Source organism: Streptomyces sp. NPDC102360 (genome assembly GCF_044766085.1).
Lineage (GTDB): Bacteria > Actinomycetota > Actinomycetes > Streptomycetales > Streptomycetaceae > Streptomyces.
Genome location: NZ_JBIWLG010000008.1, coordinates 230,687 through 286,548 on the forward strand (window position 1 = coordinate 230,687; position 55,862 = coordinate 286,548).

Genomic DNA, 55,862 nt, shown 5'->3' on the forward strand with positions numbered 1-55,862 from the left:
GAGCTCTCCGAGCGCCCCTGGCTGGTCTTCACGCCCGCGCGCTACGAGGGCATCGACCGCCGCGTCATCGACGAGTACGCGACCCGGATGCCGGTCTACGAGGTCTCCATCGGCGACTACGTCCTCGCGGGCGGGGAGGCCGCCGTGCTCGTGATCACGGAGGCCGTGGCGCGGCTGCTGCCCGGCGTGCTCGGCAACGCCTCCTCGCACGAGGACGACTCCTTCGCGCCCGGCGCGATGGCCAACCTCCTGGAGGGGCCCGTTTACACGAAGCCTCCTCTGTGGCGCGACCGGGACATCCCCGACGTGCTGCTCAGCGGCCATCACGGCAAGATCGCCCGCTGGCGCCGCGACGAGGCGCTGCGCCGCACCACGCGCAACCGGCCCGATCTGATCGAGCGCACCGACCCCAAGGCCTTCGACAAGAAGGACCGCGAAATGCTCTCGATCCTGGGCTGGGGGCCGCGTCCCGACGGGCGATTTGGGCCGACGCCCGAGATCGTGGAAGAATAGGCCGCTGCTGTACGTCCAGCCTGCGCCCCTGCCACAGGGGGAACGACGCAAGGCCCGACGCGAACAGCTACCGAAACTCATCGCATACCTCCCGCCGATGACCTGTGGCATCGGCGAAGAAAGCAGACGATCATGGCTAACCTGCTCGACTCCGTCGACTCCGCGTCCCTGCGCGACGACGTCCCGGCGTTCCGCCCCGGCGACACCGTCAACGTCCACGTGCGCGTCATCGAGGGCAACCGCTCCCGTGTGCAGCAGTTCAAGGGCGTAGTCATCCGCCGCCAGGGCGCCGGCGTCCGCGAGACCTTCACGGTCCGCAAGGTCTCCTTCTCCGTCGGCGTCGAGCGCACCTTCCCGGTGCACACCCCGATCGTCGAGAAGATCGAGCTCGTCACCAAGGGTGACGTCCGCCGCGCCAAGCTGTACTACCTCCGTGACCTGCGCGGCAAGGCCGCGAAGATCAAGGAGAAGCGCGAGAACTGAGCCGCTCGACGCCCCCAGGGGGCGTCGGCGCATCTCGCCTGCGGAGTCCACAGGGCGGCCGGATAGCATCTGGCCTCGATGGACACCGAAGCACAGCATGAGGAGCGCGACCGCTCCTCCGAGCCCCATGAGGACACCTCACAGGGCGAGGAGGACCGGTCGCGCTCCTCTTTGTTCTCCGGAGTGGTCGACTGGCTGCCGGGCGGCCGCATCAGCCTGGCCCTGCTGCTGTGCCTGGCGTGCCTGCTGGCCGTCAGTGTCTTCGTGATGCAGCCGTTCCAGATCCCCAGCAGCTCCATGGAGAGCACATTGAGGGTCGGGGACCGCGTTCTCGTAAATAAGTTGGCGTACCGTTTCGGTGCCGAGCCGACCCGTGGCGACGTGGTCGTCTTCGACGGCAGCGGGTACTTCGGCGAGGGCGACTACATCAAGCGCGTCGTGGGCACGGGGGGAGACCGGGTGGCCTGCTGCGACAGCAAGGGGAGGATCGAGGTGAACGGGAAGTCCGTGGACGAGCGCTCCGTGCTGCACGCCGGTGACGCGCCTTCGGAGGTGCCGTTCAACATCGTGGTTCCCGAGGACACCCTCTTTCTGCTCGGTGACCATCGCAGCGACTCCCGTGACTCCCGCGACTACTTGGGCGCACCTGGCGGCGGGTTCGTCCCCCTGGACCAGGTGATCGGCAAGGCCCAGTGGATCGCGTGGCCGACCGGACACTGGCACTCCCTGTCCCGTACGGACCTCTACGCGCGCGTGCCCGCACCCGGCGGCGCCCATGGGTAGGCGGGGCAAATCGCGCAGCCACCGCGGCGACGAGCGGCTGCCCACCGGCAGTCGGCCCACCAGCGGCCCGGAGCAGCAGGGACGGGCCGAGCGGCGCAAGCTCGCCCGTAAGGTGAAGCGCCGCCGAAGGCGCTCCGTGCTGAAGGAGATACCCCTCCTCATAGGCGTGGCCCTGGCCATCGCCCTCGTCCTGAAGACGTTCCTGGTGCAGGCCTTCGTCATCCCGTCGGGCTCCATGGAACAGACGATCAGGATCGGCGACCGGGTTCTGGTCGACAAACTCACTCCCTGGTTCGGCGCGCAGGTGCAGCGCGGCGACGTCGTCGTCTTCAACGACCCGGGGAAGTGGCTCGAGCAGGAGGCCGGCCAGAAGAAAGCGGCCCCGGTCGGCGTGAAGCAGGTCAAGGAGGGCCTGACCTGGATCGGTCTGCTGCCGTCCGACAACGAACGCGACCTCATCAAGCGGGTCGTGGGCGTCGGTGGCGACACCGTGAAGTGCTGCGACACAGAGGGCCGCGTCACGGTGAACGGGACACCGCTCGAAGAGCGTGCGTACATCCATCCCGGCAACGCCCCCTCGAAGTTCGACTTCTCGGTGAAGGTGCCCAAGGGGCGCCTGTTCGTGATGGGCGACCATCGCGCCAACTCCGCGGATTCCCGCTATCACCTCACCGAGGCCTTCAACGGAACCGTGTCCGAGGAGTCCGTCGTGGGGCGGGCCCGGTTCATCGGGTGGCCGATCGGTCACTGGACCTCGCTGTCGGAGCCGCCGACCTTCGCGGCCGTGGCCGACGCGCAAGGAGGCGGGTCGACCGCCGCCTCGGAAACGTCGCATAGGGTGGCCTCCACGTACGGTGCCGGACCGGGCTCGAACGCTTCGGATTCGGAACGATTTATCCCCCTCCCGACCCCTGCGGAACTCCCGCTCGTTATGGGAGTGGTGGGCCTGCATCGGATACGGATCAGGCGGCGGCACGGAGTGAGGAGTGGATGTGGGGGACTTGGCGGTCGGCGCACGGTCAGGGCATGGCCCCGAAGAGGAGCCCGGGCGTTCCGACGACGCGGCGGGTCCGGGTCCCGCGGGCCGGGTGCCCGAGGCGGGTGACGGCTCAACGGCCGAGCCCATGGGCGAGGCGGAGTCGAGCGGTGGGTCGAAGGGCGGATCCAAGAAGTCGCGTTCTTTCTGGAAGGAGCTGCCGCTCCTCATCGTCATCGCGCTCGTCCTCGCGCTGGTGATCAAGACGTTCCTGGTCCAGGCGTTCTCGATCCCTTCGGCGTCGATGGAGAACACGCTGAAGATCGGCGACCGGGTGCTGGTCGACAAGCTCACCCCGTGGTTCGGTTCGGAGCCGGAGCGCGGCGAGGTCATCGTCTTCCACGACCCGGCGAGCTGGCTGGAGGGCGAGCCGACGCCGGAGCCGAACGCCGTGCAGACGGTGCTCAGTTGGGTCGGTCTGATGCCGTCCGCCAACGAGAAGGACCTCATCAAGCGCGTCGTCGGCGTCGGTGGCGACACCGTCGAGTGCAACGGCACGGGCCCGCTCAAGATCAACGGCAAGGCGCTGAACGAGCCGTACGTCTACCCGGGCAACACCCCGTGCAGCGACGACAACGCCGGTGGAACGTTCAAGGTGAAGGTTCCCGAGGGCAAAGTTTGGGTCATGGGTGACCACCGCCAGGACTCCATGGACTCGCGTTACCACCAGAACGACAAGAACGGCGGCTTCGTCCCCGTGGACAACGTCGTGGGTCGCGCCATCGTCGTAGCCTGGCCGCCCACGCACTGGTCGACGCTGCCGGTGCCGGACACCTTCGACCAGTCGGGCCTGGGCGCTGTGGCGAACGTGGCTCCGGGTGCGCTCGGACTCGCGGGCGCGGCGCCGCTGGTGCTGTGGCGCAGGCGCAAGATCAATCAGCGCGTTACCGAGGGGAACACCAGGGTTTCTGCGGCTGGTGGCGCCCGGTAGGGTGCCGTCCCAGATCGCCGATCTTCCGTGGTCCGCACCGTTCCGGGGCTGGTTCGACGAGATCGATTTCTCCGAACCGCGGGAGCAACTGGGATGAGCAGGACGCGTCGTACCAATGAGGGCCACGGCAAGACCGGCAGCGCGCTGTCCGGTATAGCCGTGGCCCTCGGCTGTGTGCTGTTCCTGGGCGGGTTCGTCTGGGGCGCCATCCTGTACCAGCCGTACACCGTGCCCACCGACTCCATGGACCCGACGATCAAGGCGGGTGACCGGGTGCTCGCGGAGCGGATCGACGGCGGCGAGGTCAAGCGCGGCGACGTCGTCGTCTTCCAGGAGAACTCCTGGGGAAACGTTCCGATGGTCAAGCGCGTGGTCGGCGTCGGCGGTGACAAGATCGCCTGCTGCACGGAGAACAAGCTGACCGTGAACGGCGAGCAGATCGACGAGCCGTACCTCCCGAAGGGCGAGAGCGCCTCCCTCACCGGCATCAGGACCACGACCGTCCCGCAGGGCCGGCTCTTCCTGCTCGGTGACCACCGTTCCGACTCCCTGGACTCCAGCGCCCACATCGGCGACAGCGAGAACGGCTCGGTGGAGCGCGGCGCCGTACAGGGCCGGGTGGACGCCCTGGCGTGGCCCATGGCCGGGATGCAGAAGCCCACCGGGTTCGAGGCGCTGCCGGGCGGCATCTCGCAGCCGGGGCCGGTGAAGACGGTCCTGGCGGCCATCGTGGCGGGCGCGGTGCTGGTGCTCGGCGGAGCGGCGTACGGGCCGATCGCGAAGCGCTCGCGGCGCTCGCGCGGGGCGTCCCCGGAGCCGGCCCGTGTCTGAACCCGGCCGCGGACTGCGCAGGGTCGCCCGCGTGGTGCTGCTCGACCCGGAGGAGCGGATCCTGCTCCTGCACGGGCACGAGCCGGGCGACACGGCGGACGACTGGTGGTTCACGCCGGGCGGCGGCCTGGAGGGCGACGAGACGCGTGAAGAGGCCGCCCTGCGGGAACTGGCAGAGGAGACCGGCATCACCGACGTGGAACTGGGGCCTGTGCTGTGGCAGCGGATCTGCTCCTTCCCCTTCGACGGTCGGCGCTGGGACCAGGACGAGTGGTACTTCCTGGCCCGTACGAGGACGCCCTCGGCGGAGCTTGGGGAGATCAACGGGACGGGCCTGACCGACCTGGAGCGCCGCAGCGTCGCGGGAGCGCGCTGGTGGACGTGCCGGGAACTGGCCGAGGCGCATGAGACGGTGTATCCGACCAGACTCGCCGGGCTGCTGAAGCGGCTGCTCGACGAAGGTCCCCCGAGCCGGCCCGAGGTCCTCGACACGGAAATCGTCTAGAGGCGCACGAGGCTGGCGCACAATAGGGGGACGCACGGCTGAAGGGGAACATGCCATGAGCGCCGAGGACCTCGAGAAGTACGAGACCGAGATGGAGCTGAAGCTCTACCGGGAGTACCGCGACGTCGTCGGTCTGTTCAAATACGTGATCGAGACTGAGCGGCGCTTCTACCTCACCAATGACTACGAGATGCAGGTGCACTCGGTCCAGGGCGAGGTGTTTTTCGAGGTGTCGATGGCGGATGCCTGGGTCTGGGACATGTACAGGCCCGCTCGTTTCGTGAAGCAGGTTCGCGTACTCACGTTCAAGGACGTGAACATCGAGGAGCTGAACAAGACCGATCTGGAGCTTCCCGGCAGCTGACCCGCACTGGGCAGCGGGTGATGGGTGATGGGTGATGGGTGATGGGTGACGGAGTTTTCCACAACCCGTAGGTAATTCACCAAGATCCACTTCTTTCCGGCCCGGGCGTCAGCGTGGGTGCCGGAGGTGGTGCCGACGTGAACGCACGGGGAGCACTGGGGAAGTACGGCGAGGATCTGGCCGCGAGGCGGCTGACCGAGGCGGGGATGACGGTGCTCGCGCGCAATTGGCGCGCGGGCAGGTCCGGCGAGATCGACATCGTGGCGCGGGACGGCGATGCGATCGTCGTGTGCGAGGTCAAGACCCGCAGTGGACACAGCGGCGAGGCCGGGGCCTTCGAGCATCCAATGGCCGCGATCACACCGGTCAAGGCGGCGCGGCTGCGTGATCTCGCCGAGCGCTGGGTGCAGGAGCACGGGGGAGCGCCGCCCGGCGGCGTCCGCATCGATCTCGTCGGCGTGCTGCTGCCGGAGCGCGGAGCGCCCTGCGTCGAGCATGTGCGCGGGGTGTCCTGATGGGTTTCGCGCGTACGTGTTCCGTGGCCCTGGTGGGCGTCGAGGGCGTCGTCGTCGAGGTGCAGGCGGACCTGGAGCCGGGCATCGCCGCGTTCACGCTGGTGGGGCTGCCGGACAAGAGCCTCACGGAGAGCCGCGACCGGGTCAGGGCGGCGGTGGTCAACTCCGGGGGCGACTGGCCGCAGAAGAAGCTCACGGTGGGGCTGAGCCCGGCGTCCGTGCCCAAAGGCGGTTCGGGTTTTGATCTCGCCGTCGCTTGCGCCGTGCTCGGCGCCGCTGAGCGGATCGATCCGAAGGTCCTCGCCGACATCGTGATGATCGGGGAGCTGGGGCTCGACGGGCGGGTGCGGCCGGTACGGGGCGTGCTCCCGGCCGTACTCGCGGCGGCCGACGCCGGTTACGAGCAGGTCGTGGTCCCTGAGTGCACGGCCGGGGAGGCGGCCCTCGTGCCGGGCGTATCGGTGCTCGGCGTGCGCAGCCTGCGGCAGCTCATCGCCGTACTCACGGACGAGCCGGTGCCGGACGAGGAGGTGGCGGAAGAGCGGGGGCGTCCTGATCCGATGCTGGCGGGCCTGAGCATGCCCGGCACCGGAGTGGGCACGGGCTTCGGCGGGGCCTCGCACGACGGACCCGGGCTCGACCTCGCCGAGGTCGTCGGGCAGCTGTCCGCCCGCACGGCGATCGAGGTCGCGGCGGCGGGCGGACACCACGTGATGTTGTCGGGGCCACCGGGCGCGGGCAAGACGATGCTGGCCGAGCGGCTGCCCGCCATCCTGCCGCCGCTCACCCGTGAGGAGGCGCTGGAGGTCACGGCGATCCACTCGGTCGCGGGAATGCTGCCGCCGGGCAAATCGATGATCGACACCGCGCCGTACTGCGCGCCGCACCACTCGGCGACCATGCAGTCCCTCGTCGGAGGTGGGCCGGGGGTGGCGCGGCCGGGAGCGGTGTCGCTCTCGCACCGGGGTGTGCTGTTCCTCGACGAGGCCCCCGAATTCAGTGGCAAGGCGCTCGATGCCCTGCGCCAGCCCCTCGAGTCCGGGCATGTGGTGATCGCGCGCAGCGCCGGGGTCGTGCGGCTGCCCGCGCGGTTCCTGATGGCGCTCGCCGCGAACCCCTGCCCCTGCGGGCAGTACCGGGCGCTGGGCGGCGAGTGCGACTGTCCGCCGGCCACGGTCCGCCGCTACCAGGCCAGGCTCTCGGGGCCGCTGCTCGACCGGGTCGACCTGCGCGTCGAGGTGGACCCGGTCACCCGCAACGAGCTGGCGGGGCACGGGCCGCGGGGCGAGAGCACCCAGGTCGTCGCGGACCGGGTGCGCGTGGCCCGGGAGCGGGCGGCGGCCCGTTACGCGGACACCCCGTGGCGGACCAACAGCGAGGTACCGGGCCACGCACTGCGCACCCGCTGGCCCGCGGCGCCCGGCTCCCTGGACGAGGCGGAGCTGGACCTGGAGCGCGGTTTCCTTACGGCGCGCGGCCTCGACCGGGTGCTGCGGGTGGCCTGGACCGTGGCCGACCTCGCCGGGCGGGACCGCCCCTTCGCTCAGGACGTGGCGCTCGCGCTGCAACTGCGGACCGGCATCTCACGCGGGGTGCCGATGGCGATCGGGGCGGGTTCGTGACGGGGGCCGGAATCGCCCACGGGTCAGGCCATGCCCGGCACCGGCGTGGGGTCCCGGTGGTGAGGGTCCGTCGTGGGGTCCTGGTGGTGAGGGTTCGACGTGGGGTCCCGGTGCTGGGGGGCCGGCGTGGGGTCCCGGTGGTGAGGGTTCGACGTGGGGCCCTGGTGGTGAGGGTCCGGCGTGGGGTCCCGGTGGGGAAGGAGAGCGGGGTGTGATGGGTGTGGGAGGTGGTGACGAGGTGCGGCTCGCGCGGGTGCGGCTCACGCGGATCGTGGAGCCGGGCTGGGAGGTCGCCGGGCAGTGGCTGCGCCAGTTCGGGGCCGTGGAGACGGTGCGGCGCATCGAGGCCGGTGGGACGGAGGAACCGCTGCCCGGGGTGCGGGCCGGACGCTGGGCGGGGCTCGTCGCGCGGGCCGCGGACGCACCGCCCGCCGAGCGGGATCTGGCGCGGGCGGCGGCGGCCGGGGCGCGGTTCGTGTGCCCGGGGGACGCCGAGTGGCCTGGGCAGTTGGACGACCTGGGGGACGGCCGGCCGGTGGGACTCTGGGTGCGGGGCGGGCCCAACCTGCGGATGTGGGCGCTGCGCTCGGTCGCCGTGGTGGGCGCGCGTGCCTGCACGGACTACGGGGTGCGGATGGGCGCGAGCCTCGGGGCCGGGCTCGCCGAGCGGGGCTGGGTCGTCGTCTCGGGCGGGGCCTACGGGGTGGACGCCGCCGCCCATCGTGGGGCGCTCGGTGCGACCGGGGCGACGGTGGCCGTGCTCGCCTGCGGCATCGACCGGATCTATCCGCGGGGGCACGCCCAGTTGATCGACAGGGTCGCGGAACAGGGACTCGTGATCGGGGAGTTGCCGCCCGGGGACCATCCGACGCCCAGCCGGTTCATCCTCCGGAACCGGGTGATCGCCGCGCTCACCAGAGGGACGGTCGTGGTGGAGGCGGCCTATCGCAGCGGAGCGCTTGGCACGGTCCGCTGGGCGCAGCGCCTCGGGCGGCACGCGATGGGCGTTCCGGGGCCGGTGACCAGCAGCGTCTCCGCGGGAGTGCATGAACTGCTGCGCAAGGAGGCGGTGCTGGTCACCGACGCCGCGGAAGTCGTGGAGTTGGTCGGGGAGATGGGCGAGCTCGCTCCCGAGCGGCGTGGGCCGGTGCTGCCCCGCGATCTGCTGCCACCCGGTGCGGCGAGGGTGCTCGCCGCGCTTCCCGCGCGCGGAGTGTGCAGCGTCGCCGAGGCCGGCCGCGGCGCGGGGACGAGTCAGGACGAGACGATCGGGAGGTTGTACGAACTGCGCTCTTTGGGGTTCGTCGAACGACACGGCGATGGCTGGCAGTTGACACGCCAGGCGATCGAATCGGTCTTTCCCGGAGGGGAGCTGTTCTGACGCCGGGCGTTGCGCCGTCCGGATGACCCCCCGATGACCTTGGCAATTCCGGCAGTTGGCGCTCCCTCGTGATCGGCCGGGGCGACGGAACCGTCCACGCGCGGCGACGAAGGGAACGTATCTGCGCAACGGCGATCTCCCACCCTTCGCACACTGCGACGCTCCAGTCACGCTACGCTCACCAGGATCCGGGTTCGTCCCCTCCATCCGGAATCAGGTGGGTAGCTCGGTACCAGTCATCACCAGACGGGCAACACGGCATCTTCACAGGCAGAGCGATCACAGCGACCAGTACGTCAGCGACCAGAACCTCAAGCACCCTCGGTTTCCTGGGGACGCAGCAGCAGAACGGCACAAGGCGGCGCATGCCACAACACACCTCAGGGTCCGACCGGGCGGCGGTACCCCCCGCCGCGCGGGGCTCCAGCGTGCGGCCTCCGGCTCCCTCCTCCCTCGAGGAGCTGTGGAGGTCGTACAAGGCGACGGGCGACGAGCGGCTGCGGGAGCAGCTGATCCTGCACTACTCGCCGCTGGTGAAATATGTGGCGGGCCGGGTCAGCGTGGGGCTGCCGCCCAATGTGGAGCAGGCGGACTTCGTCTCGTCCGGGGTCTTCGGGCTCATCGACGCGATCGAGAAGTTCGACATCGAGCGGGAGATCAAGTTCGAGACGTACGCGATCACCCGGATTCGCGGCGCGATGATCGACGAACTGCGTGCGCTGGACTGGATTCCCCGGTCCGTGCGGCAGAAGGCGCGCAATGTGGAGCGCGCCTACGCCACCCTTGAGGCGCAGTTGCGGCGCACTCCTTCCGAGAGCGAAGTCGCCGCGGAGATGGGGGTCGCGCTCGAGGAACTGCACGCGGTTTTCAGTCAGTTGTCGCTGGCGAACGTGGTGGCGCTGGAGGAGTTGCTGCACGTCGGGGGCGAGGGCGGCGGTGACCGGCTCAGCGTCCTGGACACGCTCGAGGACCACGCAGCGGACAACCCGGTGGAGGTCGCGGAGGACCGGGAGCTGCGGCGCTTCCTGGCGCGGGCGATCAACACGCTGCCGGAGCGGGAGAAGACCGTCGTCACGCTCTATTACTACGAGGGCCTGACGCTGGCCGAGATCGGCAATGTGCTCGGGGTCACGGAGAGCAGGGTCAGCCAGATCCATACGAAGTCCGTGCTGCAGTTGCGGGCGAAGCTGGCGAGTTTCGGGCGGTGAGGGGGCGTGGCCGCGCGGTCCGGCGAATCGTGCCTGCCGCGTGTCTGACTCCGGTCAGGGCCCTTGAGGCCCTACCGGCTCCCGTCGCGGGCCGCGTCTTCGTAAAGTGGAGACGTGCCTAGGATTCGAGCGGCCTCCGTGGCCGAGCACCGGTCGATGCAGCGCGGCGCCCTTCTGGACGCGGCGCGTTCCCTGCTGTCCGAGGGCGGGACGGACGCGCTGACGTTCCCCGCGCTCGCGGAGCGGACGGGGCTCGCGCGCTCGTCCGTCTATGAGTACTTCAAGTCGCGCGCAGCCGTGGTCGAGGAGCTGTGCGAGGTCGACTTTCCGGTGTGGGCCGCGGAGGTCGAGGCCGGGATGGCGCGGGCCGGTACGCCCGAGGGCAAGGTCGAGGCGTATGTGCGGGAGCAGCTGGCGCTGGTGGGGGATCGGCGGCACCGGGCGGTCGTCGCCATCTCCGCGAGTGAGCTGGACGCCGGGGCGCGGGAGAAGATCCGGGCCGCGCACGGCGGGCTCGTCGCGATGATCGTCGAGGCGCTCGAGCAGATGGGCCATGCGCAGCCCCGGCTCGCCGCGATGCTGGTCCAGGGCGTGGTGGACGCGGCCGTGCGCAGGATCGAGCTGGGAGCGGCGGAGGAGCCCGACGCGATCGTGGACGCGGCCGTGGGAATGACCCTACGAGGCGTCCACGGCTGAGCCGGGGGTTCAGCCGGCGAGTGGGCCCGGCCACTCCCGCCATCCCCACACCGGCAGCAGTCTCGAAGGTGGTCCGTGTGTCAGTGACGGGTCCAGGAGTGTCAGCGGGTTCAGGTACGTGTCGCCCCGGAGCAGGCCCCAGTGCAGGCATGACGGGGTGGCGGGCGGGCAATGGCCCGTGGGGAGTTGGAGGGTGCCGACCACCTCGCCGGCCGTGATGTGGTCGCCCTTGTGGACCGTGGGTGTCACCGGCTCGTACGTCGTGCGCAGCGGCGGGTCGCCGGTGTCCGGGAGTTCCAGGGACACCACGCCTCGGCCCGCGATCGCGCCCGCGAAGAAGACCCGGCCGTCGACCACCGCGCGTACGGGGGCGTCGATGGGGGCCGCGAGGTCGACGCCGCGGTGGCCGGGCCCGTAGGGCGTCGCGGGAGGCGCCCAGGCGCGGACCACCGAAGGGTGCTCGCCCACCGGCCAGAGGCGGGCGTCCCCCGCTCGTGCCAAGGACGGGAAGGTCAGCGTCACGAACAGCACGACCGTCACCGTGAGTAGTTTTCGCATGGCGCTCAGGTTCCCCCGCGGAGCGGCCCCGCGGGGATCATGGCCGGGAAGCGTGGACTACCGAGCGGTTGTGGACAGCGGCGTCACCCGGTACCTCGTGGGTCCCGTACACTTCAGGTGGCGATCCGGCCCACCGGATCGACTTCGCACGCCCCGACACCGGGCCGCACAGGCTTCGTGTCAGTGGCCTATCGGTCCCGTACGACCGCCTCGCAAGAGCGCGAGCGTACGCGGCAGGCACACGCAGTGGGCGTCAGGAAACAACCGAGAACACCAGAGGAGTACGGCCATGGCCGTCGTCACGATGCGGGAGCTGCTGGAAAGCGGCGTCCACTTCGGTCACCAGACCCGTCGTTGGAACCCGAAGATGAAGCGCTTCATCTTCACGGAGCGCAACGGCATCTACATCATCGACCTTCTCCAGTCGCTGTCGTACATCGACCGCGCCTACGAGTTCGTCAAGGAGACCGTCGCCCACGGCGGCACGGTCATGTTCGTCGGCACGAAGAAGCAGGCGCAGGAGGCCATCGCCGAGCAGGCGACCCGCGTCGGCATGCCCTACGTGAACCAGCGCTGGCTGGGCGGCATGCTCACCAACTTCTCGACCGTCTACAAGCGTCTGCAGCGCCTCAAGGAGCTCGAGCAGATCGACTTCGAGGACGTCGCCGCGTCCGGTCTCACCAAGAAGGAGCTTCTCGTGCTCTCGCGCGAGAAGGCCAAGCTGGAGAAGACCCTCGGTGGTATCCGCGAGATGTCCAAGGTGCCCAGCGCCGTCTGGATCGTGGACACCAAGAAGGAGCACATCGCTGTCGGCGAGGCCCGGAAGCTCAACATTCCGGTCGTCGCGATCCTCGACACGAACTGTGACCCCGACGAGGTCGACTACAAGATCCCGGGCAACGACGACGCGATCCGCTCCGTCACCCTGCTCACCCGCGTGATCGCCGACGCCGTCGCCGAGGGCCTCATCGCCCGCTCCGGCGTGGCCACGGGCGACCAGAAGCCGGGCGAGAAGGCCGCCGGCGAGCCCCTCGCCGAGTGGGAGCGCGACCTGCTCGAGGGCGAGAAGAAGGCCGACGACAAGGCTGAGGCGAAGCCCGCCGAGGCTGAGGCCGAGGCCAAGACCGAGGAGAAGGCTGCGGAGGCTCCGGCCGCCGAGGCTGCCGCCCCCGCCGAGGCCCCGGCTGAGGCCCCCGTCGAGGCCCCGGCCGCGGACGCCGAGCAGGCCTGACCCGCACGGGATTCGGTTTCATGAGGTGACGGCGGGGGTCGACTGCGGCCCCCGCCTTCACCCGTGACCGTCACCTTCGTTCTCCCACTGCTTCAGACTTCGTAGAGAGAAACCAGGATCATGGCGAACTACACCGCCGCTGACGTCAAGAAGCTCCGCGAGCTCACGGGCGCCGGCATGATGGACTGCAAGAAGGCGCTCGACGAGGCCGACGGCAGCGTCGACAAGGCCGTCGAGGCCCTGCGCATCAAGGGCCAGAAGGGCGTCGCCAAGCGCGAGGGCCGTTCCGCCGAGAACGGCGCGGTCGTCTCCCTCATCGCCGACGACAACACCTCCGGTGTCCTCGTCGAGCTGAAGTGCGAGACGGACTTCGTCGCCAAGAGCCCGAAGTTCCAGGCCGTCGCCGACCAGCTGGTCGCCCACGTCGCCAAGACGTCCCCGGCCGACCTCGAGGCGCTGCTCGCCTCCGAGATCGAGGCCGGCAAGACCGTCCAGGCCTTCGTCGACGAGGCCAACGCCAACCTCGGCGAGAAGATCGTCCTGGACCGCTTCGCGCAGTTCTCGGGCGCTTACGTCTCCGCGTACATGCACCGCACCATGCCCGACCTGCCCCCGCAGATCGGTGTTCTGGTCGAGCTGGACAAGGCCGACGCCGAGCTGGCCAAGGGCATCGCTCAGCACATCGCCGCCTTCGCGCCGAAGTACCTCACCCGTGAGGACGTTCCGGCCGAGATCGTCGAGTCCGAGCGCCGCGTCGCCGAGGAGACCACTCGCGCCGAGGGTAAGCCGGAGGCCGCGCTCCCGAAGATCGTCGAGGGTCGCGTCAACGGCTTCTTCAAGGAGGCCACGCTGCTCGGTCAGCCGTACGCCCTCGACAACAAGAAGTCCGTCGAGAAGGTCCTCCAGGAGGCCGGTGTCACCCTGAAGCGCTTCTCGCGCATCAAGGTCGGCATCTGAGTCCGTACCGCGACAGACGCGAGACCCCGCTAGGGTCGACAGCAGTCGCCCGGGAACGCGCCGGACGACCGCAGTTGTGACGAGGAGGCCATTGCCGCGCATGGGATGCGAACCACCCCACCGGCAGTGGCCTTCTTCGTATGTGTGCCAAGCAAAAGAGGCGAGAATCCCATGACCACCACCCAGGCCGACACAGCCGATAAAGGCGACAAGAGCGACGAAGGCAAAGGCGCGGGGCGCTTTCTGCTGAAGCTTTCCGGTGAGGCGTTCGCCGGGGGCGGGGGTCTGGGCGTCGACCCCGACGTGGTGCACGCCATTGCCCGTGAGATCGCGGCCGTCGTACGGAGCGGATACCAGATCGCCGTCGTCATCGGCGGCGGCAACTTCTTCCGCGGCGCCGAACTGCAGCAGCGCGGCATGGACCGCGCCCGCAGCGACTACATGGGCATGCTCGGCACGGTCATGAACTGCCTGGCCCTCCAGGACTTCCTGGAGAAGGAGGGCATCGACTGCCGCGTGCAGACCGCCATCACCATGGGGCAGGTCGCCGAGCCGTACATCCCGCTGCGCGCCGTGCGGCACCTGGAGAAGGGCCGCGTCGTCATCTTCGGCGCCGGGATGGGCATGCCGTACTTCTCCACCGACACCACCGCCGCGCAGCGCGCCCTGGAGATCGACGCCCAGGCGCTGCTCATGGGCAAGAACGGTGTCGACGGCGTCTACGACTCGGACCCGAAGGCCAACCCCGAGGCCGTGAAGTTCGACGGGCTCAGCTACGGCGAGGTCATCACCCGCGACCTGAAGGTCGCCGACATGACCGCGATCACCCTGTGCCGCGACAACAAGCTGCCGATCCTCGTCTTCGAGCTCATCACGTCGGGCAATATCGCCCGTGCCGTCAAGGGTGAGAAGATCGGGACCCTCGTGGGCGAAGAGGGCTCCCGCGCCTGACCCCCTCCCGTCCCCCTGGGAACCCCGGGTCCTCGGAGGTTCCCCGAGGGATGGACAATGTCCTGCCGGTCGGACACCGTGCAGGAAAGACACGCGACGCAGCCGACCGCGCCCCCGTGCCCGGCCGGGCCTCACTCAAGACACGCAGGAGCAAGTGGTGATCGAAGAGACCCTCCTCGAGGCCGAGGAAAAGATGGAGAAGGCCGTCGTCGTCGCCAAGGAGGACTTCGCCGCGATCCGCACAGGGCGTGCGCACCCGGCGATGTTCAACAAGATCGTGGCCGACTACTACGGCGCGCTGACGCCGATCAACCAGCTGGCCTCGTTCTCGGTTCCCGAGCCGCGGATGGCCGTGGTGACCCCGTTCGACAAGAGCGCGCTGCGCAACATCGAGCAGGCGATCCGCGACTCCGACCTCGGCGTCAACCCGAGCAATGACGGAAGCATTATTCGGGTGAACTTCCCGGAGCTCACGGAGGAGCGCCGCCGCGACTACATCAAGGTCGCCAAGGCCAAGGCGGAGGACAGCAAGGTGTCCATCCGCTCGGTGCGCCGCAAGGCCAAGGAAGCCATCGACAAGGCGATCAAGGACGGCGACGTCGGCGAGGACGAGGGCCGCCGCGGCGAGAAGGAACTGGACGACACCACCACGAAGTACGTGGCCCAGGTCGACGAGCTGCTCAAGCACAAGGAAGCCGAGCTGCTCGAAGTCTGAGCGAGCGCGGAAGATCGAGGTTCGAGGAATCCGTGAACGACTCTTCCTGGGGTGCGCCGACCGGTCCCGGACACTGGGGCCCGACCGACGACCATGGGTCCGCCCCTGGTCACGGGCCCGCGTACGGGCAGGCGCCGGCGTACGGCCAAGGGCCGTCGCACAACCAAGGACCGTCGTACGACCACGGGCGCGCTCCGGCGGGTCCCGCGTACGAACGGCACGCGGTCGATGAGACTCGGCCCATGCCCATCGTGCCCGATATGCCTGATACGCCTTCTGGTGACGGAAGGGGCGACGACCAGGACGACCGGGGGGCCGCTCGGCTGAGTGGTCCCCTGTTCCGCGACGAGGTGCCGCTCCGGCCGGAGTCGACCGAGCGGCCGCCGCGGCCCGCGGAGCCCGCCCGGTCCGCGGAGCCTTCGGGGTTCTCGCAGTCTTCGGGGTCCTCGCAGCCCGAACCGCCCAAGAAGAAGAGTGCGGGCCGGGACCTCGGGGCGGCCATAGGCGTCGGTGTCGGGCTCGGCGCGGTGGTCATCGGTTCGCTGTTCATCGTCAAGGCCGTGTTCGTCGGCGTGATAGCGGTCGCCGTCGTCGTCGGCCTGTGGGAGCTGACCTCGCGGCTCGAGGAGCGCAAGGGCATCAGGGCGCCGCTCGTGCCGCTCGCCGTCGGCGGTGCGGCCATGGTGGTGGCCGGGTACGTACGGGGCGCCGAGGGTGCCTGGGTGGCGATGGCGCTGACCGCGCTCGCGGTTCTCGTGTGGCGGATGACGGAGCCGCCCGAGGGGTACCTGAAGGACGTCACGGCGGGGGTCTTCGCGGCCTTCTACGTGCCGTTCCTCGCGACCTTCGTGGCGATGATGCTCACCGCGGACGACGGGGCGTGGCGCGTGCTCACGTTCCTGATCCTGACGGTCGTCAGCGACACGGGGGCGTACGCGGTCGGCTGGCGCTTCGGCAAGCACAAGCTCGCGCCGCGCATCAGCCCCGGCAAGACCCGCGAGGGCCTGCTGGGTGCCGTCTCGTTCGCCATGGTGGCGGGCGTGCTGTGCATGCAGTTCCTGGTGGACGACGGCACGTGGTGGCAGGGCCTCGTCATGGGTGCCCTCGTCGCGGCCAGCGCGACCCTCGGTGACCTCGGCGAGTCCATGATCAAGCGGGACCTCGGGATCAAGGACATGGGGACGCTGCTGCCGGGCCACGGCGGAATCATGGACCGGCTCGACTCCCTGCTGCCGACGGCCCCGGTCGTATGGCTGCTCCTGGTGCTGTTCGTCGGTTCCTGAAGCACGCCCGGGTTCCTGAAGGCGCCCAGGCCCCTCAAGAACACCCGCGCGAGAGCCCCTGTCCGTAACCGGACGGGGGCTCTCCGTATATGTCCTGCGCGGACTTGTGAAGACCTGTTCACGAAGGTGGGCGGGTTCATTGAGGGGGGCTTGCGGGCGTTCTTTACGCTGAAGTAACAACGTGCCTCATGAACATCTTCGGTCGCAGCTTCACATCCCGGCGCGCAGAGGGATCCGCCGCTCCGGGGGCCGCTGCTCAGGGGGCCGCCGGCACCGCAGTACTGCCCGACCCGGCCGGCCACGACCCCTCCATGGCGGCGCTCTCCGGCGCCTGGATGGTCGACCCGGCACACAGCAGGATCGGGTTCTCCGTCCGGCACGCCATGGTGACGACGGTGCGCGGCGCCTTCACGGAGTACCAGAGCCGCCTCTACTTCGACGGCGAGGACCCCTCGCGCTCCTCCGCCGAGCTCGTCCTCGCCACGGCGAGCGTCGACACCGGTGTCGAGCAGAGGGACGCCCACGTGATGGGCCGTGACTTCCTGAACGCCTCCCAGTACCCGCGGATGACCTTCAAGAGCACCGCGGTGGAACTGGCTGGCGACGATGTCTACCGGATGCACGGCGATCTCACCATCAAGGACGTCGCTCGCCCCGTCGTCCTCGAACTCACCTACATCGGCTTCGTCACGGACGCCTTCGGCGACGAACGCGTCGGCTTCGACGGCACCACCACCATCAACCGCACCGACTGGGGCCTCATGTACAACGCCCGCCTCGCCCAGGGCGGCAACATGGTCAGCGAAAAGGTCCGCCTCCAGTTCGACATCGCGGCCATCCGTACCCCGTCGGGCCGCTGATCCCACGGGCGCACAGGTCACCCTCGTAGATCTGCGACGCTGGAGGCGCTATGCCTAAGCTCGGAGAACTATCGGTGACCCGGCATCAAAAAGGCCCCCGACCTGCGCGTTCGGCGCGGATCAGGGGCCTGTTTTGGCTTACGGGGCCGTGTCTGGGCCGTCAGGCTCGGGAGGCGGCGGCAGGAATGGGCGTACACGCGCAGGGTGAGGGCCGGGCCAGCGTGACCGAGGTACTGGCTCACGGCTCTCCCCGGCGTCGAGGAGGACGGACGCGTAGAAGTGCCTGAGCGCGTGCATGCCGTGCTCGTGCGCCGACTGGCACCTCTGGCCTGGTCCGGGCGTCCCGGATGAGCTTCACCTGTCGGACCACGCGCAGGGTGCCGGCCTCGAATCGATTGCGTTCTCGGGGAGACCCACGATCTCTCCCTGACGGAGGCCGCACGGCACTCCGTGTCGGTAGCTGGAGTGGTGGCGCGCTCCGCTTGAGCGTCAGGGGCCACGTCCGCACCACTACGTGTGGGGCGACGGCGGACGGGATGGGAGTTGGGTGGTGAGTTGCGTGGGGCTGTACGTGCAGGTCAGCGCGCGCGAGGGATGACCACGACCTGAACATCGTCTTCGTAGATCACGCGCCCTGGGTCGGTCGACTTCACCATGCGACAGTCCACGTCGTGCTCAGCCAGGATCTCTAGGTAACCCGCCACACGCTCGATGAGATGGGCCGCCGAAGGCTTGAACCAGGCCGTGGCCCCGGCATTGACAGCTGGGTCGTACACGCTCGGGTCAACGGTGGACGGGTCCGTATACGCAGCGTCGTACCAAGCATTGTTCTCGCTCCGGAACCGTTCTTGGTCAGTCGTCAGCTGCCCGTCGCGGCCAAGGTTGTTGACCAGCCCGAACACGCCCTTGAACTGGCCTCGCTCGTCAGGCAAGGTCGACTGAAACCGCACATACTCGTTAGCCATCACGCGATGTTGCCACGCACTTCCCGACGTTGGGATCTCTTTCCGGGCCGTGCCACATCCGTGCCTGGTCACCCGGGCAACCACGGGGGACGGCAGGCATGAAGTCGGCTGAGTCGAGGGGGTGTCAGAGCGCTCCCTCGCAGTTCAGACGCTCGACCTCCCCCAGATCACCCGAGCTTCCCAAGAAACAACGGACCCCCCGTCCTCCGATGAGGAGGCGGGGGTCTGACCGAAACCGTCGGGGCTACAGGGAGGCGTAGCGGTCGACGCTGAGGACCTTCACGGTCATGGTGCCCGACGGGGCGTCGTCGGTGAAGCCGTCAGCGTTGGTGGAGACCTTCTGGTCGGGGGCGACGGAGGTCTCAAGCGCGTAGCCGGTCTCGATGCGGTTGCCGTCGGCGTCGAGGAACTCGACCTCGATGTCGTAGTCGGAGGTCTTGGAAGTGTGGTTGGTGATCGTCACGGGGGCCTTGAGGGAGCCGTAGCCGTCGGAGGTGGGCTCGCCGATCTTGATGTCGTCCTTCGGCGCGTTGTTCTTGTTGGTCGACGTCGTCCGCGGGCTGTCGTCGCTCTTCTTACCGGCCGAGGAAGTCGAGCTGGACGAGCTGTCCTTCTTGCCTCCGGCTTCGGCCTCGGCGTCGCCTCCGCCGCCGACCACGGCGGACATGATGCCGACGGCCGCCAGTGTTCCGACTCCACCGAAAACAATCTTCTTACCCATGCCCATCGGGGGCGCTCCTTCGTGAATGAGCCAGCAGGGGTGCCACCCTCCGGAGGTGCGCATCAGCCCTGCTGGCACGTTCCATGCTCCGGATCGGGTGGCCGGCTCAGAGGCTGCAAAAGTCCCTCATCGGGGAGCACAAAGTCCCGTCTCTGTGGATCAATCACGTGATGCCCAGACACGCTCTGGTCGCGACCCAAAAACATGCCTCTGGCAGTGGAGCTCCGGCAGTGGGGCCGGGGCCGGCATTGTCGGGAGCGGGCCCGTGGATGGCTGCGGGATGGGAGCTCGGTTGGGCTGTGGGCTGGGGAAACGGGTCGGGCGCCGGGCCGCCTGTGGGCCGTCCGAAGGGGCTCAAGGGCGACGGACAGTGACCGACGATGACAGGGGGCAGGAGCTTCAGGCTCAGGTCACCCTCGTAGATCTGCGACACTGGAACCGCTATGCCTAAGCCCGGAGAACTGACGTTCGTCGCCCCCCGCGGGGCCAAGAAGCCGCCGCGGCACCTTGCTGATCTTTCGCCTGCTGAGCGGAAGGAAGCCGTTGCCGCGATCGGTGAGAAGCCGTTTCGCGCCAAGCAGCTCTCGCAGCACTACTTCGCGCGGTACGCGCACGATCCCGCGGAGTGGACCGACATCCCCGCGGGGTCGCGCGAGAAGCTGCGGGAGGCGTTGCTGCCGGAGCTGATGACCGTCGTGCGGCATCTGTCGACCGACCAGGACACCACGCGCAAGACGCTGTGGAAGCTGTTCGACGGGACGCTCGTGGAGAGCGTTCTCATGCGGTACCCGGATCGCGTGACGATGTGCATCTCGTCGCAGGCGGGCTGTGGCATGAACTGTCCGTTCTGTGCCACCGGGCAGGCCGGGCTCGACCGGAATCTGTCGACCGGTGAGATCGTGCATCAGATTGTCGATGGGATGCGGGCGCTGAGGGACGGGGAGATCCCCGGGGGCCCCGCGCGGCTCAGCAACATCGTGTTCATGGGCATGGGCGAGCCGCTCGCCAACTACAAGCGGGTCATCCAGGCCATTCGCGCGCTCACCGACCCGGAGCCGGACGGGGTCGGGCTCAGCCAGCGCGGCATCACCGTGTCGACGGTGGGACTCGTGCCCGCCATCAACCGGTTCACCGACGAGGGCCTCAAGTGCCGGCTCGCGATCTCGCTGCACGCCCCCGACGACGAGCTGCGCGACACCCTCGTCCCCGTCAATACGCGGTGGAACGTGCGCGAGGTGCTCGACGCCGGGTTCGAGTACTCCGCGAAGTCCGGGCGTCGGCTGTCCATCGAGTACGCGCTCATCCGGGACATCAACGACCAGGCGTGGCGTGGTGACCGGCTCGGGCGGATGCTCAAGGGGAAGCCTGTCCATGTCAATCTGATCCCCTTGAACCCGACCCCGGGGTCGAAGTGGACCGCTTCGCGGCCCGAGGACGAGAAGGCCTTCGTCAACGCCATCGCTGCCCACGGCGTCCCCGTGACCATCCGGGACACCCGTGGCCAGGAGATCGACGGAGCCTGTGGACAGCTGGCGGCCACCGAGAGGTAGCCTGGCCATCATCAGTAAGTAAGTACGACAACTGAATCTGCATTCCGACAGGGGAGCGCCACAGCGCTGAGAGTGCGGCATCGGCCGCAGACCCTCTGGACCTTGCCCGGGTCATTCCGGGTAGGAAGTTCGGACACCACTCAAGCTGTTGCGCCCTGCCCGGAGCCCCGGCCGTTCTCGCCGAAGAACTGCCAGAGGACTCCGGGCAGGGCCGCGTCTTCTCCTGGTCACTCCCAGGAGGAATACAAGTGAGCAAGAAGGCGTACGTCGCCGTGGTCGTGGGGCTCGGGCTCGTCACGTTGTCCGCGTGCGGGTCATCGGGCGGTGGCTCCGGTGCCGCGGGCGGGGACTCCAAGACCGTGACCCTTGTGAGTCACGATTCGTGGGCTGTCTCGAAGGGTGTGCTGAAGGACTTCGAGAAGAAGTCTGGCTACAAGGTCAAGGTCCTGAAGGACGGGGACGCCGGCGAGGCCGTCAACAAGGCGATCCTGTCCAAGGGCAATCCGCAGGGCGACGTCTTCTTCGGCGTCGACAACACCCTGCTCTCGCGCGCGCTCGACAACGGGATCTTCTCCTCGTACAAGGCCAAGGGGCTTGATGAGGTGAAGAGCGAGTATCGGCTCGACAAGGGGAAGGAGCGCGTTACTCCCGTCGATACCGGGTCGCTCTGCGTCAATTACGACAAGGCGTATTTCAAGAAGCACGACCTCGCGCCGCCGGCCTCCTTCGCCGACCTCGCCAAGCCCGCGTACAAGAATCTGTTGGTCACTGAGAACGCGTCCACCTCGTCGCCCGGTCTCGGCTTCCTGCTCGGGTCCGCCGCGAAGTACGGCGACGACGGCTGGCAGCCGTACTGGAAGAAGCTGAAGGCCAACGGGCTGAAGGTCGTGGATGGGTGGGATCAGGCGTACAACGAGGAGTTCAGCGGGAGCGCCGGTGGGAAGAAGGCCGGCGGCGACCGGCCGCTCGTCGTGTCGTACGCGTCCTCGCCGCCCGCCGAGGCCGTGTTCGCCGATCCGCAGCCGAAGACCTCGCCGGTGGGCGTCGCGAAGGGGACCTGTTTCCAGCAGGTCGAGTTCGCGGGGCTGCTCGACGGGGCGAAGAACGATGAGGGCGGCAAGGCGCTGCTCGACTTCCTGGTCTCCAAGAAGTTCCAGGAGGACATGCCGCTCAACATGTTCGTCGACCCCGTGACCAAGAACGCGAGCGCGCCTGCCGATTACACCAAGTACGCGGTGAAGATCGACGATCCCGAGACCATGAGCCCGCGCAAGATCGCGGACAACCGGGACGACTGGGTGAAGTCGTGGACGTCGCTCGTACTGAAGTAGTCGTCAAGAAGCGCAGGGGGAACGCGGCGCGGCTTGGGCTCATGGCCCTGCCCGTCGTGTTCTTCGGGCTGTTCTTCGCCTACCCGGTCGTCGCGATCGTCGAGCGCGGGCTGCATGTCGACGGAGGCTGGCAGCTCGGGCGGATCCTGGACGTGCTCGGGCAGTCCGACATCCGGCACGTGCTGTGGTTCACGGTGTGGCAGGCGGTGGCGTCGACCGTGCTTACGCTGCTGATCGCGCTGCCGGGGGCGTATGTCTTCGCGCGGTTCGAGTTCCCCGGGAAGCAGGTGCTGCGGGCCGTCGTCACCGTGCCGTTCGTGCTGCCAACCGTCGTCGTGGGCACCGCGTTCCTCGCGCTCGTCGGCAACGGCGGGCTGCTCGACGAGCTGTGGGGCGTGCGGCTCGACACGACGGTGTGGGCGATTCTGCTGGCGCATGTGTTCTTCAATTACGCGGTCGTGGTGCGGACCGTGGGTGGGTTGTGGGCGCAGCTCGATCCTCGGCAGGAGGAGGCCGCGCGGATGCTCGGCGCCTCGCGGTTCGCGGCCTGGCGGAAGGTGACGCTGCCGGCGCTGGGTCCCGCGGTCGCCGCTGCCTCGTTGATGGTCTTTCTGTTCACGTTCACGTCGTTCGGTGTCGTGCAGATCCTCGGCGGGCCCGGGTTCTCGACTCTGGAAGTGGAGATCTATCGGCAGACCGCGCAGATCTTTGATCTGTCCACTGCTGCCGTGCTGACCATCGTGCAGTTCGTCGCCGTGGGACTGATTCTTGGCATTCATGCGTGGACCGTGCGGCGGCGGGAGAGCGCGCTGCGGCTCGTCGACGCCGCGCACACGTCGCGCAGGCCGCGCGGGACCGGGCAGTGGGCGCTCCTCACCGGCGTGCTGGCGTCCGTCGCCCTGCTGATCGTGCTGCCGCTCGGGGTGCTCGTCGAGCGCTCGCTCGATGCTCCGGGCGGGTACGGGTTCGGGTATTTTCGGGCGCTCACGGACGCCGACGGCGGGACCTTCCTCGTGCCGCCGATCGACGCGATCTGGAATTCGCTGGAGTACGCGCTCGCCGCCACGGCCATCGCCGTGGTGATCGGTGGGCTCGCCGCCGCTGCCCTCACCCGTCGTGCAGGGCGGCTCGTGCGCGGGTTCGACGCGTTGCTGATGCTGCCGCTGGGGGTGTCGGCGGTGACCGTCGGGTTCGGGTTCCTGATCACGCTCGACGAGCCGCCGCTCGACCTGCGGTCCACGTGGATCCTGGTGCCGCTCGCGCAGGCGCTCGTCGGGGTGCCGTTCGTGGTGCGGACGATGCTTCCGGTGCTGCGGGCCGTCGACGGGCGGCTCCGGGAGGCCGCCGCCGTGCTCGGGGCCTCGCCGCTGCGGGCCTGGCGGGAGGTCGACCTGCCGATGGTGCGGCGGGCGCTGCTCGTCGCGGCCGGGTTCGCGTTCGCCGTGTCGCTCGGCGAGTTCGGGGCGACCGTGTTCATCGCGCGACCCGACAATCCGACGCTGCCGGTCGCCGTGGCCCGGCTGCTCGGGCGGGCCGGTGACCTCAACTACGGGCAGGCGATGGCACTTTCGACCGTGCTGATGGTCGTCTGTGCGGCCTCGTTGCTCGTCCTTGAACGGATTCGGCCCGCCAAGGCCTCGACCGGGGAGTTCTGATGTCGCTGCTGGAGTTGGACGACGCGACCGTACGATTCGGTGGGCGCGCCGTGCTCGACGACGTGGACCTGGAGGTCGCCGAGCACGAGATCGTGTGCGTGCTCGGGCCGAGTGGCAGCGGCAAGTCGACGCTGCTCAGGGCCGTCGCGGGACTGCAACCCCTGGACGGTGGGCGGGTGCTGCTCGGCGGCGCCGACCAGGCGGGGGTGCCCGCGCACAAGCGGGGCGTCGGCCTGATGTTCCAGGACCACCAGCTGTTCCCACAGCGCGACGTGGGGCAGAACGTCGCCTTCGGACTGCGCATGCACGGCGCGGGCAAGAGTGAACAGGCGGAGCGCGTACGGGAGTTGCTGGGGCTCGTCGGGCTGCCCGGCGCGGAGCGGCGCGCGGTCGGCGCGCTGTCCGGTGGGGAGCAGCAGCGGGTCGCGCTCGCGCGGGCGCTCGCGCCGCGGCCGCGGTTGCTGATGCTGGACGAGCCACTCGGGCAGCTCGACCGGACGCTCCGTGAGCGGCTCGTCGTCGAACTGCGGGAACTCTTCGGCGAGTTGGGCACGACCGTGCTCGCCGTCACGCACGACCAGGGTGAGGCCTTCGCGCTCGCCGACCGGGTCGTGGTGATGCGCGACGGGCGGATCGCCCAGAGCGGTACGCCTCTTGAGGTGTGGCAGCAGCCGGCGGACGAGTTCGTGGCGCGGTTCCTCGGGTTCGACAACGTGGTGGAGGCGACGGTGACCGGGGCGGTCGCGGACACGCCGTGGGGCAAGGTGCCCGTGCCCGAGGGGGCGGAGCAGGGGGAGTGCCGGCTCCTCGTGCGGCCCGCGGGCGTACGGCTCGTGCCTGCCGCCGAAGCCCAGCTGACCTGCGCCGTCACCGCCCGCACCTTTCGTGGTACGCACGTCGCCCTGCACCTGCAGCCGGGGGACGCGCCCCGCCTGGAAGCGGCCTGCGCGCTGCGCTCCGCGCCGGAGCCGGGCGACGCGGTCGGGGTCGCCTTCGACGCGGCGGAGATCGTGGTGCTGGGGGCAGCGACTCCTTAGGGCCGCCGTCCTCGTTGCGCGGCACCGGGGTGCCGCCTTGCCCACCCTGCCGCCCAAGGCGGCAGATTGCCCAAGGCGGGGTGGGCGGGCGCTGGGGGCGGGTGGCCCTGGGTGGGCCACCCGACCGAGGGTCAGCGCTGTGTTGCGCCCTTGCGGCGGAGGGCGAAGACCACGCCGCCGCCTGCGACGACCAGGAGGGCCGCGATACCGGCGATCACCGGGGTGTTGCTGCTCGCGCCGGTCTCGGCGAGGTCCGAATCACCGGCCGGGGAGGCCGAGTTGCTCGGTGCCGGGGCGGCGGCGGAGCTGCTCTGCGAGGGCGCCGGGGCCGGCTTCTCTGCCGGGGCCGAGGTGCTGGGCGCCGCGGACGTCGGAGGCGTCGACGGCTTCTCGGTGGCGCACGCCTTGGCCGGGGCGGTGACGCCGCCGGCGACGTCGTCGTCGACGTCGAAGCGGTCCGTCTTCACGTGCACGCGGTAGGTCGCGCCCGGCTTCCAGTCCTCCTTGAAGGTGATCGTGGCGCCCTCCTTGGAGCCCTTCACGACCTGGGAACCGACCTGCTCCTCGGAGCCGCCGGAGGTGCGGAAGACGGTGACGGTCGCCGGGGTGCCGGAGGCGTCCACGTCGGTGACGGAGATGACACCCTGCTGGCCGTCGCAGACTGCCTTGGCGGTGAACTCGCCGATGTTGCACGCCGAGGCGGAGCCTGCGACGCCGAGCGTCAGGGCCGTCGCGGCGGCGGCCACACCGGCGTAGCGGGCCGCTCTGGTGGAGATGCGCTGAGATATGCGGGGGGCTACGGACACGGCTGTCCTTCACATGTGCTGGGAAGAGGGGGGTGTGGCGCGGCGCGAACGCACCTCGAAGCTCAACACCCCCACGGTCACCGATGGTTTATCGGTGACCGTGACGCAGCGTCAATGGTCCGAGGGCTTCACCCGGCACTCTTGACCGTTGCTTGACCGAGCCGCTCGATCGCCTCGCCCGCCTCCTCGACCGTGTCCACCAACGCGATCCGGTCCTCCATGGACCGCTCGCGGGCGAGTGCCTGGAGCAGTGGCCAGGTGGGAAGGCGTTCGGTCCAGTGGGCGCGGTCGACCAGGACCATCGGGGTCGGCTCGCCGCGCGACTCGTAGTAGTTGGGCGTCGCGTTGTCGAAGATCTCCTGGACCGTGCCCGCCGCGCCCGGCAGGAAGATCACGCCCGCGTTGGAGCGGGCCAGCAGACCGTCCTCGCGGGTGGCGTTGGCGAAGTACTTGGCGATGTGCTCGGCGAACGCGTTCGGCGGCTCGTGCCCGTAGAACCAGGTGGGGATGCCGACGGAAGGGCCGCCGCCCGGCCAGCGCTCCCGCACGGCGAAGGCCGCCTCCGCCCAGTCGGTGATCGACGGGGCGAACGACGGTGATTTGGCGAGGAGTTGGAGCGCGTCGTCGAGCATGGGGTCGGCGAACGGCGCCGCGTACGCGCCCAGGTTCGCGGCCTCCATCGCACCGGGACCGCCGCCCGTCGCGACCGTGCACCCGGCGCGCGCCAGCGTCCGGCCGAGCCGTGCCGCGCCCGCGTACGCGTCCGTGCCGCGCGCCATCGCGTGGCCGCCCATGACGCCCACCACCCGCGCCCCGACGAGGAGTTCGTCGAGCGCGTCGGACACCGAGTCGTCGTGCACGGCGCGCAGCATCGACGCGAACACGTCGCCGTCGGTCTTGGTGCGCTGGAACCACTCGTACGCACGGGCGTCGGGAGTGGCCGCGTAGCCGCCCTCGGACGAGAGGCCGTCGAAGAGCTCGGAGGGGGCGTAGAGGCGACCGCGGTACGGGTCGAAGGGGAGGCCGGGGACCGGCGGGAAGACCAGCGCGCCGCGGGCCCTGACCTCGGCGGCCGCCTGCGGGTCCATCGGGCAGCCGAGGAATATGGCGCCCTCGACCTCGGTGGCGAGGAGCCGCGACGTACGGTCCGTCAGGTCGACGGCCTGCACCCGGTGCCCGGCCAGCGTGGCGCGCGCGGCCACCACCTCGTCGAACTCCGCGAGCGTCTCGATCTCGCGGTCGGAGGTGGTGGCAGGCACGGACGGTTCGGAGGAATGCTCTGGAGTCGGCACCCGCCCATGCTAAGCACGGGCGGGCGCGCGGCCGTTGGTCGGCTCTCGACCGGTCAGCCCTCGACGACCGACGGGTCCATCCACATGACCTCGAAGGTGTGCCCGTCGAGGTCGTCGAAGGCCCGCCCGTACATGAAGCCGTGGTCCTGCTTCTCGCCGGTCTCGGTGCCGCCCGCGGCGATCGCCCGGTCCACGAGCTCGTCGACCTTCTCGCGGCTCTCGGCGCTCAGCGCGAGGAGCACCTCGCTGTTGCTCGTCGAGTCGATGATCGCCTTCTTGGTGAAGCCCGCGTACTTCTCCTTCGTGAGCAGCATGAGCACGATGTGCTCGCTGATCACGATGGAGGCGGCGGTGTCGTCCGAGAACTGCGCGTTGCGCTCGTACCCCAGCTCCGTGAAGAACTTGGTGGACGCGGACAGGTCGGTCACGGCCAGGTTCGCGAAGATCATCTGCTGGTACTCGCTCATGATGTGTCCGTCGCCTTCTCGCTGAGGTGAAGTGAAGTGGTGGTGCGTACGAACAGGTAGACGGCCAGTCTCGGCAGAACTCATCGGGTTGTCAGCGGAGCCGCCGAAAGTTCCGCGACGAGCCAGGTCAGCGGCCCGAACACGGCCAGCAGGGCACAGGCCCTGAGCGCCACCGCCCCGCGCAGCGCCGTGGCGGGCGCCCCGATCCGCAGCAGCGCCTCCGTCGTGTGCCGCCGCGCCTGGCGGGCCTCGAAGGACGCGGTCACCAGCGTCGCCACGGCGCAGCCGACGACGAGCACCGCGCCGAGGGTCGCCAGCGGCCCGACGCCGGCCGTCGCGCCCGCGCGCTCCCCGTACACCACGCCCGCCGCGTACGCTCCCGACGCCACCGCGCAGACCACGCCGAGCGGGCGGCCGACGCGCCGCGCCTCCTCCTGGAGCCCCCGGCCCGCGAGCAGCCGCACCGCCGAGGGGCGCACGGACTGCAGCGCGCGCCCGCACAGGAACGTGAGCCCGGGACCTGCGAGCGCCAGGCCGAGCGCGGTCAGCGTCCACCCGGCGAGCACGCCCGTGGGGCTGCCGGTGAGGCCGCCGGGCAGCCGGGAGCCCGCGGCGCCGCGCGCGCTCGCCGCGTACGTCTCCACGGCGAGGCCCGCGGCGAGCAGCGCGAAGCCCCACGGCAGGCCGGTCGGGGCCGTGGCCGGTTCCCCCGGTTCCGCCTTGTCGTCCACGGGAGCCGCGGGCCGCGGGCGCAGCGCGAGGGCGCTCGCCGCGGATGCCGCGAGCGGCACCCAGGTCAACAGGGTGAGCGTGGCGGCGAGCGGCAGGGGCCGGTCGGCGGCGAGCAGTCCGCGGGCCGCGCCGTCGAACGGGAGGCCCGTCAGATCGCCCCGCAGATGCAGGAAGAACAGCAGCGCCAGCATCGAGCCGAGCGTGCAGGCGATCGCCGTGGAGATCGCGGCGAGCAGGCCGAGGCGGGCCGGGCCGAGGCCCACGGCGGACAGACCCGCGCGCGGCTGCGTGCCGGGGTCGGAGCGGGCCACGGCGACCGCGAAGTACACCGTCGCGGCGATCGGCAGCACGCACCAGGCCAGGCGCAGCAGGGAGTTGGCCGCGGTCTCGGGGTGCCCGAGCGCGTGGCCGAGCGTGCACAGGAGCAGAAAGCCGGTGCCGGCCGATGCGGCGGCCACCAGGAGTCTGCGCAGCTGGACCAGCGGGTGCGCGCCGCGCGCTAGACGGAGAGCGAGCACGCGGCCCGGCCTTCCCCTTCGGTGGCCTTCTCGGGCAGCGGCACGGTGTGCACGCGACGCCCGTCGAGCAGCGACTCCGTACGGTCGGCGAGCGCGCCCACCGCGGAGTCGTGGGTGGCGAGGACGACCGTGATGTCGTGCGAGCGGGCCGCCGCGGTGAGGGTGCGCATGATGTGGGCGCTGTCGGCGCGGTGCAGGGTCGCGGTCGGCTCGTCGGCGAACACCACGTGCGGGGCGTGCGCGAGGGCGCGGGCGATGGACACGCGCTGGCGCTCGGCGACGGACAGGGCGTGCGGGCGCTTGCGGGCGAGGCGGCCGACGTCGAGCCGGTCGAGCCACTCGTGGGCGGCGGTCTTGGCGGGGCGCCGGGCGGTGCCGCGCAGCATCAGGGGGAGGGCGGCGTTCTCCCACACGTTCAGCTCGGGTACGAGGACGGGCTCGGGATCGATCCAGCCGAACCGGTCGCGGCGGAGCCGTTCGCGCACCAGGGGGCCCATCGTGTGCACGGGCGTGCTGTTGAACCACACCTCGCCCTGCTGCGGCAGGAGCTGCCCGGACAGGCAGCGGAGCAGCGTCGTCTTCCCGCTGCCGCGGGGCCCGGTGACGGCGAGGATCTCGCCCTCGCGGACGCCGAGCGAGACACCGGTGAGCGCGGGGGAGCCGCTGTCCGAGCCGCTGTGCGCGTAGTGCAGGGCACGCGCCCACAGCACGTCGTTGTCCGGCGGGGCCACCATCGCGTACACCTCGGTTCAGATCAGTTGCCTTCCCCCGTACGGGGGAACGAAGACGCGGCCGATCGGTCACTGGGCACGGTAGGTACGCATCGGCGGGGGCCGGAGAAAAGACGCGGCCCGGCCGCTCCCATCTCACTCGGATGGGTGCAACCGGGCCGCGCGTCAAGCCAGTTGGCGTTCCGTGGACGCGCCGGCTCAGATCTGTTCCGGGATCTTGGATCAGATCTTCTCCCAGGCCTCCGTGAGGACCTGGCGGACGATGCCCTCGATCTCGTCGAAGGTGGACTGGTCGGAGACCAGCGGCGGGGAGAGCTGGATGACCGGGTCGCCACGGTCGTCGGCGCGGCAGTACAGGCCGTACTCGAAGAGCTTCTTGGAGACGAAGCCGTAGAGCACGCGCTCCGACTCCTCGTCCGTGAAGGTCTCCTTGGTGGCCTTGTCCTTCACGAGCTCGATGCCGTAGAAGAAGCCGTTGCCGCGGACGTCGCCGACGATCGGCAGGTCGTTCAGCTTCTGCAGCGTGTTGAGGAAGTTCGCCTCGTTGTCCAGCACGTGCTGGTTGAGGCCCTCGCGCTCGAAGATGTCCAGGTTCGCGAGACCCACGGCGGCGGAGACCGGGTGGCCACCGAACGTGTAGCCGTGCAGGAACGTGTTGTCGCCCTTGTAGAACGGCTCGGCGATCCGGTCGGAGACGATGGCCGCACCGATCGGGGAGTAGCCGGACGTCATGCCCTTGGCGCAGGTGATGATGTCCGGGACGTAGCCGAACTTGTCACAGGCGAACATCGTGCCGAGGCGGCCGAAGGCGCAGATGACCTCGTCGGAGACGAGCAGCACGTCGTACTTGTCGCAGATCTCGCGCACGCGCTGGAAGTAGCCGGGCGGCGGCGGGAAGCAGCCACCGGCGTTCTGCACCGGCTCCAGGAAGACGGCCGCGACCGTCTCCGGGCCCTCGAACTGGATCTCCTGCTCGATCTGGTCGGCGGCCCAGCGGCCGAAGGCCTCCGGGTCGTCGCCGTGGATCGGGGCGCGGTAGATGTTCGTGTTCGGCACCTTGTGCGCGCCCGGGACGAGCGGCTCGAAGGGGGCCTTCAGGGCCGGCAGACCCGTGATGGACAGGGCGCCCTGCGGGGTGCCGTGGTAGGCGACCGCACGCGAGATGACCTTGTACTTCGTGTGGTTGCCGTTGAGCTTGTGGTACTGCTTCGCCAGCTTCCACGCGGTCTCGACGGCCTCGCCGCCACCGGTGGTGAAGAAGACCTTGTTGAGGTCGCCCGGAGCGTAGTGGGCCAGGCGCTCGGCCAGCTCCACGGCCTTGGGGTGGGCGTACGACCAGATCGGGAAGAACGCCAGCTCGGCCGCCTGCTTGGCGGCGACCTCGGCGAGCTCCTGCCGGCCGTGCCCTGCCTGCACCACGAACAGGCCGGAGAGGCCGTCCAGGTACTTCTGGCCCTTGTCGTCGTAGATGTAGGTGCCCTCGCCACGCACGATGGTGGGAACGGGCGCGTTCTCGTACGACGACATGCGGGTGAAGTGCATCCACAGGTGGTCGTACGCGGTTCGGCTGAGGTCCTTGCTCACGGCTATCGGGTTCCCCACATGTAGGTCTGCTTCTTGAGCTTCAGGTAGACGAAGCTCTCGGTGGAGCGCACGCCGGGGAGGGCCCGGATGCGTCGGTTGATGACCTCCAGAAGGTGGTCGTCGTCCTCGCAGACGATCTCCACCATCAGGTCGAACGAGCCCGCGGTCATCACGACGTACTCGCACTCCGGCATGTCGGTGAGCGCATCCGCCACGGGATTCAGATCGCCCTCGACGTTGATGCCGACCATCGCCTGCCGTCGGAAACCCACGGTGAGCGGGTCGGTGACGGCGACGATCTGCATCACGCCCTGATCGAGCAGCTTCTGTACGCGCTGGCGCACGGCCGCCTCGGAGAGGCCGACGGCCTTTCCGATGGCGGCGTACGGGCGCCTGCCGTCTTCTTGAAGCTGTTCGATGATGGCGAGGGAGACGGAGTCGAGCGGCGGATTGCTGCCGTTCCTCGAACTGGGTCCCTTGGGGTCTGCGCTGCGACTGGCCACGGCCTCACTGTGCACGAGGACTCCGCTGTTCCGCAAGCCCAGATCGATGAAATTCGTTGTCTACGAGGTTCAACCTCACTAATTCCGTAGTTCAACAGGGGTGGGGGGTGTCGAAAACGTCGGTCCTCGGTCTAGGGTGGGCGTCTCAATCTTTGGACAGCGAACAGTCAGGAGGCCGGCAGTGAGCACGAGTGAGCTGCGTCGTCTGCGCAACTACATCGACGGTGAGTTCAAGGACGCCGCCGACGGACGGACCACCGAGGTGGTCAACCCCGCCACGGGCGAGGCGTACGCGAGCGCGCCGCTGTCCGGGCAGGCCGACGTCGACGCCGCGATGGCCGCCGCCGACGCCGCGTTCCCGGCCTGGCGCGACCTGGTCCCGGGAGAGCGCCAGAAGTACCTCCTGAAGATCGCGGACGCGTTCGAGGAGCGCGCCGAGGAGCTCATCGCCGTCGAGTCGGAGAACTGCGGCAAGCCGCTCGGGCTCACCCGCAGCGAAGAGATCCCGATGATGCTCGACCAGATCCGCTTCTTCGCGGGCGCGGCCCGGATGCTGGAGGGGCGCTCCGGCGGCGAGTACATGGAAGGCCTGACCTCCTTCGTGCGCCGCGAGCCGATCGGCGTCTGCGCGCAGGTCGCGCCGTGGAACTACCCGATGATGATGGGCGTGTGGAAGTTCGCCCCGGCGCTCGCCGCGGGCAACACGGTCGTCCTCAAGCCGTCCGACACCACCCCGGCCTCCACGGTCCTGATGGCCGAGATCATCGGCTCGATCGTGCCCAAGGGCGTCTTCAACGTGGTGTGCGGCGACCGTGACACCGGCCGCGCGATGGTCGAGCACAAGACCCCGGCGATGGCCTCCATCACCGGCTCCGTGCGCGCCGGCATGCAGGTCGCCGAGTCCGCCGCCAAGGACCTCAAGCGGGTCCACCTGGAGCTGGGCGGCAAGGCCCCGGTCGTCGTCTTCGAGGACGCCGACCTCGCGAAGGCCGCCGAGGGCATCGCCGAGGCCGGGTACTTCAACGCCGGCCAGGACTGCACCGCCGCCACCCGCGTCCTCGTCCACGAGTCGGTGCACGACGAGTTCGTCACCGCGCTCGCCAAGATCGCCGCCGAGACGAAGACCGGCGCGGCCGACGACGAGGACGTCCTGTACGGCCCGCTGAACAACGCCAACCAGCTGAAGCAGGTCACCGGCTTCATCGAGCGGCTCCCTGCGCACGCCAAGGTCGAGGCCGGCGGCCACCGGGTCGGCGAGCAGGGCTACTTCTACGCCCCGACCGTCGTCTCGGGCCTCAAGCAGGACGACGAGATCATCCAGAACGAGGTCTTCGGCCCGGTCATCACCGTCCAGTCCTTCACGGACGAGGAGCAGGCGGTGTCCTACGCCAACGGCGTCGAGTACGCGCTGGCCTCCTCGGTCTGGACGAAGGACCACGGCCGCGCGATGAGGATGTCCAAGGTCCTCGACTTCGGCTGCGTGTGGATCAACACCCACATCCCGCTCGTCGCCGAGATGCCGCACGGCGGCTTCAAGAAGTCGGGCTACGGCAAGGACCTGTCGGCGTACGGCTTCGACGACTACACGCGCATCAAGCACGTGATGACGTCGCTGGACGCGTGAGCCCGCGGGTGAACCTCACCTACGGCGAGGTCGGCGCGACCCTGGCGGCAGGCGAACTGCCGCCGGGGTACGCCCACATGGACCGCCGCGTCCGGCTCGGCTCGGGGCAGGAGTGCTTCGAGCGGGCCGGTGCGGCGGTCCTCGCGTGGGGCGCGCAGCGCGGCGTCGGAATGCGCGTGACGCCGGGCGACGACGTCCGGGAGGGCGCGGACGCGGTGCTGTGGCTCCACTTCCTGCGGATTCCCTGCCGGGTGGTGGGGGTCGTGCGCGACGACTCCCGGATCGGCTTCGCGTACGGGACGCTGCCGGGGCATCCGGAGTGCGGCGAGGAGGCGTTCGTCGTCGAGCGGGAGGCGGACGGGTCCGTGTGGTTCCGGGTCCGGGCGTTCTCGCGCCCTGCCAGCTGGTACGCGCGGCTCGGCGGGCCGGGGACGCGGAGCGTGCAGCGGTGGATGGCCCGGCGGTATCTGCGGGCCGTCGCGGCCGCGGTCGCGGCAGCGTAGATCGACAAGGTGTCGGCCCCCGGCCGTGCTGCTCGACGCAGCGTCCATTGTGGGGTCAAGTCGCCGGGCGAGAGGCTGAGTTCGTGCCAGCGAACCCGAAATCCCACCAGGTCACCCGTCGTTCCCTGCTGCGCGCCGCGGGCGGTGGTGCCGCGGCCGCGGCGGTCGGCGGCCTCGCCACCGGCTGCGGGGTGCCCGCCGCGTACGTCTCGCCGGGCGAGCGGGCAGGCCACGATCTGTCCGCCGACGAGAAGCGGCTCACCTGGGCCAACTGGCCGCTCTACATCGACGTCGACGACGACAACCCCTCGAAGCGGCCCACGCTCGACGCGTTCGAGAAACGGTCCGGGATCCAGGTCAAGTACACCGAGGAGATCAACGACAACGACGAGTTCTTCGGCAAGATCAGCCCGTCGCTCATGAACCACCAGAAGACCGACCGCGACCTCATCGTCATCTCCGACTGGATGTGCTCGCGTTTCGTGCGCCTCGGCTGGGTCCAGGAGATGGACCGGGCCCACCAGCCCAACGTCACCAAGTACCTCGACCCGCTGCTGCGTTCGCCCGCCTTCGACCCGGGCCGCAAGTACACCGTGCCGTGGCAGTCCGGCATCACCGGCATCGCGTACAACAAGCGGAAGCTGGGCCGCGAGATCAAGCACGTCTCCGACCTGTGGGCGGACGATCTGGCGGGCCGGGTCACCCTCCTCTCCGGTCTCGACGAGTCCTTCGCCCTCCTCATGCAGGGCAACGGCGTCGACATCACCAAGTGGACCGGCGCCGACTTCGACAAGATCTGCGAACAGGTCGAGAGGCTCGTGAAGGCGAAGCACATCCGCCGCTTCACCGGCAACGACTACATCAAGGACCTGTCCAGCGGCGATGTCCTCGCCTGCCAGGCGTACAGCGGCGACATCATCCAGCTCCAGGCCGACAACCCGGACATCGAGTTCGTCGTGCCGGAGGAAGGCGCCGAACTCTGGGCGGAATCCCTGATGATCCCCAACCTCGCCGACCACAAGGCCAACGCCGAGCGCCTGATCGACTACTACTACCAGCCGGAGGTCGCGGCGGAGCTGGCCGCGTGGGTCAACTACGTGTGCCCGGTACCGGCTGCGCGGGACGTGCTCGCCTCGTCCAAGGACAAGGAGACCGCCGAGCTCGCCGAGGACTCGCTGATCTTCCCGGACGACGGGATGCGCTCGCGGCTCGCGATCGCCCGTGACATCAGGCCGGCGGAGCGGACCGAGTTCTCGAAGCGGTGGAACAGGATCGCGGGGCTGTGAGCCGCGACGCGAGTCACAACGAGGCTTGCGGGGTGCTGAGTTGAGGCCGTCATAGGCTGTGGCCATGACCGATGACCAGTCGTCCGTCGGGGCGGCGGTGACCCTGGGGCTGTTCGCCGCCTGGGCGCTGCACGACACCGAAGAGGTGCTCACTGCGCCGCGCTGGATCCGGAGGAACGTGCCGCGGCTTCGCGAGCGGTGGCCGGGCGCGCCCGAGCGGGTATGGCGGGTCCTGGAGGGGGCCGACGAGCGGGAGTTCACCGCTGCCGTCGGGGTGATGGCCGGGATCGTCGGCGCGGGGGCTGTCGCCGGATGGGCGAGCGGTGGCCGCAGCGCCACGTACCAGGCCATGCTGAACGGCTTCGGGGCGCACGGGCTGCTGCACATTGGCCAGGCCGTCGCCGTGCGCGGCTACACGCCGGGCGTCGTGACCTCGCCGGTGCTCGTCGTGCCGTTCGCCCTGTGGGCGCGGCGGCGGCTCGCGAAGGCCGGGGTACTGCGTCCCGGCCGGGCCCGTGACGTCGTCGCCGGGGTCGCCTGGGCGGCCGCGGCGACGGCCGTCTCGCACGGGGTGGCGCACCGGCTGGTCAGTCCGCGTTCCTCGCCGACGCCATGACGATGCGCTGGGCGACGGGGTTCATGTTCTCGCCCTTCGCGTCCGTGGAGTTGACCGAGTAGACGAGCGTCCGGGTCAGCTCGCGGTCGGCGGCGATCCCGGTGCCGTAGCCGTACCGAGAGCCGGACTTGCCCCAGTACACGCGGCCGCCGATCTCGATCTTCTGCAGGCCTGCGCTCATCGTGGCGTCGTCGAGGCCGGCCGGAGGCGTGAACATCTCCTCGAGCTGCGGCTCGGGCACGATCCGGCCCCGGAAGAGGGCGGTGAGCAGCCGTTCCAGGTCGGCGGTCGTCGAGATCATGTCGCCCGCCGCCGAGCGGTCGGCCTGGACCCACTCCGTCACGTCGACGAACTCCCCGTCCACCAGCTGGTATCCGCGGTTGTGCGGGCCGTGGATCCGGCCGTCCGTCCCCGGGAAGTACGTGTGCCGCACCCCCGCCGGGCGCAGTACGAGCCGGGCCGCCGCCTGCGCGTAGGAGTCGCCGGTCACCTTCTCCACCAGCAGCCCGAGCAGCGTGTAGTTGATGTTGAGGTACTGCTGGCGGGTCCCCGGCGCGAACGCGGGCCCCTTGGCGAGCGCCAAAGCGGCGACCTGTGTGGGGGTGACGACGTCGAAGCGGTGTGCGTACTGGTCCGCGAACGCGTCGCCCCACCCATCGGCGGGCTGAATCCCGCTGGTGTGGTTCAGCAACTGTCGTACGGAGATGGGCTGTCGGAAGGCCGTGCCGTCGAAGAGACCGGGGAGGTAGCGCTGCACCGGCGCGTCCAGGTCGACTTCTCCGGCGGCGGCGAGCCGCAGCACCGTGGCCGCCGTCACGACCTTCGTGGTGGAGCCCGCCCGGAACCGTGCGTGCTCCAGAGCCTTCGCCCCGCCCCGCAGATCCCGTACGCCCGCGGTCCCGTGCCAGGAACCGCCCTTGCCGCCGACCCGGACCAGGGCGGCGGTGGCGTCGCCGTCCGGCAGGCCGGCGAGCGACTCGGCCAGGGCCTTCGCGTCCGGGGCGCCCGGGGCGGGAGCCACCACGGCCTGCGCCGGGACGGCCGCGGCGAGCGGCGCGGCGACGGCGCCGAGTGCGAGGGCGGTGGACAGGGCGAGGGCGAGACGGCGCTTCAAAGGGGCCTCCGGGAAGGGGAGTCGGCCCTGGCGGGCCGACACGGACCATCCTCGGTTCCGGCCGGCCGCGGCGGCTCGTCGTACGGGATGATCCCGACCCTGGGCCGATCCCCGGCCGCCCCCTAGGGGAGGCCGCTCAGGCGTCGTCGCGCAGTGACGTCAGGACGTCGACCCGGTTCGTCGTGATCGAGTCCACGCCGATGTCGAGCAGCCGGCGCATCGAGCGCTTGGTGTCCGGGGTCCATGCCGACAGCAGGTAGCCGTCCCGGTGCACGCGGGCCGCGAGCTCCCGGGTCACCAGCGGGAAGCGGTAGTTGAGCCAGCGGGGCGTGAGGGCCGCGAGGACGGCCGGGCGGGGCGGGGCCAGCGAGGTCCAGGTGAGCGCGAGTTCGGCGGAGGCGTCCGCCGCGCGCACCTTCAGCATCGTCTCGGCGCCCGCGCAGTAGTAGACCCGCTCCTCGGCGCCGCAGTCGCGGACGGCGCCGACGACCGTGCGTACGGTACGCGCGTCCGCGCCCGGCAGGTCGATCATGACGCGGGCGTCACGGCACGCCTCCAGGGCGTCCGCGAGGGTGGGCACGCCGCCCTCCGTAAGGCCGCGCACCTCCTCGCAGGAGAGCGCGGACAGTGGGCGTTCGTGCTGCCACAGGCGTTCGAGCGTGGAGTCGTGGAGCAGTACCGGGACGGCGTCCCGCGTCAGTCGTACGTCGATCTCCACCACGTCGGCGCCCCGTTCCAGCGCGGAGCGCAGGGACGGGAGGGTGTTCTCACGGACTCGGTAGGGGTCGCCTCGGTGGGCCACGGCAGTCACGGTGCGCATGGCCACCATTGTGGCCTCCGGCCGGGGCGGGTGGGCGTCACCCGGTGATCGGTCGCGGGGCTCCGCCCCGGACCCCGCTGCTCAATCGCCGCAGGGGCTCTATGCGGGCCAGTTCTCCGTGTAGGTGTCGATCTCCGTGATGATGCGGGCCTTGCCCAGCTCGTCGAGGAACGACTCCCGCACCGCGTTCTTCGCCAGCTCCGCCACGCCCCGCTCGTCGAGGTCGAGGAGGCGGGCCGCCACCGCGTACTCGGTGTTGAGGTCCGTGGAGAACATCGGCGGGTCGTCCGAGTTGATGGTCACCGTCACGCCCGCGTCCACGAATTGCTTGAGCGGGTGCTCGTCGAGGGTGCGGACGGCGCGGGTCGCGATGTTCGACGTCGGGCACACCTCCAGCGGAATGCCGTGCTCGGCGAGGTGCGCGAGCAGCTTCGGGTCCTGGACCGACGACGTGCCGTGGCCGATGCGCTCGGCGCCCAGGTGGTTCAGCGCGTCCCACACCGTCTCGGGCCCGGTCGTCTCGCCCGCGTGCGGCACCGAGCGCAGGCCCGCCGCGCGCGCCCGGTCGAAGTACGGCTTGAACTGCGGGCGCGGCACGCCCACTTCGGGCCCGCCGAGCCCGAACGACACCAGGCCCTCCGGTCGCAGCGCGTCGTCCGTGGCGAGCCGCGCCGTCTCCTCGGCCGACTCCAGACCCGCCTCGCCGGGGATGTCGAAGCACCAGCGCAGCACCGTGCCGAACTCGGCCTCCGCCGACTTGCGCGCGTCCTCGATCGCCTCCATGAAGCCGCGGGCGTCGATGCCGCGGCGCGTGGAGGAGAAGGGGGTGAGGGTGAGCTCCGCGTACCGCACGTTCTGCCGGGCCATGTCGCGGGCGATCTCGTACGTGAGGAGGCGGACGTCCTCCGGCGTGCGGATCAGGTCGACCACCGACAGGTACACCTGGATGAAGTGCGCGAAGTCCGTGAACGTGAAGAACTCGGCGAGCGCCTCGGGGTCGGCCGGGACCTTCGAGTCGGGGTGCCGGGCGGCGAGCTCCGAGACGATCCTGGGGGAGGCGGAGCCCACGTGGTGGACGTGCAGTTCCGCCTTCGGCAGGCCGGTGATGAAGGCTTGCAGGCTCTCGCTGCGACTCGGGCTCGGGCTCTGGCTCACGGTTTCCTCCCCAGGAACTTGGGTGATCGGCTGATCGGGGTCGTCGTCATCGTATGCGGGGAGCCCGGCGGCCCGGCGGCGCACCTAGCATGAGCGGATGAGCGAGTACGACCCGTGGCGTGCGCCGCCGGCGCCCTCCGCGTACGGGTACGCCAACCCGTACGCGGCGCCGGACGAGCCCGTGCCGCCACCGCCCGTCGGGCCCGAGGGTCCGACGCCGTTCCCGTACGGGGCGTACTGGTGCGCGTACGGGCACGGCGCCCACGGGGCCGTACCGCCCCGCAACGGAATCGGTGTCGCGGCCCTCGTGCTCGGCATCGTCACCGCGGTCGGCTTCGTGCTGTGGCCGCTCGCGATCGTGACGGGGGTGCTCGCGGTGATCTTCGGCGTGGTCGGCAGGCGGCGGGCCGGGGACGGGGCCGCGACCAACGGCGGGCACGCGCTGGGCGGGCTCATCTGCGGCGTGGGCGGGCTGCTGTCGGCGATCGGGGTCGGGATCGCGGTCCTCATGGGGTGAGCCCATAACCCGCTCCGGCCCGAGTCCGCGGGCTCAGCGCAGCCGCTCTCTCGCCGCCATCAGCGCGAAGCCCAGCAGATTCAGCCCCCGCCACGCCTCCGGATCCGCCGCGCCGGCGTCGTCCGCCGCCATCCCGATGCCCCACACCCGGTCCGTCGGACTCGCTTCCACAAGGACCCAGTCACCCGTCCCGACCAGGAACTCCCGCAGCCCCGGATCCGCCGCGAACTTGTGGACGCTCCCCTCGACGACCACGCCGAAGCGCTCCCGCTCCCACACCGCGCCGTCGAAGCCGCGCACCAGCCGCCCCGCCTTCTTGGCCTCCGCCGGATGCCCGGCGGCGATCGCGCGGCGCTCCGCCTCCGCGTCACCGAAGAGGCGGGCCTTCTCCGCCATCATCCAGTGCTCCGCCGTCGCGTACTGAACGCCCGCCACCGTGAACGGTGCGGGCCACCACTGGCTGAGACAACTCGCCCCGATCGAACCGTCCTTACGCGGCGTGTGCCCCCAGAAGTGCAGGTATCGCACACTTGTCCCCGCCGCCAGGGCAGTGACCAGCGATTCCCTGCTGTCGATCTCCATACACGCGAGTCTGGCACGCACCACTGACAATCCGTCCTGCGTTTTCCAGGTGGACTCGACACCCGGTCGACAGATTCCGTCGCGTAACCAAATGGCAACAACGGAATCACTTGTTGGCCCGGTGGTCCTCTGTCAGGATCGGCACTCAAATCGAGCTGGAGCTACGGCTGGAGCTACGTCGGCCCCCGGGACGGTGCCGACGCAGGAGAAGCGAGAGCGAGCACTCATGCACCACCCCACCTCGGACCACCCCGCCTCGGCCAAGAACGTGGCCGCACTGGCACAGGAACTCTTCGCGGACGGCGCGAACTTCGTCGCGGGCCGCCTCGTCAAGGGCACTTCGGGCCGCACCCACGCCGTCGTCGACCCGGCCACGGGCGCGGAGGTCTACACGTACGAACTGGCGGGCACCGGCGATGTGGACGCCGCCGTCGCCGCCGCCCGCGCCGCCTTCCCCGGCTGGTCGGGCGCGACGCCCGGCGAGCGGTCCGACGCCATGCACCGGTTCGCGGCCGTGCTCGACGAGAAGGCGGAGGAGCTTGCCCGCCTCGAATCGCTGCAGTGCGGCAAGCCGCTCAAGCTGAGCCGCGAGTTCGACGTTCCCGGATCGGTCGACAACGCCGCCTTCTTCGCCGGCGCCGCCCGGCATCTCCAGGGGCAGTCCGCCGGCGAGTACAGCGCCGACCACACCTCGTACGTACGCCGCGAGCCCATCGGTGTGGTCGGCTCCATCGCGCCGTGGAACTACCCGCTGCAGATGGCCGCCTGGAAGGTGCTTCCGGCGATCGCGGCGGGCAACACGATCGTCCTCAAGCCCGCCGAGCTGACCCCGTTCACCTCGCTCCTCTTCGCGCAGGCCGCCACCGAGGCGGGCCTCCCCGACGGCGTCGTCAACGTCATCAGCGGCGCGGGCCGCGACGCCGGTGAACACCTCGTCGGGCACCCGGACGTCGCCATGACCTCCTTCACCGGCTCCACGGGCGTCGGCAAGCGGGTCGCCGAGATCGCCACGGCCACCGTGAAGCGGATCCACCTGGAGCTGGGCGGCAAGGCACCGTTCGTCGTGTTCGACGACGCCGACCTCGACGCCGCCGTGCACGGCGCGGTCGCCGGCGCCCTCATCAACACCGGGCAGGACTGCACCGCCGCCACGCGCGCGTACGTGCAGCGGCCGCTCTACGAAGCCTTCGTGGAGAAGACGGCCGCCCTGATGGAGACCGTCAGGCTCGGCGACCCGTTCGCCGACGGCACCGACCTCGGGCCGCTCATCTCGCACGCCCAGCGGGACCGCGTCGCCGAATTCGTGGACCGGGCGCGCGGCTACGCGCGCGTGGTGACCGGTGGCGAGGCCCCCGGCGGCGAGCTCGCGGACGGCGCGTACTACCGGCCCACGCTCATCGCCGACGCCGCGCAGGACAGCGAGGCCGTGCAGTCCGAGATCTTCGGTCCCGTGCTGGTCGTGCTGCCCTTCGACAGCGACGACGAGGGCATCGATCTCGCCAACGACACCCCCTATGGGCTCGCCGCCTCCGCCTGGTCCACCAACGTGTTCCGCGCGAACCGCGCCACGCGCGAGATCAAGGCGGGCTGCGTGTGGGTCAACGACCACATCCCGATCCTCAGCGAGATGCCGCACGGCGGCTACAAGGCGTCCGGCTTCGGCAAGGACATGTCCGCTTATTCCTTCGACGAGTACACGCAGATCAAGCACGTCATGTTCGACAACACAGCGGTGGTGCGCAAGGACTGGCACCGCACGATCTTCGGGGACCGATAGTCGACGCCGGCCGCCTGACCGCCGGCCGCCAACCCTCCCGAAAGGGCAACCACGCGCATGGAGCAGTACGAGCCCGACAGCCTGACGTCTCTCAGTCGGCCCCAACTGGCCGCCATGCACCGCAGCTTCAGGAACGGCAGGGCCGCGATGTCCCGCCGTTCCCTGATGCGGGCCTCGGCAGGCGGCGCGCTCGCGGTCGGTGGGCTCGGCGCCCTCACCGGCTGCGGCATTCCCGCGGCGAGCAAGTCCTCGGGCGGCATCTCGTCCGAGGACCACTCGGCCAAGGAGAAGGTCATCAACTTCTCCAACTGGACCGAGTACATCGACATGAGCGACGACGAGAAGCACCGCCCGTCGCTGGAAGCGTTCACCAAACGCACCGGGATCAAGGTCAAGTACACCGAGGACATCAACGACAACGTCGAGTTCTTCGGGAAGATCAAGCCCCAGCTCGCCGCGGGCCAGGACACCGGCCGCGACATCATCATCCTCACCGACTGGCTGGCCGCCCGGCTGATCCGCTACGGCTGGGTGCAGAAGCTCGACCCGGCCAACCTGCCGCACGCGTACACCAACCTGTCCGCCCAGTTCCGCAACCCCGACTGGGACCCGGGGCGCGCCTACTCCTACCCCTGGACGGGCATCGCGACGGTCATCGCGTACAACACGAAGGCCACCGGCGGGAAAGAGGTCACCTCGGTCTCGCAGCTGCTCGACGACCCGAAGCTCAAGGGCAAGGTCGGTCTGCTCTCCGAGATGCGCGACACGATCGGCATGACGCTGATCGACATGGGCAAGGACCCGCGCACCTTCACGTCCGACGACTTCGACGCGGCGATCGCGCGTGTCCAGAAGGCCGTCGACAGCAAGCAGGTGCGCCGCTTCACCGGCAACGACTACATCTCCGACCTCAGCAAGGGCGACCTCGCGGCCTGTCTCGCCTGGGCCGGGGACGTCGTGCAGCTCCAGGCGGACAACCCGCACGTCAAGTTCGCGATCCCGGACGCCGGTTACATCTCGTCGACCGACAACATGCTGGTCCCGAACAAGGCTCGTCACAAGACGAACGCCGAGAAGCTCATGGACTACTACTACGAGCCGGCGGTCGGCGCCGAACTGGCCGCGTGGATCAATTACGTCTCGCCGCTGGACACCGGCCTCGTCAAGCCGGAACTCGCCAAGATCGACAAGGACGTCGCGAACGATCCGCTGATCGTCCCCGACAAGGAGATGTCGGCGAAGGCGCACGGCTTCCGCTCCCTGACGGCCAAGGAAGACACGGCGTTCGAGCAGAAGTTCGCCCAGCTCACCGGCGGCTGAACCACCGCCCCCGTCCTCAGCCCTCCCCGACTCCTTGGACTCACCATGACGACCCTTACGACGTCGGAGACCGGTGGAGACGTCCGTCTCTCCGGGATCAGCAAGACGTACGACAACGGCTTCACCGCCGTCCAGCCGCTCGACCTCACCGTGCCCCAGGGCTCGTTCTTCGCGCTGCTCGGCGCCTCCGGCTGCGGGAAGACCACGACCCTGCGCATGATCGCGGGCCTTGAGGACCCGACCACGGGCACCGTGCACCTCGGCGACCAGGACGTGACGTCCCTGCCCCCGTACAAGCGCCCGGTGAACACCGTCTTCCAGTCGTACGCGCTCTTCCCGCACCTCGACATCTACGAGAACGTCGCCTTCGGCCTGCGCCGGCGCGGCATCAAGTCAGTGAAGAAGCAGGTCGAGGAGATGCTCGACCTGGTGCAGCTCGGCGAGCAGATCCGCAAGAAGCCGCAGCAGCTCTCCGGCGGCCAGCAGCAGCGCGTCGCCGTGGCCCGCGCGCTGATCAACCACCCCAAGGTGCTGCTCCTCGACGAGCCGCTCGGCGCCCTCGACCTCAAGCTGCGCCGCCAGATGCAGCTGGAGCTCAAGCGCATCCAGACCGAGGTCGGCATCACGTTCGTGCACGTCACGCACGACCAGGAGGAGGCCATGACGATGGCCGACACCGTGGCCGTGATGAACTCGGGCTCCGTCGAACAACTCGGCGCCCCCACCGACCTGTACGAGAACCCGGGCTCGACGTTCGTCGCGAACTTCCTCGGCACCTCGAACTTCATCGAGGCCGAGATCGCGGGCAGGGCCGGCGACGACCTCACCCTGAAGGCGGGGGGCGACAAGCTCGTCCTGCCCTCCGTCCGCAACTCCGCGCGCACCGCGGCGACCGGCGACAAGCTGCTCCTCGGCGTGCGCCCCGAGAAGATCTCGCTCACGCACGCCGACGACGCGGGCGAGATCCCCGACGGCCGCAACCGCATCACCGGGAAGATCGCCGACTCCAGCTTCATCGGCGTCTCCACCCAGTACGTCATCGACAGCCCGCTGTGCGACTCCTTCGAGGTCTACGCACAGAACATCGAGCGCGACAGCCGCCTCGCCCCCGGCGCCGAGGTCGTCCTGCACTGGAACCCCGCGCACACCTTCGGACTCGACGCCGCGCAGGATGTCGGGGCGGGCGCGGCCAAGGTCTCGGAGGACGCCGCCGCATGAGCACCGTCACCGACGCGCCACCGGCGGCGCCCACACCGGCGGAGAAGCCCCGCAAGACACGTAAGCGCGGCCGCCTCGTCCCGTACTGGCTGCTGCTGCCCGGCATCCTCTGGCTGGTCGTCTTCTTCGCCCTGCCGATGGTCTACCAGGCCTCGACCTCCGTACAGCAGGGGTCGCTTGAGGACGGCTTCAAGGTCACCTGGCACTTCGCGACGTACTGGGACGCACTGTCCGAGTACTGGCCGCAGTTCCTGCGCTCCGTCCTGTACGCGGGTCTCGCCACGATCCTGTGCCTGCTGCTCGGCTACCCGCTCGCGTACCTCATCGCGTTCCGCGCGGGCCGCTGGCGCAACTTCATCATGATCCTGGTGATCGCCCCGTTCTTCACCAGCTTCCTGATCCGCACGCTCGCGTGGAAGACGATCCTCGCGGACGGCGGCCCCGTCGTGGGCGCGCTCAACTCGCTGCACGTCCTCGACGTCACGAGCTGGCTGGGCATGACCGACGGCAGCAGAGTCCTCGCCACACCGCTCGCGGTGGTGTGCGGACTCACGTACAACTTCCTGCCGTTCATGATCCTGCCGCTCTACACCTCCCTGGAACGGATCGACGGCCGACTGCACGAGGCGGCGGGCGATCTGTACGCGCACCCGTTCACCACCTTCCGCAAGGTGACGTTCCCGCTGTCGATGCCGGGTGTGGTCTCCGGAACGCTGCTGACCTTCATCCCCGCGACCGGCGACTACGTGAACGCCGACCTGCTCGGCTCCACCGACACCCGCATGGTCGGAAACGTCATCCAGACACAGTTCCTGCGGATTCTCGACTATCCGACGGCGGCGGCGCTCTCCTTCATCCTCATGGCGGCCATTCTCTTCATGGTCACCTTCTACATCCGCCGTTCCGGGACGGAGGACCTCGTCTGATGGGCACGATGAATCCCCTGCGCTGGCTGCGAAAGAATCTCGTGGTGATAGCGGGCCTGATCACGCTCGGCTATCTCCTGCTCCCGAACCTCGTGGTGACGGTCTTCTCCTTCAACAAGCCGAAGGGCCGCTTCAATTACGAGTGGCAGGAATTCTCGACCGACGCCTGGAAGAACCCGTGCGGCGTCGCCGACATGTGCGGCTCGCTCTCGCTGAGCCTCCAGATCGCCTTCTGGGCCACGATCGGCGCGACGGCCCTCGGCACGATGATCGCCTTCGCGCTCGTCCGCTACCGGTTCAGGGCGCGCGGCGCGATCAACTCACTGATCTTCCTGCCGATGGCGATGCCGGAGGTCGTGATGGCGGCCTCGCTGCTCACGCTCTTCCTCAACATGGGCGCCCAGCTGGGCTTCTGGACGATCCTCATCGCCCACATCATGTTCTGCCTCAGCTTCGTGGTGACGGCGGTGAAGGCCCGCGTGATGTCGATGGACCCGCGCCTGGAGCAGGCCGCGCAGGACCTCTACGCGGGCCCGGTGCAGACGTTCCTCCGCGTTACGCTGCCGATCGCGGCGCCCGGTATCGCGGCGGGCGCGCTGCTCGCCTTCGCGCTGTCCTTCGACGATTTCATCATCACCAATTTCAACGCGGGCTCGACCGTCACCTTCCCCATGTTCGTGTGGGGCTCGGCGCAGCGCGGAACGCCCGTTCAGATCAATGTCATCGGTACGGCCATGTTCCTGGTCGCCGTACTGTGTGTGCTGGCTGCAATGACCATCGGTAAGCGCAAGAACAAGGCTGCGTAACAGGTTGCGCAACCCCATCTAGTTCCTGAGGGAGTTGGAATCATGGCCGCACGTGCCATGAATCGCTGGACGAATTCACTCGCCGACGCCAAGCCGGTCGCCTACTGGCTCGACGATCCCGGCAGGCCCGAGGCCCGCCCGGCCCTGACCGGCGAAGAGCACTGCGACCTCCTGGTCGTCGGCGGCGGCTACAGCGGACTGTGGACCGCGCTGCTCGCCAAGGAGCGCGACCCAGGCCGCGACGTGGTCCTCGTCGAGGGCCGCGAGATCGGCTGGGCCGCCTCCGGGCGCAACGGTGGGTTCTGTGCGGCCTCCCTCACGCACGGCACGGCCAACGGGCTGGCCCGCTGGCCCAAGGAGATCAAGAAGCTGGAGGAGCTGGGCGCCGCCAACCTCGACGCCATCGAGGCGGCGGTGGCCCGCTACTCCATCGACTGCGACTTCGAGCGCACCGGCGAACTGGACGTGGCGACACGGCCCCACCAGGTCGCCGAACTGCACGAATTCCACGCGGAGTTGACCGAGGCCGGCCTCGCCGACGGCATCGAACTCCTCGACGCGGACGAGACCCGCGAGCAGGTCGCCTCACCCACCTTCCTCGGGGCGATGTACGACCGGCACGGCGTCGCCATGCTGCACCCGGCGAAACTGGCGTGGGGCCTGAAGCGGGCCTGCCTCGACCTGGGCGTGCGCATCCACGAGAATACGCCGGCCACGGAGCTGGCCTCGAACGGCGCGGGGGTCGCGGTCCGCACCCCGTACGGCCGCGTCTTCGCCCGGCACGCGGCGCTCGCCACGAACGTCTTCCCCTCGCTGGTCAAGCGCACGCGCGCGTACACGGTCCCGGTGTACGACTACGCGCTGATGACGGAGCCGCTGAGCGCGGACCAGCTGGCGGCGGTCGGCTGGAAGAACCGCCAGGGCCTCGGCGACTCGGCCAACCAGTTCCACTACTTCCGGCTCTCCGCCGACAACCGGATCCTGTGGGGCGGCTACGACGCGATCTACCCGTACGGCGGCAAGGTCCGCGCCGAGCACGATCACCGCCCGGAGACGTACGCGAAGCTCGCCGAGCACTTCTTCACGTGCTTCCCGCAGTTGGAGGGCCTGCGCTTCACGCACGCCTGGGGCGGCGCGATCGACACCTGCACCCGCTTCTCGGCGTTCTTCGGCACGGCGCACGCGGGCCGGGTGGCGTACGCCGCCGGGTACACGGGCCTCGGCGTCGGCGCGACGCGCTTCGGCGCGGACGTGATGCTGGACCTCCTCGCGGGCGAGCGCACGGACCGTACGGAGCTGGAAATGGTCCGCAAGAAGCCGCTCCCGTTCCCGCCGGAGCCGTTCGCGTCCACGGGCATCGCGCTCACCAAGCGGTCGCTCGCGCGCGCCGACGAGAACGGCGGCCGCCGCAACCTGTGGCTGAAGGCGATGGACGCGGCGGGCCTGGGCTTCGACAGCTAGGCCGGGGCCTTCTCAGGTCAGGCGCTCTCGTCCTCGGTGAGCGTCCCCTGATGGAAGTACAGCCGCCACCCGGACTCCGGGTGGCGGCGCCACACCGAACTCCGGTGCGCGCGGCGCCCGTTGTCGTCCGCGTGATACGTCAGGTGGACCACGCCGGGCGCGAGCAGCACGCCCCGCATCCCCGTGACCCGCACCGGGCTCCGCGGCTCCACGGACACCGCGCCCGTCACCTCCAGGATCGACTCCCGGCCCCATCGCCGCCCGGACGCCCCGAACTCCGTGAACTCCGGGTCGAGCAGCGCCGTCACCTCGGTGTCGGAAGCCCGTACTCCGGGTTCGAGCAGCCGCAGCTCCCCGTCGACCGCCGCCTGGATCTGCGCGTTCTCGTCCTCGTCCATGGCGTGAGCGTACGGGTGCGCCCGCGTTTCTCACCCGGCGTACGCCCCGGCAGGGTGCGGTGCCGAAAATTCACTACGTCCAGGTAACCGAAGTCGCGTAATGCTCGCGCCACTTCCCCCTCTCGTTCGTGACGATCAGCGTCGATGTGAACGAGGAGGGCCCCGTCATGACTGGCTCGGGGGACAAGGCCGCTGTCGAGTGGCTGGTGTCCGTGGCACCGGATCCGGACGCCTGCCGCTGGGAGTGGGAACGCAATCCGCACGGGGTGGCGCTGCTGCCCGCGGGCGAGCGGTGGGACGTGCTGATCCTGCCGGGGGAGCTGGGTTATCCGACGCTCGACGTGCTGCGCCGGGTGATCGACAGGCCGGGCCCGGTCCTTGCGGACTTCGGCGCCGCCCGCATGGGCTTCTTCGTGCCCGCGGGCACGGCCGCCCGGTGGCTCGGCACGGGGGTGCGCGCGGTGGGGCGCGGCTCCTGGATCGTGGCGCCGTACCCCGGCCGGCTCGCGGGCGGCGTGCGCTGGCTGGTGCCGCCGGACGGCTCGGGCACGCTCACGGACCCGGCGCTCCTGGAACTCTCGATGCACGAGGCGGCGGCCCAACTGGCAAGGGATACGGGGGAGTAGCGGGAGTGCGGCGGATGCCGAACCCTTGACAACTCAATTGGTCTGGACCAAGTTGGGCGCGCTCCACCGTGCTCGTTTCCCCGCCACGCCCGGAGGCAGCCATGTCCCGCTCCAGACCCAGCAGACCTCGCGGATCCCTCGGATCCCCCAAGTCCCGCAGATCCCGCAGGCTCTTGATGAGCCTCACGGCCGCCGCGCTCGCCGCGACCGGCCTCACCGCCCTGTCCACCACCGCACGTGCCGCCGATGTCGACCTCGCCCGCAACGGCGGATTCGAGTCCGGCACGGACGGCTGGACCTGTTCGTCCGACACGGGAAGAAGCGTCGACTCACCCACCCACAGCGGTACATCGGCGCTCCGGGCCACACCGTCCGGCGCCGACAACGCCCGGTGCGCCCAGACGGTCACGGTCAAGCCGGACTCCACGTACACCCTGTCCGGATACGTCCGCGGCAGCTACGTCTACCTCGGTGCGAGCGGCACCGGCACCACGGACGTGTCGACCTGGACCCCGTCGGCCTCCGACTGGCAGCAGCTCAGGACCACCTTCCGCACCGGCCGGGACACGACCAAGGTCACGATCTACACGCACGGCTGGTACGGCAGCCCCGCCTACACCGCCGACGACATCACCCTGCTCGGCCCCGGCACCGACACCCCGGTGCCGCCTGCCGCGCCCACGGGCCTCAAGACCTCGGCCGTCACCGCGACGAGCGTCGGCCTGTCCTGGTCGGCCGTCCCCGGCGCCACGAGCTACGCGGTGTACCGCAACGGCACCAAGTCCCGGACGGTGACCGGCACTTCGGCCACGGAAACCGGCCTCGCACCCACCACCGCGTACAGCTTCCAGGTCGCCGCCGTGAACGACGCGGGCGAATCCGCGAAGTCGACCACGGTCACCGCGACAACGGCCGAAGGGCCCGGCGACACCGGATCCGCTGACCTCCCGGCGCACGCCCTCGTCGGCTACCTCCACGCGAGCTTCGCCAACGGCGCCGGCTACACCCGCCTCGCCGACGTCCCCGACAGCTGGGACGTCATCGACCTCGCCTTCGGCGAACCCACCTCGACGACCTCCGGGGACATCCGCTTCGACCGCTGCCCGGCCACCGAGTGCCCGGGCGTCGAGTCGGACGCCGACTTCAAGGCCGCGATCAAGGCCAAGCAGGCGGCGGGCAAGAAGGTCCTGATCTCGATCGGCGGCCAGAACGGCCAGGTACAACTGACCACCACGGCCGCCCGCGACACCTTCGTCTCCTCGGTCTCCAAGATCATCGACGAGTACGGCCTCGACGGCCTCGACATCGACTTCGAAGGCCACTCCCTGTCCCTCAACGCCGACGACACCGACTTCAAGAACCCGAAGACCCCGGTGATCGTGAACCTGATCGCGGCGGTGAAGGCCCTCAAGGCCAAGTACGGCAGCGACTTCACGCTCACCATGGCCCCGGAGACGTTCTTCGTCCAGCTCGGCTACCAGTACTACGGCACCGGCAAATGGGGCGGCCAGGACCCGCGCGCGGGCGCGTACCTCCCGGTCATCCACGCCCTGCGCGACGACCTGACGCTCCTCCACGTCCAGGACTACAACTCCGGCTCGATCATGGGCCTCGACAACCAGTACCACTCCATGGGCGGCGCCGACTTCCACATAGCGATGACCGACATGCTGCTCACCGGCTTCCCGGTCGCGGGCGACGCGAACAACGTCTTCCCGCCGCTGCGCCCCGACCAGATCGCGATCGGCATGCCGGCCTCGACGCAGGCGGGCAACGGCTACGTGTCCCCGGCCGAGACCGACAAGACCCTCGACTGCCTCACCAAGAAGACCAACTGCGGCTCGTACCCGACCCATGGCACCTGGCCCGCCCTGCGCGGCCTGATGACGTGGTCGGTCAACTGGGACCGCTTCAGCAACTGGGAGTTCCAGAAGAACTTCGACGCCTACTTCGGCTGACCGCGTACGCCGCCGCGCACAGCAGCAGCACCGCCAGACACCAGCTCCCCACCACATCGGCCGGCCAGTGGTACCCCTGCCGCACGAGTCCCAGGCCTACGGCCGCGTTCACCAGGACGCAGCCGTAGGCCAGTCGGCGTGAACGGAGGATCAGCGCGCACAGCCCGTACGCGACCGCCGCCGTGGCCGCGTGGCCCGACGGGTAGAAGCCCGTCTCCGGTGCCATGGGCGGCGGGCCGGGGCGGGCGATGAGGGTCTGGAGCGGGCCCACCAGGGTGGGGACCAGGGCCATCGTCACGGCCGCGGCGATCACGGGGAACCAGGTCCGGGTGCGCCACGTGACGTACGCGAGGGTGGCGGCGAGGACCGGGAGGGCGACCGCCATGTTGCCGAGGTCGGAGAAGAACTCCGCAAGGCCCGAGGGGATCGCGCTGGTGCGGATCGCGTCACCGAGGCGCTCGTCGTACGCGAGGAGCGGGCCGTCGGAGGCGACCTGCCAGGTGAGTGCGGCGAAGAGAAGCGCGGCGAAGAGGATGAGAAAGATGGTCGGCCGGTTCGGAACAGGGGGGGTAGTTCCGAACCGGCCGAACTGGCCGGCGTATCGCGCGCCCCGGGGGGTTTGGGGCGGGCGACCGTCCGACCGGTGAGGAGTTCCGGAGCCGGAAGCTCCGGGTGTGTGCGCGAGGGCACGACCAGGGCGAAGCTGGGGAGGCCTCGACCCGGTTTCGCCCGCAGTCACCTGCGAGCGGGGTGTTTCTCTCATCTGCAGAAACCGTACGGCAGGGGCTGAGGGTGCGACAGCCGGTTGGGCAACATCCCATGGGCCTCGCACACCTTCTTCACACCGCCCGACCGTCGTCGCAGGTCACGGAAGTGTCGCGGTCCGCGTCGTCACGATCGGGCGGTGTGGCTCCTGTTGCCGGAGCGGCGTTCTGGGGCTTCTCAGAGCGCGGCGAACGCGTTCTCGATGATGTCGAGGCCCTCGTTCAGGAGGTCCTGGCCGATGACGAGCGGCGGCAGGAAACGGAGCACGTTGCCGTAGGTGCCACAGGTGAGGACGAGCAGGCCCTCGGCGTGGCAGGCCTTGGCGAGGGCGGCGGTGGCCTCCGGGTTCGGCTCCTTGGTGGCGGGGTCCTTCACGAGCTCGACGGCGATCATGGCGCCGCGGCCGCGGATGTCGCCGATGGCCGGGAACTTCTCCTGCATCGCCGACAGGCGCGACTTCATCGTCGTCTCGATCTCCTTCGCCTTGGCGTTGAGGTCGAGCTCCTTCATCGTCTCGATGGCGCCGAGCGCACCGGCGCAGGCCACCGGGTTGCCGCCGTAGGTGCCGCCGAGGCCGCCCGCGTGCGCGGCGTCCATGATCTCGGCCTTGCCGGTGACGGCGGCGAGCGGGAGGCCGCCCGCGATGCCCTTGGCGGTCGTGATCAGGTCCGGGACGATGCCCTCGTCCTCACACGCGAACCACTGGCCTGTACGGCAGAAGCCGGACTGGATCTCGTCCGCGACGAAGACGATGCCGTTGTCGGCGGCGTACTGGCGGATCGCCGGGAGGAAGCCCTTGGCGGGCTCGATGAAGCCGCCCTCGCCGAGCACCGGCTCGATGATGATCGCGGCGACGTTGTCCGCGCCGACCTGCTTGGAGATCTGGTCGATGGCCTGCTTGGCGGCCTCGGGTCCGGCGTTCTCCTCGCCGGTCGGCCAGCGGTAGCCGTACGCGAGCGGGGCGCGGTAGACCTCGGGGGCGAACGGTCCGAAGCCGTGCTTGTACGGCATGTTCTTCGCGGTCAGCGCCATCGTCAGGTTCGTCCGGCCGTGGTAGCCGTGGTCGAAGACGACGACCGCCTGGCGCTTGGTGTAGGCGCGGGCGATCTTGACCGCGTTCTCCACCGCCTCGGCGCCGGAGTTGAAGAGGGCCGACTTCTTGGCGTGGTCGCCCGGCGTCAGCTCGGCGAGGGCCTCGGCGACCGCCACGTAGCTCTCGTACGGCGTGACCATGAAGCAGGTGTGGGTGAACTCCTGCAGCTGGGCGGAGGCGCGGCGGACCACGGCCTCGGCGGAGGCGCCGACGGAGGTCACGGCGATGCCGGAACCGAAGTCGATGAGGCGGTTGCCGTCGACGTCCTCGATGATGCCGCGGTCGACCTTGGCGGTGAACACCGGCAGCGTGGAGCCCACGCCCGCGGCGACGACCGCGGTGCGGCGGGCCTGCAGCTCCTGCGACTTCGGGCCGGGGATGGCGGTGACGACGCGGCGCTCCTGCGGGATGTCGCTCATGCGGGCTCCATATTTCTGGTGGGCCGGATCCGGCTCCCGGGTTCGGTCTCGATGTCGCCGGTTCGCCGGGGCTGCTTTCGGGGGGGTTCTCGCAGGTTAGGGGTGGGGGAACGGGGCGGTCATGCTCCATCCGGGCGGGGTCGGTGATGCGTGTTGTCCGTCTTGGACAGGTGTGGTTCCGGCGCGCTCTCCGGACGAGCCGGGTGCGCGCTCCGCGACGGGCCCGGCCCATGGGGCGCGTATGCGGTGAACTCCCCTGGTACGGGCATTAGATTGAGGCGCGATCGACGCACACGGCAGATACGGACCGGCAAGGTCGGGCAGCTCAGGGGGCTACGCCATGGACAGCGACAGCGGGATGCGGGAGACGCACGGGGCAGGGGGCGATCGGCAGGCCGCCGCACCCGTGCCGCGTCCCGCGCGGCCGCCCCGCCCGACCGCCCCGCCCATGCCCCGACAGGCGCCCCCGGCGGCCCGCGGCTCGGTGTCCGAGTGGCTCGCCGCGCGCCGGCCCAAGGCGCAGCCGGGCGTGTGGCGGTACGAGTACGTGCCCCGGCCGCCCCAGCAGGACACGTCGGCGATCGGGCGCAAGCTGCTGACATGGATGGCGTTGTCGTTCCTGGTCGGCGTCCTGCTGTGGAGCCTGTGGCGGCGCGGCACGCTGCCGTACCAGTGGGCCCCGCTCAAGATCTTCACGCCGGACGGCTGGTGGTGGCCCGGCACGACCACGCCGCGCGAATCGAACTCGAAGGCGTGGGACGCGCTCGTCGTCTACGAAGGTGTGGCGTTCGCTCTGCTCGTCTTCCTAGTGGGGCGTTTCGGGGCCTGGGCGGAGGGCATCCGGCACTTCATCGTCCGCAGGCCCCAGCCCGCGCGGGCCATCGTGGCCGCGGTCGCCGCCGTGGGCGTGCTGGTCTTCGTGTGGCCGGACGCGCTCGGCCTGTCCTGGCGGCCGCTGCCGATCGCCGACCCGGTCCTCTCCCTCGTCGTCCTCATCACCGGCGGCTACGGCGTCTTCGAGGTCCCGGTCCTCGCCTACCTGCTGTACGCCCTGATCACGGCGGCGGTCCTGTGGCCGTTCGCCCGGATCGGCGGCTGGCTCGACGTCTGGTCCGCGCGCCGCAAGAAGGAGGCGCCGCCCCGTCCCGCGGCGCAGCCCGCGCGCGCGGCCTGGGCGCAGCTGCGCGAGGCCGGCCAGGACCGGGCCGCCGACGTACTCACCGCCGAGGTCGCGGGCGGCCGCATGAACGACGTCGACTGCGCGCGCGTCACCCACGCCTGGCGGCACACCGCCGACCCCGCAGCCTTCGCCAAGACCGTGCTCAAGCAGGGCGCGGGCGCCTGGGCGCACCCTTCGGGCCAGCGCGATCTGCCGGCCCGCGCGGCGGCGCACGACCTGCTCGTCGGCCAGGTGCGGATCGGCTCCTACGCGAGCGACGAGCGCAATCCGTACGCGTTGCGGGGCGCGGGCGTGGCCCTCGACCCGAGCCTGCTCGGCACCTCGCTGCTCGCCGTCGGCCCGCCGGGCGCGGGCAAGACGGCCGGGGTCGTGCGCCCCGTCGTCGAGTCCCTGGCGCTCCAGGCGCTCACCGGGCAGTGCGCCGTGCTCGCGGTCTGCGCCCAGGGCACCCCGCTCGGCCCGGACGACGCGTACGACGTGGTGGTCAGGCCGGGCGACCGGGCGTCGGTGCACGACCTCGACCTGTACGCGGACACCACCGACGCGGACGAGGCGGCGGGCTTCCTCGCCGAGGGCCTGGTCGGAGACCTGGAGAGCGTCGACACCGGGCGCGCCGCCACCGCGCTCGCCCAGCTCCTCGGCCCCTACCGCGAGGCGCACGGCGCGTTCCCCGCGGTGCCGGTGCTGCGCGAACTCCTGGAGGGCGAGCCGGAGGCCCTCGCCGACCTCAAGGGGCGGCTGATGGCGGACTCCGCGATGCGCCGCGAACTCGACGCCCGGCAGCGCCAGTTCGGCACGGCCGGCGATCCGGGCCCAATGCTCGCCGACCGCCTCGCCCTCCTGGACCGCCCGGTCTTCTCCGGCTTCTTCGACCCGGCGGCCAGTCGCCCGTTCTCCGTACGGGCCCTCGCGCACCACCCGCTGCGGGTCCGCGTCGACCTGCCCGAACAGGGCCACGAAGAGGCGTCCCGGCTGCTCGCCCGGCTGCTGCTCGCCCAGTTCACCTCCGTCGTACGAGGCCGGGCGGGGCGCTCCCACTTCGCCTGCCTGGTCCTCGACGACGCGGCGCGCACCGTCACCGCCGAGACGGTCCGCGGCATCCAGCGGCTGCGGTCCGCGCACGCCGGAGTGGTGCTCGGCCTGCGCACCATCGGCGAGGTCGCCGAGCCCCTGCAGGGCCCGCTGTACGCGGCGGTCGGCTGCCGCATGGCGTTCTCCGGGGTCACGACGTGGGACGGGCGGCGCTTCGCGGAGGCCTGGGGAACGGAGTGGGTGGAGACCGAGGAGGTCGCGCAGCACGCGGTGTTCGCGCAGCAGCCGCTGACCCGTGCCCTGCACAAGGCGCGCCAGATGGTGACCGGGAAGGCCGTCACCACGGACGCCGTCACCGTGCGGAAGGTGGAGCGCGAGCGCTGGTCGGCCTCCGATCTGGCGCACGCGGTGCCGCCGGGACACGCGGTGCTCTCGCTCACCACCGTGCGCGGGGAGCACGCTCCGCCGCTGCTCGTGGACCTGCGCGGCTGAAAACGGCGGGAAACCGCCTGAAGGTTGACTGAGCTTTCAGGGGGCTGGGCCACGGTTGTACGTACGGTAAGGCAGAATCAACACTGGTCGTTCATACGGACCGGCCAAAAGCTTCACAAGATCCACCTGTGCGCCCTGCCCCCGTGTACACCCCCGCTCACCCGAAGGCCTGGCCCATGCCGCCCACACTCGCCTCGCTCGTCCACCACTCGGCGCTCAAGCTCGGCGTGCGCGCGGGCGAGCAGCATCTGGACACCCCGGTCCGCTGGGCGCACGTGAGCGAACTCGCCGACCCCGTCCCGTACATGGAGGGCGGCGAGCTCCTCCTGATCACCGCGCTCAAGCTGGACGCCGAGGACCCCGACGCCATGCGCCGCTACGTGAAGCGGCTCGCCGAGGCGGGGGTCGTCGGTCTCGGCTTCGCCGTCGGCGTCAACTACGACGACGTCCCCGAGGCCCTGGTGAAGGCGGCGAAGGACGAGGGTCTTCCGCTGCTCGCGGTGCCGCCGCGCACGCCGTTCATCGCCATCAGCAAGGCGGTGTCCGCCGCGATCGCCGCCGAGCAGTACAAGGCCGTCACCTCCGGGTTCGCCGCCCAGCGCGAACTGACCAAGCAGGCGCTGGGCAGCGGACCCGAAGGGGTGCTCGGCGTGCTCGCCGCCCAGGTCGACGGGTGGGCCGCGCTGTACGACGCGTCGGGCGCCGTCGTCGCCACCGCCCCGGACTGGGCGGGCCGCCGCGCCGCCCGCCTGACCGGCGAGGTCGAGCGGCTGCGGGACCGGCCCGCGCCGGCCAGCGCGGTGGTGGAGAGCGGCTCCGACGACCGGGTCGAACTGCACTCCATCGGCACGGGACGGCG

At 70.1% G+C, this 55,862-nt stretch carries 55 protein-coding genes and 1 riboswitch (2 of these 56 running past the window's edge); of the genes, 38 read left to right on the forward strand and 17 right to left on the reverse strand.

All coding sequences use genetic code 11. From position 1 onward, the window contains the following. The 13 genes from trmD to ACIRHA_RS28735 form a co-directional block, all read left to right on the forward strand. A protein-coding gene (gene trmD / locus ACIRHA_RS28675; protein ID WP_403851630.1) for a tRNA (guanosine(37)-N1)-methyltransferase TrmD crosses the window boundary here: on the forward strand, positions 1–513 show its 3' portion. The gene continues 309 nt to the left of window position 1, outside the view; only the last 513 of its 822 coding nucleotides appear in the window; its start codon lies beyond the left edge, outside the window; it ends in the stop codon at positions 511–513. A gap of 132 nt (positions 514–645) precedes the next feature. After that, the gene (gene rplS / locus ACIRHA_RS28680) at positions 646–996 is read left to right on the forward strand and encodes a 50S ribosomal protein L19 (protein ID WP_403851633.1); all 351 of its coding nucleotides are present in this window, start codon (positions 646–648) and stop codon (positions 994–996) included. Between the two features lie 78 nt (positions 997–1,074). Beyond that, positions 1,075–1,779 (forward strand): signal peptidase I, encoded by a 705-nt coding sequence (gene lepB / locus ACIRHA_RS28685; RefSeq protein WP_403851636.1) that lies wholly within the window; start codon positions 1,075–1,077, stop codon positions 1,777–1,779. Continuing rightward, a complete protein-coding gene (gene lepB / locus ACIRHA_RS28690) occupies positions 1,772–2,884 on the forward strand; it encodes a signal peptidase I (RefSeq protein WP_403851639.1) in 1,113 nt (370 codons plus the stop codon). The genes lepB (ACIRHA_RS28685) and lepB (ACIRHA_RS28690) overlap by 8 nt, the downstream gene beginning before the upstream one ends. Then, positions 2,772–3,746, forward strand: a complete 975-nt coding sequence (lepB, locus tag ACIRHA_RS28695) for a signal peptidase I (RefSeq protein ID WP_403851641.1) — start codon at positions 2,772–2,774, stop codon at positions 3,744–3,746. Before lepB (ACIRHA_RS28690) ends, lepB (ACIRHA_RS28695) begins: the two co-directional genes overlap by 113 nt. Positions 3,747–3,839: 93 nt before the next feature. Beyond that, positions 3,840–4,577: a signal peptidase I gene (gene lepB / locus ACIRHA_RS28700; RefSeq protein ID WP_403851644.1), complete on the forward strand. Its 738-nt coding sequence runs from the start codon at positions 3,840–3,842 to the stop codon at positions 4,575–4,577. Continuing rightward, positions 4,570–5,082 carry an NUDIX hydrolase gene (locus ACIRHA_RS28705; protein WP_403851647.1) on the forward strand — a complete coding sequence of 171 codons (513 nt, stop codon included), beginning with the start codon at positions 4,570–4,572 and terminating at the stop codon, positions 5,080–5,082. Before lepB (ACIRHA_RS28700) ends, ACIRHA_RS28705 begins: the two co-directional genes overlap by 8 nt. 55 nt (positions 5,083–5,137) lie before the next feature. Further along, positions 5,138–5,446 carry a DUF2469 domain-containing protein gene (locus tag ACIRHA_RS28710; RefSeq protein ID WP_008737534.1) on the forward strand — a complete coding sequence of 103 codons (309 nt, stop codon included), beginning with the start codon at positions 5,138–5,140 and terminating at the stop codon, positions 5,444–5,446. Positions 5,447–5,583: 137 nt separating this feature from the next. Next, entirely contained in the window at positions 5,584–5,961 is a 378-nt protein-coding gene (locus ACIRHA_RS28715; protein ID WP_403851650.1) for a YraN family protein, read from the forward strand. After that, on the forward strand, positions 5,961–7,583 hold the full coding sequence (locus tag ACIRHA_RS28720; protein ID WP_403851653.1) for a YifB family Mg chelatase-like AAA ATPase: 1,623 nt from the start codon (positions 5,961–5,963) through the stop codon (positions 7,581–7,583). Before ACIRHA_RS28715 ends, ACIRHA_RS28720 begins: the two co-directional genes overlap by 1 nt. 214 nt (positions 7,584–7,797) lie before the next feature. Continuing rightward, positions 7,798–8,964 carry a DNA-processing protein DprA gene (gene dprA / locus ACIRHA_RS28725; protein ID WP_403851656.1) on the forward strand — a complete coding sequence of 389 codons (1,167 nt, stop codon included), beginning with the start codon at positions 7,798–7,800 and terminating at the stop codon, positions 8,962–8,964. Between the two features lie 365 nt (positions 8,965–9,329). After that, positions 9,330–10,172 carry an RNA polymerase sigma factor WhiG gene (gene whiG / locus ACIRHA_RS28730; protein ID WP_351336349.1) on the forward strand — a complete coding sequence of 281 codons (843 nt, stop codon included), beginning with the start codon at positions 9,330–9,332 and terminating at the stop codon, positions 10,170–10,172. Between the two features lie 138 nt (positions 10,173–10,310). Beyond that, positions 10,311–10,868, forward strand: a complete 558-nt coding sequence (locus ACIRHA_RS28735; RefSeq protein ID WP_403852154.1) for a TetR/AcrR family transcriptional regulator — start codon at positions 10,311–10,313, stop codon at positions 10,866–10,868. 9 nt (positions 10,869–10,877) lie between these two features. On the opposite strand, the gene ACIRHA_RS28740 is transcribed toward ACIRHA_RS28735, so the two are convergent. Continuing rightward, entirely contained in the window at positions 10,878–11,426 is a 549-nt protein-coding gene (locus tag ACIRHA_RS28740; RefSeq protein ID WP_403851660.1) for a M23 family metallopeptidase, read from the reverse strand. 289 nt (positions 11,427–11,715) lie between these two features. Here ACIRHA_RS28740 and rpsB point away from each other — a divergent pair, with 289 nt between their 5' ends. From rpsB to ACIRHA_RS28770, 6 genes are all read left to right on the forward strand, one after another. Next, positions 11,716–12,657, forward strand: a complete 942-nt coding sequence (rpsB, locus tag ACIRHA_RS28745; RefSeq protein ID WP_403851663.1) for a 30S ribosomal protein S2 — start codon at positions 11,716–11,718, stop codon at positions 12,655–12,657. Positions 12,658–12,777: 120 nt separating this feature from the next. After that, positions 12,778–13,614, forward strand: a complete 837-nt coding sequence (tsf, locus tag ACIRHA_RS28750; protein WP_403851666.1) for a translation elongation factor Ts — start codon at positions 12,778–12,780, stop codon at positions 13,612–13,614. A 171-nt stretch (positions 13,615–13,785) separates the two neighbouring features. Beyond that, positions 13,786–14,565, forward strand: a complete 780-nt coding sequence (gene pyrH, locus ACIRHA_RS28755) for a UMP kinase (RefSeq protein WP_403851668.1) — start codon at positions 13,786–13,788, stop codon at positions 14,563–14,565. 157 nt (positions 14,566–14,722) lie between these two features. Then, positions 14,723–15,280: a ribosome recycling factor gene (frr, locus tag ACIRHA_RS28760; RefSeq protein WP_403851671.1), complete on the forward strand. Its 558-nt coding sequence runs from the start codon at positions 14,723–14,725 to the stop codon at positions 15,278–15,280. Positions 15,281–15,312: 32 nt separating this feature from the next. Continuing rightward, positions 15,313–16,563 (forward strand): phosphatidate cytidylyltransferase, encoded by a 1,251-nt coding sequence (locus ACIRHA_RS28765; protein ID WP_403851674.1) that lies wholly within the window; start codon positions 15,313–15,315, stop codon positions 16,561–16,563. A gap of 188 nt (positions 16,564–16,751) precedes the next feature. Next, positions 16,752–17,423, forward strand: coding sequence for a YceI family protein (locus tag ACIRHA_RS28770; RefSeq protein ID WP_403851677.1), 672 nt, complete (start codon positions 16,752–16,754; stop codon positions 17,421–17,423). 578 nt (positions 17,424–18,001) lie between these two features. Here the strand turns inward: ACIRHA_RS28770 and ACIRHA_RS28775 are convergent. Both ACIRHA_RS28775 and ACIRHA_RS28780 read right to left on the reverse strand, forming a co-directional pair. Next, on the reverse strand, positions 18,002–18,388 hold the full coding sequence (locus tag ACIRHA_RS28775; RefSeq protein ID WP_403851680.1) for a hypothetical protein: 387 nt from the start codon (positions 18,386–18,388) through the stop codon (positions 18,002–18,004). 244 nt (positions 18,389–18,632) lie between these two features. Next, positions 18,633–19,109 carry an FxLYD domain-containing protein gene (locus ACIRHA_RS28780; RefSeq protein WP_403851683.1) on the reverse strand — a complete coding sequence of 159 codons (477 nt, stop codon included), beginning with the start codon at positions 19,107–19,109 and terminating at the stop codon, positions 18,633–18,635. Between the two features lie 443 nt (positions 19,110–19,552). Between ACIRHA_RS28780 and rlmN the strand changes: the two genes are divergently transcribed. The 4 genes from rlmN (at position 19,553) to ACIRHA_RS28800 (ending at position 24,682) form a co-directional block, all read left to right on the forward strand. Further along, positions 19,553–20,659, forward strand: a complete 1,107-nt coding sequence (rlmN, locus tag ACIRHA_RS28785) for a 23S rRNA (adenine(2503)-C(2))-methyltransferase RlmN (protein WP_403851686.1) — start codon at positions 19,553–19,555, stop codon at positions 20,657–20,659. 39 nt (positions 20,660–20,698) lie between these two features. Continuing rightward, a riboswitch (TPP riboswitch) is annotated at positions 20,699–20,804 on the forward strand. Positions 20,805–20,907: 103 nt separating this feature from the next. Further along, a complete protein-coding gene (locus ACIRHA_RS28790) occupies positions 20,908–21,990 on the forward strand; it encodes a thiamine ABC transporter substrate binding subunit (RefSeq protein WP_403851689.1) in 1,083 nt (360 codons plus the stop codon). After that, a complete protein-coding gene (locus ACIRHA_RS28795; RefSeq protein ID WP_403851692.1) occupies positions 21,966–23,645 on the forward strand; it encodes an ABC transporter permease in 1,680 nt (559 codons plus the stop codon). The genes ACIRHA_RS28790 and ACIRHA_RS28795 overlap by 25 nt, the downstream gene beginning before the upstream one ends. Then, a complete protein-coding gene (locus tag ACIRHA_RS28800) occupies positions 23,645–24,682 on the forward strand; it encodes an ABC transporter ATP-binding protein (protein WP_403851695.1) in 1,038 nt (345 codons plus the stop codon). Before ACIRHA_RS28795 ends, ACIRHA_RS28800 begins: the two co-directional genes overlap by 1 nt. A gap of 131 nt (positions 24,683–24,813) precedes the next feature. Here the strand turns inward: ACIRHA_RS28800 and ACIRHA_RS28805 are convergent, their stop codons facing one another. The 7 genes from ACIRHA_RS28805 to ACIRHA_RS28835 all read right to left on the reverse strand — a co-directional run bounded on the left by ACIRHA_RS28805 (position 24,814) and on the right by ACIRHA_RS28835 (position 31,330). Beyond that, positions 24,814–25,488: an LAETG motif-containing sortase-dependent surface protein gene (locus tag ACIRHA_RS28805; protein ID WP_403851698.1), complete on the reverse strand. Its 675-nt coding sequence runs from the start codon at positions 25,486–25,488 to the stop codon at positions 24,814–24,816. 128 nt (positions 25,489–25,616) lie between these two features. Then, entirely contained in the window at positions 25,617–26,747 is a 1,131-nt protein-coding gene (locus ACIRHA_RS28810; protein WP_403851701.1) for an LOG family protein, read from the reverse strand. Between the two features lie 86 nt (positions 26,748–26,833). Then, positions 26,834–27,247, reverse strand: a complete 414-nt coding sequence (locus ACIRHA_RS28815) for a VOC family protein (RefSeq protein WP_403851704.1) — start codon at positions 27,245–27,247, stop codon at positions 26,834–26,836. 80 nt (positions 27,248–27,327) lie between these two features. After that, on the reverse strand, positions 27,328–28,497 hold the full coding sequence (locus ACIRHA_RS28820; protein ID WP_403851707.1) for a hypothetical protein: 1,170 nt from the start codon (positions 28,495–28,497) through the stop codon (positions 27,328–27,330). Then, entirely contained in the window at positions 28,479–29,231 is a 753-nt protein-coding gene (locus tag ACIRHA_RS28825) for an ABC transporter ATP-binding protein (protein WP_403851710.1), read from the reverse strand. The genes ACIRHA_RS28820 and ACIRHA_RS28825 overlap by 19 nt, the downstream gene beginning before the upstream one ends. A gap of 219 nt (positions 29,232–29,450) precedes the next feature. After that, positions 29,451–30,830, reverse strand: coding sequence for an aspartate aminotransferase family protein (locus tag ACIRHA_RS28830; RefSeq protein ID WP_403851713.1), 1,380 nt, complete (start codon positions 30,828–30,830; stop codon positions 29,451–29,453). Beyond that, positions 30,815–31,330, reverse strand: a complete 516-nt coding sequence (locus ACIRHA_RS28835) for an Lrp/AsnC family transcriptional regulator (RefSeq protein ID WP_403851716.1) — start codon at positions 31,328–31,330, stop codon at positions 30,815–30,817. The genes ACIRHA_RS28830 and ACIRHA_RS28835 overlap by 16 nt, the downstream gene beginning before the upstream one ends. A gap of 166 nt (positions 31,331–31,496) precedes the next feature. Here ACIRHA_RS28835 and ACIRHA_RS28840 point away from each other — a divergent pair, with 166 nt between their 5' ends. The 4 genes from ACIRHA_RS28840 to ACIRHA_RS28855 all read left to right on the forward strand — a co-directional run bounded on the left by ACIRHA_RS28840 (position 31,497) and on the right by ACIRHA_RS28855 (position 35,344). Further along, positions 31,497–32,939, forward strand: a complete 1,443-nt coding sequence (locus ACIRHA_RS28840; RefSeq protein ID WP_403851719.1) for a gamma-aminobutyraldehyde dehydrogenase — start codon at positions 31,497–31,499, stop codon at positions 32,937–32,939. Then, positions 32,936–33,442, forward strand: coding sequence for a DUF1990 family protein (locus tag ACIRHA_RS28845; protein ID WP_403851721.1), 507 nt, complete (start codon positions 32,936–32,938; stop codon positions 33,440–33,442). The genes ACIRHA_RS28840 and ACIRHA_RS28845 overlap by 4 nt, the downstream gene beginning before the upstream one ends. Before the next feature lie 83 nt (positions 33,443–33,525). Continuing rightward, entirely contained in the window at positions 33,526–34,728 is a 1,203-nt protein-coding gene (locus ACIRHA_RS28850) for a spermidine/putrescine ABC transporter substrate-binding protein (protein WP_403851724.1), read from the forward strand. Between the two features lie 64 nt (positions 34,729–34,792). Continuing rightward, entirely contained in the window at positions 34,793–35,344 is a 552-nt protein-coding gene (locus ACIRHA_RS28855; RefSeq protein ID WP_403851727.1) for an HXXEE domain-containing protein, read from the forward strand. On the opposite strand, the gene ACIRHA_RS28860 is transcribed toward ACIRHA_RS28855, so the two are convergent. The 3 genes from ACIRHA_RS28860 to ACIRHA_RS28870 form a co-directional block, all read right to left on the reverse strand. Beyond that, positions 35,316–36,500, reverse strand: coding sequence for a serine hydrolase domain-containing protein (locus tag ACIRHA_RS28860; protein ID WP_403851730.1), 1,185 nt, complete (start codon positions 36,498–36,500; stop codon positions 35,316–35,318). The two genes, ACIRHA_RS28855 and ACIRHA_RS28860, sit on opposite strands and share 29 nt — an antisense overlap. A 94-nt stretch (positions 36,501–36,594) precedes the next feature. Then, a complete protein-coding gene (locus tag ACIRHA_RS28865; RefSeq protein WP_403851733.1) occupies positions 36,595–37,278 on the reverse strand; it encodes a glycerophosphodiester phosphodiesterase in 684 nt (227 codons plus the stop codon). Between the two features lie 99 nt (positions 37,279–37,377). After that, positions 37,378–38,433 carry an adenosine deaminase gene (locus ACIRHA_RS28870; protein WP_403851736.1) on the reverse strand — a complete coding sequence of 352 codons (1,056 nt, stop codon included), beginning with the start codon at positions 38,431–38,433 and terminating at the stop codon, positions 37,378–37,380. A 97-nt stretch (positions 38,434–38,530) separates the two neighbouring features. Between ACIRHA_RS28870 and ACIRHA_RS28875 the strand changes: the two genes are divergently transcribed. Beyond that, a complete protein-coding gene (locus ACIRHA_RS28875) occupies positions 38,531–38,950 on the forward strand; it encodes a DUF4190 domain-containing protein (RefSeq protein WP_403851739.1) in 420 nt (139 codons plus the stop codon). Positions 38,951–38,983: 33 nt separating this feature from the next. Here ACIRHA_RS28875 and ACIRHA_RS28880 read toward each other — a convergent pair whose 3' ends face one another. After that, positions 38,984–39,532, reverse strand: a complete 549-nt coding sequence (locus ACIRHA_RS28880) for an NADAR family protein (RefSeq protein WP_403851742.1) — start codon at positions 39,530–39,532, stop codon at positions 38,984–38,986. 226 nt (positions 39,533–39,758) lie between these two features. Here ACIRHA_RS28880 and ACIRHA_RS28885 point away from each other — a divergent pair, with 226 nt between their 5' ends. The 6 genes from ACIRHA_RS28885 to ACIRHA_RS28910 are packed head-to-tail and all read left to right on the forward strand — an operon-like array spanning position 39,759 to position 47,040. After that, a complete protein-coding gene (locus ACIRHA_RS28885) occupies positions 39,759–41,309 on the forward strand; it encodes a gamma-aminobutyraldehyde dehydrogenase (protein WP_403851745.1) in 1,551 nt (516 codons plus the stop codon). A 57-nt stretch (positions 41,310–41,366) separates the two neighbouring features. Continuing rightward, a complete protein-coding gene (locus ACIRHA_RS28890; protein WP_403851748.1) occupies positions 41,367–42,629 on the forward strand; it encodes a spermidine/putrescine ABC transporter substrate-binding protein in 1,263 nt (420 codons plus the stop codon). Positions 42,630–42,674: 45 nt separating this feature from the next. Beyond that, positions 42,675–43,847 (forward strand): ABC transporter ATP-binding protein, encoded by a 1,173-nt coding sequence (locus tag ACIRHA_RS28895; RefSeq protein WP_403851751.1) that lies wholly within the window; start codon positions 42,675–42,677, stop codon positions 43,845–43,847. Further along, positions 43,844–44,773: an ABC transporter permease gene (locus tag ACIRHA_RS28900; protein ID WP_403851754.1), complete on the forward strand. Its 930-nt coding sequence runs from the start codon at positions 43,844–43,846 to the stop codon at positions 44,771–44,773. The genes ACIRHA_RS28895 and ACIRHA_RS28900 overlap by 4 nt, the downstream gene beginning before the upstream one ends. Next, positions 44,773–45,579, forward strand: coding sequence for an ABC transporter permease (locus tag ACIRHA_RS28905; RefSeq protein ID WP_403851756.1), 807 nt, complete (start codon positions 44,773–44,775; stop codon positions 45,577–45,579). Before ACIRHA_RS28900 ends, ACIRHA_RS28905 begins: the two co-directional genes overlap by 1 nt. A gap of 42 nt (positions 45,580–45,621) precedes the next feature. Continuing rightward, on the forward strand, positions 45,622–47,040 hold the full coding sequence (locus ACIRHA_RS28910) for an NAD(P)/FAD-dependent oxidoreductase (protein ID WP_403851760.1): 1,419 nt from the start codon (positions 45,622–45,624) through the stop codon (positions 47,038–47,040). 17 nt (positions 47,041–47,057) lie between these two features. On the opposite strand, the gene ACIRHA_RS28915 is transcribed toward ACIRHA_RS28910, so the two are convergent. Next, complete coding sequence (locus tag ACIRHA_RS28915; protein WP_403851763.1) at positions 47,058–47,438, reverse strand: DUF4440 domain-containing protein; 381 nt, start codon at positions 47,436–47,438, stop codon at positions 47,058–47,060. Between the two features lie 167 nt (positions 47,439–47,605). Here ACIRHA_RS28915 and ACIRHA_RS28920 point away from each other — a divergent pair, with 167 nt between their 5' ends. Together ACIRHA_RS28920 and ACIRHA_RS28925 are read left to right on the forward strand one after the other, a co-directional pair. Beyond that, positions 47,606–48,064: a hypothetical protein gene (locus tag ACIRHA_RS28920; protein ID WP_403851766.1), complete on the forward strand. Its 459-nt coding sequence runs from the start codon at positions 47,606–47,608 to the stop codon at positions 48,062–48,064. Positions 48,065–48,240: 176 nt separating this feature from the next. Beyond that, positions 48,241–50,022 carry a chitinase gene (locus ACIRHA_RS28925; protein ID WP_403851769.1) on the forward strand — a complete coding sequence of 594 codons (1,782 nt, stop codon included), beginning with the start codon at positions 48,241–48,243 and terminating at the stop codon, positions 50,020–50,022. On the opposite strand, the gene ACIRHA_RS28930 is transcribed toward ACIRHA_RS28925, so the two are convergent. Next, positions 49,976–50,785 (reverse strand): phosphatase PAP2 family protein, encoded by an 810-nt coding sequence (locus ACIRHA_RS28930; protein WP_403851772.1) that lies wholly within the window; start codon positions 50,783–50,785, stop codon positions 49,976–49,978. The two genes, ACIRHA_RS28925 and ACIRHA_RS28930, sit on opposite strands and share 47 nt — an antisense overlap. 179 nt (positions 50,786–50,964) lie before the next feature. Beyond that, positions 50,965–52,299, reverse strand: a complete 1,335-nt coding sequence (gene gabT, locus ACIRHA_RS28935) for a 4-aminobutyrate--2-oxoglutarate transaminase (RefSeq protein WP_403851775.1) — start codon at positions 52,297–52,299, stop codon at positions 50,965–50,967. 340 nt (positions 52,300–52,639) lie between these two features. On the opposite strand from gabT, the gene ACIRHA_RS28940 reads away from it, so the two are divergent. After that, positions 52,640–55,003, forward strand: coding sequence for an ATP/GTP-binding protein (locus tag ACIRHA_RS28940; RefSeq protein ID WP_403851777.1), 2,364 nt, complete (start codon positions 52,640–52,642; stop codon positions 55,001–55,003). A 176-nt stretch (positions 55,004–55,179) separates the two neighbouring features. Beyond that, a protein-coding gene (locus tag ACIRHA_RS28945) for a PucR family transcriptional regulator (RefSeq protein ID WP_403851780.1) crosses the window boundary here: on the forward strand, positions 55,180–55,862 show its beginning. The gene runs 1,003 nt beyond the window's last position; 683 of the gene's 1,686 nt are visible here — the first part of the coding sequence; the start codon lies at positions 55,180–55,182; the stop codon falls past the right edge of the window.

Excerpts from the sequence above, each read along its gene's own strand:
- rplS (WP_403851633.1), top strand. The coding sequence starts at position 646 with ATGGCTAACCTGCTCGACTCCGTCGACTCCGCGTCCCTGCGCGACGAC.
- lepB (WP_403851636.1), top strand. The coding sequence starts at position 1,075 with ATGGACACCGAAGCACAGCATGAGGAGCGCGACCGCTCCTCCGAGCCC.
- lepB (WP_403851639.1), top strand. The coding sequence starts at position 1,772 with ATGGGTAGGCGGGGCAAATCGCGCAGCCACCGCGGCGACGAGCGGCTG.
- lepB (WP_403851644.1), top strand. The coding sequence starts at position 3,840 with ATGAGCAGGACGCGTCGTACCAATGAGGGCCACGGCAAGACCGGCAGC.
- ACIRHA_RS28710 (WP_008737534.1), top strand. The coding sequence starts at position 5,138 with ATGAGCGCCGAGGACCTCGAGAAGTACGAGACCGAGATGGAGCTGAAG.
- ACIRHA_RS28720 (WP_403851653.1), top strand. The coding sequence starts at position 5,961 with ATGGGTTTCGCGCGTACGTGTTCCGTGGCCCTGGTGGGCGTCGAGGGC.
- dprA (WP_403851656.1), top strand. The coding sequence starts at position 7,798 with ATGGGTGTGGGAGGTGGTGACGAGGTGCGGCTCGCGCGGGTGCGGCTC.
- whiG (WP_351336349.1), top strand. The coding sequence starts at position 9,330 with ATGCCACAACACACCTCAGGGTCCGACCGGGCGGCGGTACCCCCCGCC.
- ACIRHA_RS28740 (WP_403851660.1), bottom strand. The coding sequence starts at position 11,426 with ATGCGAAAACTACTCACGGTGACGGTCGTGCTGTTCGTGACGCTGACC.
- rpsB (WP_403851663.1), top strand. The coding sequence starts at position 11,716 with ATGGCCGTCGTCACGATGCGGGAGCTGCTGGAAAGCGGCGTCCACTTC.
- tsf (WP_403851666.1), top strand. The coding sequence starts at position 12,778 with ATGGCGAACTACACCGCCGCTGACGTCAAGAAGCTCCGCGAGCTCACG.
- pyrH (WP_403851668.1), top strand. The coding sequence starts at position 13,786 with ATGACCACCACCCAGGCCGACACAGCCGATAAAGGCGACAAGAGCGAC.
- ACIRHA_RS28770 (WP_403851677.1), top strand. The coding sequence starts at position 16,752 with ATGAACATCTTCGGTCGCAGCTTCACATCCCGGCGCGCAGAGGGATCC.
- ACIRHA_RS28775 (WP_403851680.1), bottom strand. The coding sequence starts at position 18,388 with ATGGCTAACGAGTATGTGCGGTTTCAGTCGACCTTGCCTGACGAGCGA.
- ACIRHA_RS28780 (WP_403851683.1), bottom strand. The coding sequence starts at position 19,109 with ATGGGTAAGAAGATTGTTTTCGGTGGAGTCGGAACACTGGCGGCCGTC.
- rlmN (WP_403851686.1), top strand. The coding sequence starts at position 19,553 with ATGCCTAAGCCCGGAGAACTGACGTTCGTCGCCCCCCGCGGGGCCAAG.
- ACIRHA_RS28800 (WP_403851695.1), top strand. The coding sequence starts at position 23,645 with ATGTCGCTGCTGGAGTTGGACGACGCGACCGTACGATTCGGTGGGCGC.
- ACIRHA_RS28815 (WP_403851704.1), bottom strand. The coding sequence starts at position 27,247 with ATGAGCGAGTACCAGCAGATGATCTTCGCGAACCTGGCCGTGACCGAC.
- ACIRHA_RS28825 (WP_403851710.1), bottom strand. The coding sequence starts at position 29,231 with ATGGTGGCCCCGCCGGACAACGACGTGCTGTGGGCGCGTGCCCTGCAC.
- ACIRHA_RS28855 (WP_403851727.1), top strand. The coding sequence starts at position 34,793 with ATGACCGATGACCAGTCGTCCGTCGGGGCGGCGGTGACCCTGGGGCTG.
- ACIRHA_RS28865 (WP_403851733.1), bottom strand. The coding sequence starts at position 37,278 with ATGCGCACCGTGACTGCCGTGGCCCACCGAGGCGACCCCTACCGAGTC.
- ACIRHA_RS28875 (WP_403851739.1), top strand. The coding sequence starts at position 38,531 with ATGAGCGAGTACGACCCGTGGCGTGCGCCGCCGGCGCCCTCCGCGTAC.
- ACIRHA_RS28880 (WP_403851742.1), bottom strand. The coding sequence starts at position 39,532 with ATGGAGATCGACAGCAGGGAATCGCTGGTCACTGCCCTGGCGGCGGGG.
- ACIRHA_RS28885 (WP_403851745.1), top strand. The coding sequence starts at position 39,759 with ATGCACCACCCCACCTCGGACCACCCCGCCTCGGCCAAGAACGTGGCC.
- ACIRHA_RS28890 (WP_403851748.1), top strand. The coding sequence starts at position 41,367 with ATGGAGCAGTACGAGCCCGACAGCCTGACGTCTCTCAGTCGGCCCCAA.
- ACIRHA_RS28895 (WP_403851751.1), top strand. The coding sequence starts at position 42,675 with ATGACGACCCTTACGACGTCGGAGACCGGTGGAGACGTCCGTCTCTCC.
- ACIRHA_RS28900 (WP_403851754.1), top strand. The coding sequence starts at position 43,844 with ATGAGCACCGTCACCGACGCGCCACCGGCGGCGCCCACACCGGCGGAG.
- ACIRHA_RS28905 (WP_403851756.1), top strand. The coding sequence starts at position 44,773 with ATGGGCACGATGAATCCCCTGCGCTGGCTGCGAAAGAATCTCGTGGTG.
- ACIRHA_RS28910 (WP_403851760.1), top strand. The coding sequence starts at position 45,622 with ATGGCCGCACGTGCCATGAATCGCTGGACGAATTCACTCGCCGACGCC.
- ACIRHA_RS28915 (WP_403851763.1), bottom strand. The coding sequence starts at position 47,438 with ATGGACGAGGACGAGAACGCGCAGATCCAGGCGGCGGTCGACGGGGAG.
- ACIRHA_RS28920 (WP_403851766.1), top strand. The coding sequence starts at position 47,606 with ATGACTGGCTCGGGGGACAAGGCCGCTGTCGAGTGGCTGGTGTCCGTG.
- ACIRHA_RS28925 (WP_403851769.1), top strand. The coding sequence starts at position 48,241 with ATGAGCCTCACGGCCGCCGCGCTCGCCGCGACCGGCCTCACCGCCCTG.
- ACIRHA_RS28930 (WP_403851772.1), bottom strand. The coding sequence starts at position 50,785 with ATGAGAGAAACACCCCGCTCGCAGGTGACTGCGGGCGAAACCGGGTCG.
- gabT (WP_403851775.1), bottom strand. The coding sequence starts at position 52,299 with ATGAGCGACATCCCGCAGGAGCGCCGCGTCGTCACCGCCATCCCCGGC.
- ACIRHA_RS28940 (WP_403851777.1), top strand. The coding sequence starts at position 52,640 with ATGGACAGCGACAGCGGGATGCGGGAGACGCACGGGGCAGGGGGCGAT.